Below are 41,660 nucleotides of genomic sequence, written 5' to 3' on the forward strand. Positions count from 1 at the left end.
CAGCAGCAGGTCGATCCGCTCGCGGGCGGTCAGCTTGCCCTTCGCGTGCTGGGCCTCGGTGGCCTTCTCGCTCGGACCACGCCGGACCTGCTCCCGGAGCTCGTGCAGCTCGGCCACCCGCCCGCGCGCGTCGGCCGGGATCGCGGGGATCTCTTCGCCGACCGGCGCATCGTGCAGAACCGTCATCTCGAACCACTCCAAGTGTGAGGGAACTGTCCCGGCAGGCGGCCTGCGTACGCGGCTGCTGCTCCGGCGAACACTTCTTCACCTACGACACTACGAGGGAGGGCCGCCGCCGCTCGGCGTCGATTCCGTACAAGGTCGGGCCCCAGAAGCTGTGCAGGGCGCACAGTGGGCCGCACTCCGGCGGCCGTTCGCGGGGGTGCGGCAGGGGCACCCGCGACGGCCGTCACAGGGGGTGGTCGGACCTTCGATCGTCCAGGTCAGGACGGGTGGCGGGGCAGGCACACGGACAGCACACCCCCGGCCCGCACGGCGGGCCGGGGTGTGCTGTTCCTGCGGCGCGCGGCCGCCGGCGGGCTTCCGGATGGTAGGGAAGCGCCAAATCGGGATCAGCCGCGCGGACCGTCGCCCGGCTCGTCCTTTCGGCGCAGTTCCTCCTCGCGCCGGCGAAGGTCGGACTCCCACTGCTTGAGCATGTCCTCGTGGCGCTCGTTGTCCTTCTTCAACGAGGCCAGGAACTCCGGGTTGTCGTCCGGGGCGACGAAGCGCGCGGCGGGCCGCTCGTACTCGGGGAAGCCCGCGGTGGGACCGGCGGGCCAGGCCGCGGCACGGCCGCGGGAGCGCGCGCGGTTGCGCCCCGCCACCAGCCAGGCGATCGACCCGACCAGCGGGAAGAGCAGCACGATGATCACCCAGGCGACCTTGGGGAGGTACCGCACGTCCTCCTCCGGCGTGGTCAGGCAGTCGATGAACGCCCACACCCACAGCGCGAGCACGAGCAGCGGCGGCAGAACTCTCAACACGGCGTCGGTCTCCCCCGGAACGGCGAACAGGGCCCCTCTTGGCGGGGCCAGGTTAGCCGGTGTCGGATACTGACAGGCATGGCATACGACGATCTCCGCTCCTTCCTCCGCGCCCTGGAGCGCGAGGGCGACCTCAAGCGGATCAAGACCGAAGTGGACCCGTACCTGGAGATCGGGGAGATCGTCGACCGGGTGCAGAAGGCCAAGGGCCCGGCCCTGCTCTTCGAGAACGTCAAGGGCGCCGCCATGCCGCTGGCGATGAACGTCTTCGGCACCGAGCGGCGGCTCGCCAAGGCGCTCGGCCTGAAGTCCCCCGACGACATCTCGGAGAAGATCGCCGGCCTGCTCCGGCCCGAGCTTCCGCAGGGCTTCACCGGCTTCCGGGACGCCTTCGGCAAGCTCGCCTCGATGGCCCACGTGCCGCCGAAGAACGTGAAGACCGGCGACGCGCCCGTGCACGAGGTCGTCGTCACCGGCGACGACGTCGACCTGGAGCAGCTGCCCGCCCTCTTCACCTGGCCGCTGGACGGCGGCTCCTTCTTCAACCTCGGCCTGACACACACCAAGGACCCCGACACCGGCGTCCGCAACCTCGGCCTCTACCGCCTGCAGCGGCACGACCGGCGCACCATCGGCATGCACTGGCAGATCCACAAGGACAGCCGCAACCACGCCGCCGTGGCCGCCAAGCGCGGCGAGCGGCTGCCGGTCGCGATCGCCTTCGGCTGCCCGCCCGCCGTCACCTACGCGGCGACCGCACCGCTGCCCGGCGACATCGACGAGTACCTCTTCGCCGGCTTCGTGCAGGGCGAGCGGGTGAAGATGGTCGACTGCAAGACCGTCCCGCTGCAGGTGCCCGCCGACGCCGAGGTGGTGCTGGAGGGCTGGCTGGAGCCCGGCGAGATGCTGCCCGAGGGCCCGTTCGGCGACCACACCGGCTTCTACACGCCGCAGGAGCCCTTCCCGGCGCTCACCATCGACTGCGTCACCATGCGCCGCCGCCCGCTGCTGCAGTCCATCGTGGTCGGCCGGCCGCCGACCGAGGACGGGCCGCTCGGCAAGTTCACCGAGCGCTTCTTCCTGCCGCTGTTGAAGATCATCATCCCGGACATCGTCGACTACGACCTGCCCGAGGCCGGCGGCTTCCACAACTGCGTGATCGTCTCGATCGACAAGAAGTACCCCAAGCACGCCCAGAAGGTCATGCACGCCATCTGGGGCGCCCACATGATGTCGCTCACCAAGCTGATCGTCGTGGTGGACGCCGACTGCGACGTGCACGACTACCAGGAGGTCGCCTGGCGGGCGCTCGGCAACGTCGACTACAGCCGCGACCTGACCGTCGTGGAGGGCCCGGTCGACCACCTCGACCACGCCTCCTACCAGCAGTTCTGGGGCGGCAAGGCCGGCATCGACGCCACCCGCAAGCTGCCCGAGGAGGGGTACACCCGCGACGGCGGCTGGCCCGAGATGGTGGCCTCCGACCCGGAGACCGCCGCCCTCGTCACCAAGCGCTGGAAGGAGTACGGACTGTGACCACGGCCGCCTTCGAGGTCCCGCCCGGCAAGGTCAAGGCCTTCCTGCGGCTGGTCATGATCGAGCACTCGGTGTTCGCGCTGCCCTTCGCGTACATCGCCGCGCTCTCCGCGATGTTCCTCGCCGACGGCCGGGTGCACTGGGGCGAGCTGTTCGTCGTCACCGTCTGCATGGTCGGCCTGCGGACCTTCGCGATGGCCGCCAACCGGATCATCGACCGCGAGATCGACGCCCGGAACCCGCGGACGGCCGGCCGCGAACTCGTCACCGGCGCGGTGTCGCTGCGCACCGCGTACATCGGCTCCGCCGTCGCCCTGATCGTCTTCCTCGGCGCCGCCGCCCTCCTCAACCCGCTCTGCCTGGCGCTCGCCCCGGTCGCCGTGGTGCCGATGGTCGTCTACCCGTACGGCAAGCGGTTCACCGACTTCCCGCACGCCATCCTCGGCCTCGCCCAGGCCGCCGGCCCGATCGGCGCCTGGCTGGCCGTCACCGGCACCTGGTCCTGGGACGCCGTGGTGCTCGGCCTCGCCGTGGGCGTCTGGATCGGCGGCTTCGACCTGATCTTCGGATGCCAGGACGTCGCCGCGGACCGGGCGGAGGGCGTCCGCTCGGTGCCGGCCCGCTTCGGGATCCCGGCCGCGCTGTACGGCGCCCGCGCCTGCCACGCCGTCACCGTCGGCCTGCTCGCCTGGTACGCCGTCCTCACCGACGCCGGCCCCGCCTTCTGGGTCGGCCTCGCGGTGGTCGTCGGCGCCTTCCTCTACGAGCACAGCATCGTCAAGCCCGGCGACCTCTCCCGGCTCAACCGGGCCTTCTTCACCACCAACGGCTTCGTCGGCATCTCGCTCTTCGCCTTCGCCCTGGTCGACCTCGTCCTCCGGGGCCTGACCGTCTGACAGTCGCACCCGGGCCCCTGCCGCTCCGCCGGACGGGCAGGGGCGTCCCGGGCGGTGGGCCGGGACACGCCGATCCCGCCGCCTGACGGACCGTCGGCCGCTGCCCGCGACCCGCGGGTGCGGCACCGCCGCAGGGCGGGAGCGCCGCCGCGCGCCGCGTGCTCCGGGCGCCGCGGGCGGGGCCGGGGGATCATGGAAGGACGGCAGAGCCGCCGCTACCCCGAGGAGTGGTCACCGATGATCGGCAAGCTGCAGTGCGTCGTCCTGGACTGCCACTACCCGGCGGGACTGGCCCACTTCTACGCGGCGGTGCTCGGCGGCGAGATCGACCGTCCCGACCCCCGCTGGTCGCTCGACGCCGAGTGGTCGACCGTGCACACCCCGGACGGCATGGTGCTGGGCTTCCAGCGGGTCGACGACTACCGCCCGCCGATGTGGCCGGACCCGGCCCACCCGCAGCAGCTGCACCTGGACATCGACGTCGAGGACCTCGACGCGGCGGAGGAGAAGGTGGTGGCGCTCGGCGCGGTGCGCAAGGCCGCCGAGTCCGGCTGGCGGGTGTACGTGGACCCGGCGGGCCACCCGTTCTGCCTGGTCGGCCCGGGCGGCGGCGCCGCGGCCTGACCCGGGCCGGTGCCGGGCCCGGCGGCTGCGGGTGATAGGAGTTCGTGCCACCTGCCGTCCGTCCCGGAGGGGCCCGCGTGCCGAAGGACCGATCCCCGCGCCGCCGTACCGCCGTGCTGGTCGTCGTGGCCGCGGCCGTGCTGTCCGTCGCGGTGGTGACCACCCGGGCCGAGGTCTTCGGACCGGACGACCGGACGGTCCCGGCAGCCGCGGCCCCGCCGGCGGCCGAGAGCCCGGCGGCCGGCACCGCTTCCGCCCCGCCACCGACCGCTGCCGCCAGCGGTGGCACGGGCGATCGATCGGTCTTCACCGGCCTCGCCTTCGACACCTGCACCGCACCCGCGCTGTCGGCGATGAGGGCCTGGCGCGGCACCTCGCCGTACGGCGCGGCGGCCGTCTACATCGGCGGCAGGAACCGCGGCTGCGCCCAGCCGCAGCTGACCCCCTCCTGGGTGGCCGCGGTGTCGGCCTCCGGCTGGCGGCTGATCCCGCTGTACGTCGGCGCGCAGCCGCCGTGCCGGGCGGGCGGCAGGGCGGAGAGACTCACCGCGGGGACGGCGGTGGGCCTCGGGGCCGAGGACGGGGCCGACGCCGTGGCCGCGGCCGGGGCGCTCGGGATGGAGCCCGGCAGCACCCTCTACCTGGACGTGGAGGCCTACGACGCCGCCGACACCGCGTGCGCGGCGGCCGTCCTGGCGTACACCCGGTCCTTCGACCGCGCGGTGACGTCCCGCGGCTACCGGCCGGGCTTCTACGGCTTCGCCGCCTCCGGCGCCGCGGTCATCGCCCAGGCGGGGGCGGACGGGACCCCGGACCTGCCGACGGCGCTCTGGTACGCGAAGTACGACGGCGCCGAGGACACCACGGCGAGCTTCCCGTTCGCGGCCGGCCTCTTCACCGGCCACCGCCGCGGCCACCAGTACCGGGTCGACCGGCGGGAGACCTACGGCGGCGTCACCCTGACCGTCGACCGCAACGCCTGGGACGCCCCGGTCGCGGTCGTCGGCTGAGGCGTGCCGCCCACGGCGTACGGCCGGGCTACCCGGCGGTGAGGACCAGCGGGTCGCCGACCCGCAGCCGGCCGGGGGCGGTCACCGTGGCCAGGGCGTCCAGCCGGTTGTCGTGGCCCCGGGCGACCGCGCGGAGGATCTCCGGTGCGTGCGGCAGCCCGGGCTGCGGCGCGCCGACCATCGCGCACCGCTCGCTCGCGCGGACGAAGGCCAGCCGGACGCCGTCGCCGAACCGGCCCTCGCGGCCGAACCAGCCGTCCTCGGTGAACGGCGGGCTGCCGGGCGGGGTGCGCAGCAGCACGTTGGGGCGGAAGCGCCGCTCGTCGACCACGGCGTCCGGGACCTCGGCGCGCACCCAGTCCAGGGTGGCGGTGGTGAGCACGGAGACGGGCAGCTGGTCGAAGTGCGAGACGGCGTCCTCGCGGGCCAGCGAGACGTCCTCGCGCTCCAGGTAGGCGCGGAGGAAGGCGTCCGGGTCCTCGACCGGGCTGCCGAGCGGGTCGAGCAGTTCCGGGCCGTCGATCCGGTGGCCGAGCCGGGAGGCGAGCCGCAGCAGACCGTCCATCCGCCGGAAGCGGCGGGTGTTCTTGCCGGAGCCGAACCTGCCGGAGCCGTCCCGCACCGCGTAGAGCCGGTCGCCGGCCAGGCCGCGCCCGTCCACCTCGACGGCGTCGAGGAGTTCGCCGCCGGTGGACTTCACCGGGTAGCGCCAGATGCGCTCCACGACACCGGAGATCTCTGCCATGGCGGGAGCCTATCCGGCCCTCCCGATCGTGGTCTAGACCTATTGGCGGACCGTCAGCCCACCCGCGCCACCGCCCGGACGGGCGCCCCGTCCGCCGCCGCCAGCCGCAGCGGGAACAGCGACACCTCCACCGGGGCACCCGCCTCCCGGGCCGCCAGCAGCGGGGTCAGGTCGGTCAGGTTCTCGGCGATCACCCCGCCGCCGGCCCGGCCCAGCAGCACCCGGTGCGCCGCCAGCGACGGCCCCTGGCCGGCCGGGTCGTGCTCGTCCGCCAGCTCCGCGAGCAGCGCCGCCACCGCCGGATCGGCCGGGCCCTGCTCCGGCGTCGGGTCCACCGACAGCGCGTCCACCCCGACGGTGCGCACCCCCGCCGCCACGATCGCCTCCGCGGCCTCCCGGGACAGGTACGGGTGCGCCAGGTACAGCTCGCTGCCCCAGTGCCGCGGCCAGCCGGTGGCCAGCAGCAGCACCGAGCCCGGCACGCACTCCGCCAGCGCGGGGGCGAGCCGATCCGCCGTCACCGCGCTCCGCGGGGCCAGCCCGCGCAGGTCCGCGACCACCGCCGGGCCGGTGAACAGCTCCAGCGGCAGCCCGTCCAGCGTCGGCCAGGTGACGTCCACGTGGTACGGGGCGTCGACGTGCGTGCCCGCCTGCGAACCCAGGTGCAGCGCCAGCACGTTGACCCCGGCGGTGTCGGTGGTGAGCGCGGGCCGCAGCTCCACCTCCGGGTCGCCCGGATAGACCGGCATGCCCGTGGTGAGCGGATGGGTGAGGTCGATCAGCGTCGGCGCCATGCCGTCCATCCTGCCCCGCCCGGCCCGCCCGGCGCAGCGCTCCCGGGCCACTGCCCCGTCCCCGCGGACCCACGGCCTAGGGTCGGACCATGAACGATTCGCAGGTGCGCAGGCCGTGGGTGGTCGGGGTGTCCGGCGCGTCCGGGACGCCGTACGCGGCGTCGGTGATCCGGGCGCTCCTCGCCGCCGGCGAGGCGGTCGACCTGGTGGTCTCCCGCGCCGCCCGGCTGACCATCCTGGACGAGACCGGCATCGCCTACCGGGACGCCCACTGGCGCGAGGACCTCGCCCGCTGGATCGGCACCGACGTCCTCGACGGCGTCCGCCACTGGTCGGCCGGGGACTTCGCGGCCGGACCGTCCTCCGGCTCCTACCCGGCCAAGGGCATGCTGGTCGTCCCGGCGACCACCGGCGCGGTCGCCGGCATCGCGCTCGGCCTCAGCAAGGACCTGCTCCAGCGGGCCGCCGCCGTCACCCTGAAGGAGCGCCGCCCGCTGGTGGTCTGCCTGCGCGAGACACCGCTCAATGGGGTGACGTTGAAGCACCTGGTCGAGCTGGACGCGCAGGGCGCGGTGGTGCTGCCCGCCTCCCCGGGCTTCTACGCGGGCGGCTCCACCGCCCGCGAGCTGGTCGACTTCGTGGCCGGCCGGGTGCTCGACGCGGTCGGCGTGCCGCACACGCTCTACCGTCGCTGGGAGGGCGAACTGGGCGCTGCGGCCAAGGCAGAGTGAGACCGTGCGGATCGGGAGAGTATGTTCATTGCGATATCCGGGTTGATCGGCGCACGCCGCCTTCGAATCCGGATAACGATCTCGGGTCCGGTGAGGTTCGGAAGGGCGCTGGCAGGTATATGGACACAGTGGACAGACAGCTCATCCAGGCACTGCGGGAGAACGGCCGCGCCTCGTACGCGGAGCTCGGCCGACTGGTCGGCCTGTCGGGTCCGAGCGTCACCGACCGCATCAACCGGCTGGAGCAGGCCGGGGTGATCACCGGCTACCGCGCCACCGTCAACCCGGCGTCGCTGGGCTTCGGGGTGACCGCCCTGATCGGCCTTCAGCTCACCGACGCCGCCGACCACGAGGACGTCGCCCACCGCCTCAAGGACCTCTCCGAGGTCGAGGACTGCTGGTTCATCGCCGGCGACGACTCGTACATGCTCAAGGTGCGCGTCCCGGACGTGGAGGGGCTGGAATCGGCCGTCAAGCGGATCTCCGGCACCAAGGGCGTGGCCCGCACCCGTACAACCGTCGTACTGTCCACCAAGTGGGAGAGCCGGGTCAGCGACCTGCCGCTGGGCTCCGGCGAGTGACCCCGCGGACGACGGAGGAGTGACACGATGACGCTGGTCGGACTGGAGGAGCTGCGCGCCGCGCAGCAGCGGATCGCCGGGGTGGCCGTACGCACCCCCCTGCTGCCCTGCCCGTGGGCGGCGGACGGCGAACGCCGGCTCTGGCTCAAGCCGGAGAGCCTCCAGCCGACCGGTGCGTTCAAGATCCGCGGCGCCTACAACCGGCTCGCCGCGCTCACCGACGAGGAGCGCGCCCGCGGCGTCGTCGCGCAGTCCAGCGGCAACCACGCCCAGGCGGTCGCCTACGCCGCCGGCCTGCTCGGCATCAAGGCCGTCATCGTGATGCCGGACACCTCCCCGGCGGTCAAGGTCGAGAACACCCGCGGCTTCGGCGCCGAGGTCGTGCTCGTCCCGCCGCACGAGCGCGACACCCTGCCCGCCGAACTGGTCGAGCAGCACGGCTACGTCTGGGTGCCCCCGTACGACGACCGCCACATCATCGCCGGCCAGGGCACCGTCGGCCTGGAGATCGCCGAGGACGCCCCCGACGAGCTGGACACCGTCCTGGTGCCGGTCAGCGGCGGCGGCCTGATCTCCGGCACCGCCGCCGCGCTCAAGCTAGCCTGCCCCGGCGTGCGGATCGTCGGCGTCGAGCCCGAACTCGCCGCCGACGCGCAGGCCAGCCTGCGGGCCGGCGAACACCTCGCGTGGCCGGTCGCCGACACCTACCGCACCGTCGCCGACGGGCTGCGCACCCCCTCGGTCGGCAAGCTGCCGTTCCAGCACCTGCAGGCGTACGTGGACGACATCGTCACCGTCACCGAGGACGAGATCCGCGACACGGTCGCCCTGCTGGCGCGCCGCGGCCGGCTGGTCGCCGAGCCGTCCGGCGCGGTCGCCCCCGCCGCCTGGTTCCACCGCGCCTCCGAGGTCGGCGGCCGGGTCGCCGCAGCCGTGGTCAGCGGCGGCAACCTCGACCCCGCCCTCCTCGGCGAGCTGCTCGCCCGCTAGGGGACTCTCCGCAACCACGTACGTGCGCCCCTGAAGTGCTCGCCGCCGCGCCGCGGGCTTCCCGCGCCCCTGTGGCCGGGCCCCGCATACCGAGGCGTAGGCTCGGTTCCGGCATTGTTTCGGCAGGTACGAGAGGCGGGGTCACCGCATGGACGCAGGGCTGAAGCGCGAGCTGGAGGCGAAGGTCTACGCGGGAGAGCGGCTGACCCGCGAGGACGGCATCGCGCTCTACGAGAGCGACGACCTGGCCTGGCTGGGCGGCCTCGCCCACCACGTGCGGACGCGGAAGAACGGCGACGTCGTCCACTTCAACGTCAACCGCCACCTCAACATGACCAACGTGTGCAGCGCCTCCTGCGCCTACTGCTCCTTCCAGCGCAAGCCGGGCGAGAAGGACGCGTACACCATGCGCATCGAGGAGGCCGTCCGCCTGGCCAAGGCCATGGAGGTCGAGTCCCTCACCGAGCTGCACATCGTCAACGGCCTGCACCCCACGCTGCCCTGGCGCTACTACCCGCGCTCGCTGCGCGAGCTGAAGGCCGCCCTGCCGAACGTCTCGCTGAAGGCCTTCACCGCCACCGAGATCCACTGGTTCGAGAAGATCAGCGGCCTGACGGCGAGCGAGATCCTCGACGAACTGATCGACGCCGGCCTGGAGTCGCTCACCGGCGGCGGCGCGGAGATCTTCGACTGGGAGGTCCGTCAGCACATCGTGGACCACGCCACCCATTGGGAGGACTGGTCGCGGATCCACCGCCTGGCGCACGAGAAGGGCCTCAAGACCCCGTGCACCATGCTGTACGGCCACATCGAGGAGCCCCGGCACCGGGTCGACCACGTGCTGCGGCTGCGCGAGCTGCAGGACGAGACCGGCGGCTTCCAGGTCTTCATCCCGCTGCGCTACCAGCACGACTTCCACGACTCCAAGGACGGCGTCGTCCGCAACCGGCTGATGGACCGCACCGAGATGGCCACCGGCGCCGAGGCGCTGAAGACCTTCGCGGTCTCCCGGCTGCTCTTCGACAACGTCCAGCACGTCAAGGTGTTCTGGGTGATGCACGGCGTCACCACCGCGCAGCTGGCGCTCAGCCACGGCGCCGACGACATGGACGGCTCGGTCGTCGAGTACAAGATCACCCACGACGCGGACAACTTCGGCACGCCGAACAAGCTGGGCCGTGACGACCTGCTCGAACTGATCCGTGACGCGGGCTTCCGCCCCGTCGAGCGGAACACCCGGTACGAGATCATCCGCGAGTACGAGGGCCCGGACCTGACCCGCCGGGAGACCCCGCAGGCCATGCGCCTCTGACGTCCCGCCAGCTGCCGCGGCCGGTTCCGCGCCGCCGCACCGGGGCCCGTCGGCACCAGGCCGACGGGCCCCGGCGCGTGTCCGGGCCCGTACGCCCCGGCCCCGGCAACACCCCTGCGGGGTTTGTCCGATCGGCGCAGCTTCGCCAACGCCGTCCCGCGGACCGCGTATGCTCACAGGCTCACCACACGCCCCGGGTTTCGTCCTGGCCCGGGACTTTGGGAGGATCGTCCCCATGTCCGGTTCCCATCGCAGCACCAGCCACCACCTCCCGGCCGACGTGCCGGGTCCCCGCGGCAGTGCGGACGGTCAGGCGCCACGGCCGCGCGGACACCGGCGGAAGGCCAAGCCGAAGCGCCGCGGCGGCAAGACCCTGATGGGCGGCACGGCCGTGCTGCTGGCCGCGGCCGCGGGCTGGTTCACCGTCGGGCAGGGCCGGGCGATCCCGTCGTTCACGAGTGCCGGGGCGCCCGAGCGTCCCGAGGCCGACACGACGCACGCCGACATCGCGCCGCTGTCGGCCGGCGGCCACACCCAGGACCCGGCGGCCGCGAACCGCTCCGACCGCACCGACGGCACCGTCGCGGTCATCCCCGGCCTCGGCGCGTCCTTCCTCGCCAAGATCCCGGCCGAGACGAAGCAGGTCGTGGTCGCCTCCGGCAAGGACAAGGACTCCGCGGACACCGTCGTCACGCTCTGGACGCGCACCCCCGACAACCGCTGGCGGCCCGGCCAGGCGTGGGCCGCGCACAACGGCTACAAGGGCTGGTCCGCGGAGAAGCGGGCCGGCGACCTGCACAGCCCGATCGGCGTCTTCGACCTCACCGACGCCGGCGGCCGCAAGGCCGACCCGGGCAGCAAGCTGCCGTACGACAAGGACGCGAACTTCGTGGTCGGCGGCAAGGGCTTCAACGGCGAGCCGCTGGCCGGCTCCTTCGACTACGTGGTGGCGATCAACTACAACCGGGTGGCCGGCCGCTCCCCGCTGGACACCGCGTCGCCCGAGGGCAAGGCGAAGGGCGGCGGCGTCTGGCTGCACGTCGACCACGGCGGCCCCACCCACGCCTGCGTCTCGCTGCCCGAGGCGAACATGATCGAGCTGATCCGGGCCCTCGACCCGGCCGCCCACCCCGTCATCGCGATGGGCGACGCCGCGGCACTGGCTACCTGACCCCTGTCGTTTGCGGGGATTTGTCACCCTTCTACAGCCAAACTCCCCGGATACTGTTCCGGTGCGTCACCGGGAGACTGGCCGGTAACCCGGTTGAGTTGATGTATGACCGCCTCCCGCATCGTGGCGCTCGGCCACTACCAGCCGCCCAAGGTCCTCACCAACGACGACCTGGCGAAGCTGGTCGACACCGACGACGAGTGGATCCGCTCCAGGGTGGGCATCCGCACCAGGCACATCGCGGTCGACGAGACCCTCGTCGACCTCGCCGCCGAGGCCGCGCAGAAGGCGCTCGCCGCGAGCGGGCGCCAGGCCCACGAGGTCGACCTCGTGGTGGTCGCCACCTGCACCGCGGTCGAGCGCAGCCCCAACACCGCCGCCGCGGTCGCCGCCCGGCTCGGCATCACCGCCCCGGCGGCGTACGACATCAACACCGTCTGCTCCGGCTTCTCCTACGCGCTGGCCACCGCGGACCACGCGCTGCGGGCCGGTGCCGCCACCCGCGCCCTGGTGATCGGCGCGGAGCGGATGTCCGACACCATCGACTGGACGGACCGGTCCACCTGCGTGATCTTCGGCGACGGCGCCGGTGCCGCAGTGGTGGAGGCCGTCCCCGACGAGCAGGCCGGCATCGGCCCGGTGGTGTGGGGCTCGGAGCCCGCGAAGGGCGACGCGGTGGTCATCACCGGCTGGGACCCGACCATCAGCCAGCAGGGCCAGGCGGTGTTCCGCTGGGCCACCACCCGGATCGCCCCGCTCGCCCGGGAGACCTGCCTCAAGGCCGGGCTGGACCCGTCGGAGCTCCGCGGCTTCGTCGCGCACCAGGCCAACCTGCGGATCATCGACGCCATCGCCGGCAAGCTCGGCGCGGCCCCGGACGCGGTGATCGCCCGCGACGTGGTGGACTCCGGCAACACCTCCGCCGCCTCGATCCCGCTCGCCCTCAGCAAGCTCGTGGAGCGCGGCGAACTGCGCTCGGGCGACCCGGTGCTGCTGTTCGGCTTCGGCGGCGGCCTGGCCTACGCCGGCCAGGTGGTGCGCTGCCCGTAGTGCGCCGGGCGCGCACCGGTACGTGGACACAGCAGTGGGGCGCCGGAATCCTCGGATTCCGGCGCCCCACTGCTGCTCGGGCACGTCACGGTGCGTCGGCGAACCTCCCCCGAGGACACGGCCGCCGCCCGCCACGCCCCGGACAGGAGGCCGGGGCGCACGTGCGAAGTGGACGGTGGTGGTACGGCGCTACTTGGGCGGCTTCTTGCCGGCGACGCCCATGTAGACCTGCAGGGCCAGGTTGGGCTTGAGGTCCTTCACCTTCACGCCCCAGGAGGTGAAGGCCTTCTGGTGCTCCGCCGCGGAGGCGAGCAGGGAGACGAGCGAGCCCGCCACGGCGGCCGGGTCGATCGTCTTGTCGGTCTTCCCCTGGTTCGTCCGGACGGCCTCGGTGAGCGGGGAGACCACCGAGTTGAGCACCTTCATCCGGATCTTGAAGAACCGTTTGTCCCCCTCGGCAGCACCGAGAGTGACCACTCGAAGAATGGCATCGTTCTTGCGCCAGAAGGCGAGGAAACCGTCCACCAGTTCTTCCGAAGTGGCGGCACCGGTCTTTCCCGCCCAGGACTTTCCTTCGACGAGCTCTTTGAGCCCGCCGCTGTCCTCGGCCATTTCCTCTGCGATCTCGAGGACGGCGCCCTCGACATCCGGGAAGTACTGGTAGAAGGTCGCGGGGGAGGTACCCGCCATACGGGCGACGTCGATGACCTTGACGTCCCGGTAAGGCGACGTGCTGAGCATCTCGCGGAGGCAGTCGAGCAGCTTCTGCCGCGTCTCCTGTCCGCGTCGCCCGGCGACGCGACCGTCGACGGTGCGAACTTGTCCTGTCATGCCGTCAGCTTACCGTGGCACGATCTTGGCGCGATTCGGTGATGCGACAATTAGGCCGCTCGTGGTGGTAATGGAGCGCCCGGACGGATATTCAGCGCTCCCGTTGTAGCCCCCCCGTGCACTGATGACCCCACAGCGTGACGGCCGGTCTGCTGAGGGGTGGTCGGATGACAGGCAGTGATCGCCGGGGCGGTCGGACGGACCCCTCGGAGGGCGCGTCCGGGCCCCGCGCGGTCGCGCCGGGTCGTTCCGGGGCGGCCCGGGGCGCCGCCGGGGCGCACGTCCGGAGCGGACGCGGCCCGTCCGGAACGGCCTGCCCGCGCGGCGCGGGCGGGGGAGATTGGCTCCCGGGGGGTGGGCATTGGAGAATCGGGTGCGCACCCCGGACGGGGGACGGCACAACGGGGAGGTGGCAGCTCAGTGGACCAGCTGACGGCGCACGATCCAAGGCGGATCGGGCCCTTCGAGGTGCTGGGACGGCTCGGCGCGGGCGGGATGGGGCTGGTCTACCTGGCACGCTCCGCATCGGGCCGGAGGGTCGCCATCAAGACCGTGCGCACCGAGCTGGCCGAGGACGACCTGTTCCGGGTCCGCTTCGCCCGCGAGATCGCCGCCGCCAAGACGGTCGGCGGCTTCTACACCGCCGCCGTGGTCGACGCGGACGCGGACGCCCGGGTGCCCTGGCTCGCCACCGCCTACGTCCCGGCGCCCTCGCTGGAGGACCTGGTCAACCACTGCGGTCCGCTGCCGGTGGACGCGGTGCGCTGGCTGGTCGCCGGCATCGCGGAGGCGCTCCAGTCGATCCACGCGGCCGGCCTCGTCCACCGCGACCTCAAGCCGTCCAACGTCCTGGTGGTCGAGGACGGCCCGCGGGTGATCGACTTCGGCATCGCGGCCGGCGTCTCGCACACCCGGCTCACCATGACCAACGTCGCGGTCGGCACCCCGGCGTACATGTCGCCCGAGCAGGCCCGCGACAGCCGCAGCGTCACCGGCGCCAGCGACGTCTTCTCGCTCGGCTCGCTGCTGGTGTTCTGCGCCACCGGGCACCCGCCGTACCGCGGCGCCAACCCGGTCGAGACGGTCTTCCAGCTGCTGCGCGAGCAGCCGGACCTCTCCGGGCTGCCGCTCGAACTGGTCGACCTCGTGCGGGCCTGCATGCGGCCCGCGTCGGAGCACCGGCCGACGCCCGCGCAGATCCAGGCCGAGCTCGCCCCGCACCTGTTCTCCCGGGACGACGCGCTCGGCGACGCCGGGGACTGGCTGCCCGACAGCGCCCTGCAGCTGATCGAGCAGAAGCGCGGACGCCGCGCGATCGCTCCGCCGGTCGCGCCCACGCCCGTGCAGCCGCCCGTGCCGCCGGTGCCGCCGCAGCCGTCCGCGCCCCCGGCCGACAGCCGGGGCAACGGCTCGCTCGGCGGCGAGGCCGCCACCGAGCGGATGGCGCCGGGCCGCCGCCGGGCCGGCCAGGAGGAGGTCCGGCTCTCCGGCGGGCCCGTCCGGATAGGGCCCGGCCCGCGGGCCGACCAGTCCGTGGCCGGGCAGTCCGCCGCCGGGCCGGTCGCGCCCGCGGCCACCGACTGGGTCCGCCGCGCGCCCGTCCCGGCGCCCGCGCCCGCACCGCGCTGGCGGCCCTGGCGGTTCCGGATGTCCAACGACGTCTGGGGCACCCCGGTGGTCGCCGACGGCACGCTCTTCGTCTCCAGTTTCGAGGTGCACGCGCTGGACATCGCGTCCGGCGAGCGCCGCTGGAAGACCCGCGACGTCGCCTGGGCGCTCGCGGTGGCCGACGGCCGGGTGCACGCCGCCGACGGGCCGCACCTGTACACCGTGGACGTCGCCGACGGCACCGAGCGCTGGCGCAGCTCCCTCGACGGCTGGGTCTACTCGCTGGACGCCGCCGACGGGGTGCTCTGCTGCGGCATCAGGGGCGGCGGCGTGCAGCTGCGTTCGGCCGCCAACGGCGCGGAGCTGTGGCGCGCCGACGACGCCCAGCAGGACTACGAGAACCCGCAGTCCGGGCCGGCCCTGGTCGGCGGCTCCGCCTACTACTACGGCGGTGGGCGGCTGCGCTGCGTGGACCCGCGCGGCGGCGGGCTGCGCTGGGCCTTCCCGGTCGGCGAGGACGTGCCCTCCCGCCCGGTCGAGCGCGGCGGTGTGCTGTACGTCACGGCGGGCCCCCGGGTGTACGCCCTGGACGCCGCCTCCGGCGCCGAGCGCTGGCGCTTCGACGCGCCCGTGGTGCTGTTCACCCCGCCCGCGCTGGACGCCGGCGCCGCGTACGTCGCCGACTACCTCGGCACGCTCTACGCCGTCGACCTCGCCACCGGGCGGGAGCACTGGCGCGGGCGGACGGGCAGCCGGCAGGGCGCCGAACCGGCCGTGGTGGCCGACGGCACGGTGCTGCTCGGCTCGGGGGAGACCCTGCACGCCTTCGACACCGCCACCGGGCGGGAGCGCTGGCGGTACGCCGCCCGCGGCGAGATCGTCGGCTCCCCGGCCGTCGCCGACGGCCTGGTGCACCTGGGCAGCCGGGACCACTCGCTGCACACCGTGGACCTCGCCACCGGCCGGCTGCGCTGGGAGCTCGGCACCAAGGGCGAGCTCACCGGCTCGCCGGTGGCCGTCGCCGGCCGGGTGTTCGCGGGCAGCAAGGACCGCTGCGTGTACGCGCTGGACTCCTACTACGGCACCGCGGTGCCGTAGTAGGAGCCGGGAGGAGGCCCCGCGCCCGGTGGGCCGGCGGGGCCGCGGGGTCAGCCCGTCACAGCCCGGGGTGGCGGGCCCGCCAGCCCGCCCAGGCGGACTCGATCATGTCGTCGACGCCGTACTGCGCCGACCAGTCCAGCTCCTTGTGGATCAGGTCGGCCGCGGCGACCACCCGGGCCGGGTCGCCCGCCCGGCGCGGGGTGACCTCGGGCTCCACCGCGAGGCCCGTGATCCGGGCGATCGCGTCCAGCATGCCGCGGACGGAGACGCCCTCGCCGCGGCCGATGTTCAGGGTCAGGCTCACCGGCTCGCCGGCCGCGTCCAGTCGGCGGACGGCGGCCAGGTGCGCGGCCGCCACGTCCTCGACGTGGATGTAGTCGCGGATGCAGGTGCCGTCCGGGGTCGGGTAGTCGTCGCCGAAGACCAGCGGCGGCAGGCCGTCGGTGAGCCGCTGGAAGACCATCGGCACCAGGTTGGTGACCCCGTCGTCGGCCAGCTCGGGCGAGGCCGCGCCGGCCACGTTGAAGTACCGCAGCGAGACGGTCGACAGCCCGTACGCCTGCGCCGCGGCCGCCAGCAGCCACTCGCCGACCAGCTTGGTCTCGCCGTACGGGTTGATCGGCGCGCACGGGGTCGACTCCGTCACCAGGTCGGCGTCCGGCATGCCGTAGACCGCGGCCGAGGAGGAGAACAGCACCTTGCGGACGCCGCCGGCGACGGCCGCCGCCAGGACGGTCCGCAGGCCCTCGACGTTCTCCCGGTAGTAGAGCAGAGGCTCCGCGACCGACTCGCCGACCTGCTTCTTGGCCGCGACGTGCAGCACCCCGGTGACGCCGTGCTCGCGCAGGGTCGTGTCCAGCAGCGCCCGGTCGAGCGTCGAGCCGACCACCAGGGGCACCCCGGCGGGCAGCCGGCCGGCCGAGCCGGAGCTGAGGTCGTCCAGGACGACCACCCGCTCACCGGCCCCGGCCAGCTGCCGCACGACGTGTCCCCCGATGTAGCCGGCGCCGCCCGTGATCAACCAAGTCATGCCCGAGATCCTATGCGGCACCCGTTCGAAACCGCGGTGACCGGCGGCCGGTGCGGGCCGGGCGTGTTCGAGTCGAGTTGTCCGACACCCCGATAAGTACGGTCCGGTACGATCGCAGGCGGTTATCGTCAGCGGGAGGAGCAGGTCGCGGGATGACCGCCAGCACTCCCGGCACGGCGCCCAGCACGTCACCCCAGGTCAGCGTCGTGGTGATCGTCTTCGACGACGCCGCGCACATCGCCGACGCGGTGCGCTCGGCGCTCGCCCAGGGGGACTCCGTCGCCGAGGTGATCGTGGTCGACGACGCCTCCACCGACGCCACGCCCGAACGCCTGAGCAGGCTCGCGGCCGCCGACCCGCGCGTGAGAGTGATCACGCGCACCGAGAACAGCGGCGGCTGCGGCACCCCCCGCAACCAGGGTCTCGCCGCGGCCCGCTCGCCGTACGTGATGCTGCTGGACAGCGACGACGTGCTCGCCCCCGACGCCGCCCGGGCGCTGCTGGAGACGGCCGTCGCCGAGCAGGCCGAGGTGGTCGCCGGGGTTTGCGTCCGGCGCGAGCTCCCGGCCGGCACCGACACCCCCTGGCAGCGCGACCTCTTCCCCGCCGTCGGCGCCCCGCCGCACCGCTACGAGGGCATCGGCGAGCGCCCCGAGTTCCTGCGCGACACCCTCTGCGTGAACAAGCTCTACCAGCGGGACTTCCTGGACAAGCACCAGGTGCGCTTCGCCGAGGGCCCGGTGCACTACGAGGACTTCGTCTTCACCGCCCGGCTGTACGCGGCCCGGCCGCGGCTGGTCGCGGTCGGCGACACCGTGTACCTCTGGCACGTCCGCCGGGAGGCCGGCCGCCAGTCGATCTCGCTCCGCCGCGACGAGGTCCGCAACTGGCAGGACCGGGTGGACGCGCACGCCGACGCGGTGCGGATCCTCGCCGAGGCCGGCGAGCCGGGCCTCGCGGACGCCGCCCGCACCAAGTTCATCGACCACGACCTGCGGATGTACGTCCGCGAGCTGCGGCAGAAGCCGGCCGCCTACCGGGCCGCCTGGTGGCGGATCGCCCGCACCCACCTGGCCGGATTCGGTCCCGCCCCGCTGCTCGGCGCCACCCCGGCCGGCCGCTGGCTGAGCGACCTGCTGCTCGCCCGCACCGAGCCGGTCGAGGGCGTCGAACTGGCCCGGGCCTGCGAGCTCGCCGCCGCCCCGCCGCGGCTCGCCCCGCCCTACCTCACGGACGACGACGGCGGGCCCGTCCTGGTCGAGGGGGTGCCGCTCACCGGCCTCGACGAGCTGCCCCCGGCCGGGCTGCCGCTGGCCGTCGACGGCACCGTCCGGCTCGGCCCGGTCTGCAGCGTCCGGCTGCGGCTGCACGACCCGTACGGGCTCGTCTCCGCCGCCCGCCCGGTCGACGCCCGGCTGGAACTGCGCACCCGGCTCGGCCCGCCGCTCACCGTCCGCCGCGCCCTGCGGCTGGCCCCGCACCCCGACGGCGGCTGGACGGCCGAGACCACCGTGGACGCCTTCGAGCTGCGCGACGTCGGCGAGATGACCGCCTGGTCGCTGCGGGTCGTGCTGGGCTTCGAGAACGGCGACCGCGCCGCCACCGCCGTCCGCGCCCCGGGCCTCGGCAAGCGGCAGACCGTCGCGTACCGGCCGCTGCTGCGCTTCGCCCTCGTCCAGGCGTACGGGACGACCAACGGCGAGCTCGGGATGCGGGTCGCCGACGGGGTGCGCGGCGGCTGGGAGGTCGTCCGGGCCCGGCTCCGCCGGGTGCTGGCCCGTCTCGGCTGAGGGCGAACGGCCCGCCCGGGCCGGGCGTGCGACGGCCGTCGGGGCGCCCGCGGGACGGGGCACTCCCCGCGCGGTGGGAGAATTCATCCCATTCCCATGATGTCGTGGCTCAATCGGCAGAGCCGCCGCGGCAGCGTCGGAGACCCTCAGCAGGCACCCCCAAGCACCACCCGACGACAAGGACCCCCGCTCCATGCCCTCCAGTCAGGCGCAGCCGCTGGTCAGCGTCATCGTGATCGTCTACAACGACGCCGCCCGGCTGCCCCGGGCGGTGGCCTCCGCCCTGGGGCAGTCGCTGCGCGGCCTGGAGGTGCTGATCGTCGACGACTGCTCGACCGACGACAGCTTCGCCGTGGCCCGGCGCCTGGAGCAGGAGAACCCGGGCCGGGTGCGGGCCCTCCAACTGCCCGAGAACAGCGGCGGCTGCGGCGCCCCGCGCAACCACGGCGTCGCCGAGGCCCGCGGCGAGTACGTGATGTTCCTGGACAGCGACGACGAGCTCGCCGAGCACGCCGCCCGCAACCTCTACGAGGCGGGCACCCGCACCGGCGCCGACCTGGTCTCCGGCCTGAGCGTGCGGCGCTTCCTCGGCAACCGGCACGGCAAGACCGACGCCTGGTACCCGTGGATCTACTCGCGCACCCGCACCCTGGAGTCGATCGCCGAGCTGCCCGACCTGCTGGTCTGGGACACCCTCTCGACCAACAAGGCCTACCGTCGGACCTTCCTCGCCGAGCACGCGCTGACCTTCCCGGTCGGCATCCTCTACGAGGACCTGCTCTTCTCCTCGCAGGCGTACCTCGCGGCCGAGCGGATCACCCTGATCCCCAACCGGGTCTACTGGTGGGACGTCGCCCCGCCGAGCAAGGGCGAGCGCTCGCTCTCCAACCGCCGCCACGAGATCCGCAACTTCACCGACCGGCTGGAGATCCACCGCCGGATCGACGCGATGCTCGCCGACCGCGGCATGGTCGAGCTGAAGTACCGCAAGGACGTGAAGTTCCTCAAGCACGACCTGGTGCTGCACCTGCGCGACCTGCCCTTCCTGCCGGAGGACTTCCGCAAGGAGTTCGCCGAGCACGCCCGCGGCTACCTCGCCGGGCTCGCCCCGGAGGCCTACGAGGAGGTCGGCAGCCCGCAGCGGATCTGCGCCTACCTGCTCGGGCAGGACGACTGGGACAACCTGCTGCCCGCCGTCGACACCCTGATCAACCGGGACAAGCTCGCCGCCCCGCTCGCCGAGCGGGACGGCCGGGTGTTCTTCTGCGCCGACCACCTCGACGACCCCGAGGGCCGCAAGGTGCTCGACGTCACGGCGCACGGCTACCACGCGTCCCCGCTGCGCAAGCTCTTCCTGCGCAACCGGCTCACCCACTACGCGGCCGGGCCGCAGGGCGTCGAGCTGGCCGGCCGGATCGTCAACCCGCTCGGCCGGATCCCGGCCGACGCCAAGCTCGTCGCCCGGCTGGAGTTCTCGCCGCGCCGCAAGGGCCTCAAGTCGTTCACCTTCCCCGTCGCCGAGGTCCGGCACGACGGCGACGGCATCGCCTGGCGCGCCACCGCCGACCTCGCCCGTCGGCTCCGCCCGATCGGCGTCCTGGACGCCGTCTGGGACGTCCGCTGCGTGCTGACCGCCAACGGCGAGCGCACCACCACCCGGCTCACCGTCGGCGACCTCGACCTCGCCGCGGCCGCCGCCCCCGCGGTCCGGCCCCGGCTGACCCGCCTCGCCGGCGACCGGCTCGCCCCGCACGCCACCGCCCGCGGCCACCTCGCCTTCGAGATCGCCGCGGAGGGCGCCGCCGCCCGCCGGGGCACCGACCTCGTCGAGCGGGCCCTGCGCGGCGAGGCCTCGGCGCTCGCCAACACCGCCGCCGACCGGGCCCGGCGCACCGCCCGCGGCGCGCTGCAGCTCAAGCGGACCCTCAACAGCGGCGACACCAAGCTGAAGGTCTACCACCGGCTGCTGCAGCGGCTGCCCGTCGTCAAGGGCCAGGTGGTCTTCGAGAGCCAGCAGGGCCGGCAGTTCAGCGACAGCCCGCGCGCGGTCTACGAGGAGCTGGTGCGCCGCGGCGCGCCGATGAAGCCGGTGTGGTCGTACGCGAAGTCGACCGAGGGCTTCCCGTCCGGTGCCGCCCTGGTGCGCCGCTGGTCCTGGAACTACCTGCGGGCCCTGGCACAGGCCGAGTTCTGGGTCGACAACCAGGGCTACCCGTACCGGTTGCGCAAGCGCCCGGAGACCACCTACATCCAGACCTGGCACGGCTCGGCGCTCAAGAAGATGGGCTTCGACCTGGCCTCGCTGAAGCGGCAGACGCCCGCCCAGCAGGCCGAGTACCTGGCCGGGCTGAACCGCTTCGACCACTTCGTCGTCCGCTCCGAGCACGACGTGCGCACCCTCGCGCCGGCGTACCGGATCGGCGAGGACCGGCTGCTGCGGGTCGGCTACCCGCGCAACGACGTGCTGCTGCGCGAGGACGCGCGCAAGGACCTCCAGCTCGCCGGCGAGCTCGGCATCGACCTGTCCAAGCCGGTGGTGCTGTACGCGCCGACCTTCCGGGCGGACGCCCGCGGCCGGGTGCGCGCCTTCGAGCTGCCCTTCGACGTCGAGGAGTTCGCCGAGCGGTTCGGCGACCGGATGACCCTGCTGGTGCGCTGCCACTACCTGAACCGGGTGGTGCTGCCGCCGTCCGTCCGCGGCCGGGTGGTCGACGTCTCCGAGGTCCAGGACGTCACCCCGCTGTACCTGCTGGCGGACGCGCTGGTCACCGACTACTCCTCCGTGATGTTCGACTACGCGCTGCTCGACCGGCCGATGCTGTTCTTCGCGTACGACTGGGAGGAGTACGCCGAGGACGTCCGCGGCACCTACTTCGACCTGCTGCGCGAGGCGCCCGGCCCGGTGCTGCGCGACCAGGGCGAGCTGTACGCGGCCCTGGACGACCTGGAGGCCACCGGCAAGGAGTACGCCGACCGGCGGCGGGAGTTCGCCGCGGCGTACGGCGAGCACGACCGGGGCGACGCAGCGGCCAGGATCGCCGACCTGATGTTCGGTCCGGCCCCGGCGGCCGCACCGACCGGGCGGGACGAGCAGGACCAGCAGGAGCGGGAGGCCGGCCGGTGAGCCGTGACATCTTCATCGTCAGCAACAGCGTCGACGAACTGGGCGGCGTCGCCAGCTGGTCGCACCGGATGGCCGAGCTGCTGAGCGGCCGGGGCCACCGGGTCGAACTGATCGGCATCTGCCCCGCGGTGCTGCACAAGGACTTCGGCGACGACCTGCCGTACGGGATGACCACCCTGCACGACGGCCAGCCGCCCGCGGCCTGGACGCCCACCTACCCCTGGCAGCGGCTGGACGTCGCGGCCCGCCGGCGGCAGTCCGCCCGCGAGGCCGGGATGCGCGGGGCCGCCGAGCGGATGAACGCGATGTTCCGGGCCGCCCGGCCGGGCGCCGTGGTGATCGTCACCCAGGTCTGGGCGATGGAGTGGGTGGCGCTCGCCGACCTCAAGGGCCTCCAGGTCATCGGCATGAGCCACGAGTCCTTCGAGACCTGCCGGGCCTCCTCCCGCTTCGGCCGGGTGCAGCGCCACTACGCCGACGTCGACCGTCTGGTGGTGCTCACCGACGAGGACGCGGACGCCTGGATCCGGCAGGGCATGAACTCGACCTGCGGCATCCCCAACCCGCTGCCCTTCCCGGTGCCGGAGGCCACGGCCCCCGCCGGCCGCACGGTGGTCTCGATCGGCCGGCTCGCCCAGGAGAAGGGCGTCGACCTGCTGCTGGAGACCTGGGCCGAGGCCGTCCTGGGCCGCGAGGGCTGGCGGCTGGAGATCTACGGCCTGGGCGAGGAGGAGGAGGCGCTGCGCGCGCAGTGCACCGCGCTCGGCCTGGACGACTCGGTCGAGTTCCGCGGGCGGACGGACGACGTGCCCGGCGCGCTCTCCGGCGCCGGGATCTTCGCGCTCTCCTCGCGCGGCGAGGGCTTCCCGATCTCGCTCATGGAGGCGATGGCCTGCGGCGTGCCCTGCGTGGCCTTCGACTGCGCGCCGGGCGTCCACGAGATCGTCCGGGACGGCGAGGACGGCCTGCTGGCCCCGGTCGGCAACACCTCCGCGCTGGCCCGCCAGCTCGGCCGGCTGATGGACGACGAGGAGCTGCGCGAGGCCATGGGGGCCCGGGCCCGGGAGGCGATCGTGCGCTACGCGCCGGAGCGGGTGCTCGACCGCTGGGAGGAGCTGTTCGCCCTGCTGGAGGCATGAGCTCCGGCAGGTGAGGCGTCCTCGGGCGCGCCGCGGCGACGATTCGGACATACAGCTGAAATGCTGACAAAGCAAGGCTGTCCGCCGCGCCTGCGCAGAGCCTCGGGAGGAGCCCCGGTGCGCCCCAGGAAGGAACCCACCCGACCGTCCCCGGCCGGCCCGCGCCCCACCGGGCCGAGGCTCCGGGTGCCGACCGGCGGCTGACCCCCGCCACCGGGGCCGGGCCCGGCGGCCGCACCGCGCAAGGGTGGCGGCCGTCGGGCCCTTCGACGTCCGGACCGGGTCACGCCCGTGCGGCCCGCGTCCGCCACGGCAGTTCGACCGTCACCGAGGTCGGCCCGCCGGCCGGGCTCTCCACCAGGAGGACCCCGTCCACCGCGCCCACCCGCTCGGCCAGGCCGGCCAGCCCGCTGCCGGTGCGCGGGTCGGCCCCGCCCCGGCCGTCGTCCCGGACGAGCAGCATCAGCCGGTCGTCGGACCGCCAGACGTCCACCGTCGCCGTCCGCGCCCCGGCGTGCTTGGAGACGTTGGTGAGCAGCTCGCTGACCGTGAAGTAGGCGATCCCCTCCACCGCCGGGTCCGGCCGCTCGGCGCCCTTCAGGTCCACGTGCACCTTCACCCCGCCGGGCACCGTGCAGCGGGCCGCCACCGCCGACAGGGCCGCGTCCAGCCCGCGGTCGGTGAGCACCGCCGGGTGGATGCCCCGGGCCAGGTCCCGCAGCTCGCGCAGGGCCAGCTTCACCTCGCCGTGCGCCGCGTCCACCATCCGCGCGGCGCCCGCGACGTCCTCCGGCGTCCGGCTCTCGGACAGCCGCTCCCGGGCCAGGCCGAGGTCCATCGCCAGCGCCACCAGCCGGGCCTGGGCGCCGTCGTGCAGGTCCCGCTCGATCCGGCGCAGGTCCGCCGCCGCGGTGTCCACCACCGCACCGCGGTCCTCCTCCAGTTCGCGCACCCGCTCGGTCAGCGCGTTCGGGCACAGCAGCACGCCGACCAGCATCCGCTCGACCGCCGCCAGCCCCCGCATCGCCCACGGCAGCACCGGCCAGCCGACCACCAGCAGCACCAGCGTCAACGTGAAGCCGATGATCCCCCAGGGCAGCAGCAGCACCCCGTACAGCACCGAGCGCCAGCTCAGCCCGTCCGTCAGGCAGGCCACCACCCAGCCCGCCGGCCCGGGCCGGACCGCCACCAGCGGACCGGCCTCCGGCACCTCCGAGCCCAGCGCGCCCCGGGCCCGCCGCCGCGCCACCGCCCCCAGCCACCGGCTGCCCGCCAGGCCCGCGGCCAGCAGCGGCAGCCCGAGCACCGTCAGCGCCAGGCCCAGGCCGACGCTGAGCGTCACCACCGTGAGGACGAAACCGGCGATCCCGAGCGGCAGGTTCAGCAGCATGTGCTGCACCTGCAGCCACAGCTGCCGCCCGTACAGCGAGGGCCGGGCCGCCTCCTCGTGGCCGACCTGGTCCTTCATCCGTGCACCGCCCTCCCGAGGACCCAGCCCCGTCACCGCAGGCGGACCGGGCGCCCCCTCGGCACCCGCCGTCCGCTGCCCGACCAGCATCGCGGGTCGCCGCGGGCCGCCGCCATGGGGGTGGACGCCGTCCCCGCCCGGGGGTTAACCCCACCCCCGGTGCCACTGCGGCGGGCGGGGCCGCCGGGGCGGGTGTCCAGCATGCGTCTTGCGGATCGGGCGGGTTCAGGAGTAGACGAGCGGTGCACTTAGACTCACGCCTGAGCAATGGTTATGAGCGCGTAAAGAGATCGGATCCCGCCCTGCGGCGGGCCCGGCCGATGTGGAGGCGAACGCATGGAGGGGCAGCTGGCTGCTGCCGGCACTGCCGCGGGCAGTGGCTACTTCGACGCGTACGCGGCGGTGGGCCTGCTCGCCGTCGTCGGCGTGCTGTTCGTCGCGGTGTCGTTCACCGCCAACCGCCTGCTGCGACCCGTGGTGTACTCGCCGGAGAAGCTGCTGGCGTACGAGTGCGGAGTGGATCCGGTCGGCGAGGGGTGGGCGCAGACCCACATCCGGTACTACGTCTATGCCTTCCTTTACGTGATCTTCGCGGTCGACGCGATCTACCTCTTCCCGTGGGCGACGGTCTTCGCCGCCGCGGGGTACGGGGCGGCGACGCTGGTGGAGATGTTCGTCTTCATCGGCTTCCTCGCGGTCGGACTGCTCTACGCCTGGAGGAAGGGCGTTCTGGAATGGACGTGACCCACGCCCACGCGCACGGCGGCGACGGCCCCGTGCCGCTCGGCATCCCCGACCCTGCCAACCCCGGTGCCGTCGAGCCGCGCCGGCTCGGCCCGCTGGCCCGGCTCGCACCGGACCCGGTCAAGGTGGTCCTCAACTGGGGCCGCCGCTACAGCCTCTGGTGCTTCAACTTCGGCCTCGCCTGCTGCGCGATCGAGTTCATCGCCGCGTCGATGGCCAAGCACGACTTCATCCGGATGGGAGTCATCCCGTTCGCGCCCGGCCCCCGCCAGGCCGACCTGATGATCGTCTCCGGCACCGTCACCGACAAGATGGCCCCGGCCGTCAAGCGGCTCTACGAGCAGATGCCCGAGCCCAAGTACGTGATCTCCTTCGGAGCCTGCTCCAACTCCGGCGGCCCGTACTGGGACTCGTACTCCGTCACCAAGGGCGTCGACCAGATCGTCCCGGTCGACGTCTACGTGCCGGGCTGCCCGCCGCGGCCCGAGGCACTGCTCCAGGGCATCCTCAAGCTCCAGGAGAAGATCGCCGCCGAGTCGCTGCCGCAGCGCTACACCGCGCCCGCCTCCGCACTCCGCCGCGGGCTGGTCGCCGGACCGGAGGGCGCGCAGTGACCGCCCCCGAGCAGCCCGGGACCGAGCCGGTGCCGGGTGCCGAGCCCACCGCGGCCGCCGACGCCCCCGCCCGGCAGCCGGTCGCCGAACAGCCCGCCGCCGAACAGCCCGCCGCCGAGCCGACCCCGGCCGAGCGGACGGCCGCCGGGATCGGCCCCTGGGCGAGTGCCACCGAGGCGTACGACCTGCTGACCGTCGACGTGCCCGCCGAGCACTGGATCGAGGCGCTCACCGCCGCCCGCGACGGCCTCGGACTCGGCTACTTCGACTGGCTGAGCGCCGTCGACGAGCTCACCGAGGGCTTCTCCGTCTCCGCCCACCTCGCCGACGTCTCCACCCCCGGCGCCGTCCGCCACCTGCTGGTGCGCACCCGGGTCCCGCGCGAGAAGGCCGCCCTGCCCACCGCCGTCGGCGTGTACGCGGGCGCGGCCTGGCACGAGCGGGAGACCCACGAGATGTTCGGCATCGACTTCGCCGACCACCCGCACCTGGTCACCCTGCTGCTCCCGGACGGCTTCGAGGGCCACCCGCTGCGCAAGGACTTCGTGCTCGCCGCCCGGGTCGCCAAGGCCTGGCCCGGCGCCAAGGAGCCCGGCGAGTCCGACCACGGCGACGGCCCCGCCCGCCGCAAGATGCAGCCCCCCGGCGTGCCCGACCCGAACGAATGGGGTCCGCTCAAGGGCACCCTGCCGCCGGTCGCCGAGCGCCCGGCCCGGGCCGCCCGCACCCCGCGTGCGGCCGGCGCCGGCCCCCGTGCCGCCGGTGCCGCTCCCCGTGCGGCGGCCGGGACCGCTGCCGGGGCCGAGGGCGCCGCCCCCGTCCGTGCCGACCGCCCGCGGCGGACCCGCTCGATCAGCGAGGGCTCGGTCAGCCAGACGGCACCGGAGGCACCCGCGGCACAGCCCGAGACGCCCGCCGCACCCGTGGCGCCTGCCGAGGAGCGGCCGCGCCGGACGGCCCGGACGCAGTCCTCGGACGCGCCCTGGCACGCACCCGTCCCGGCCCACGACGAACCCCCGGCGGAGCCCGGACCGCCCCCCGCCGCCGAGCCCACCGCGCCTGCGGCGCCCGCAGCGGCCGAGCCCGCGAAGCCCGAGCCCGCGAAGCCCGAGCCCGCGAAGCCAGAACCCGCAGAGGCCGAGCAGGCAGACCCCGACACCCCGCAGACCCCCGGCCAGGACGGAGACGGCGCGTGAACCTCCTCGACACGCTGCTGCGCTGCGCCGCCACCCTGGTGGTCTTCCTGGTGCTGCCGCTGGTGATCGGCCAGACCGAGCACAAGGTGATGGCGCACATGCAGGGCCGCCTCGGCCCGATGTACGCCGGCGGCTTCCACGGCTGGGCCCAGCTCGTCGCCGACGGCGTCAAGTTCGCGCAGAAGGAGGACGTCGTCCCGGCCGGTGCCGACCGGCGGGTCTTCCAGATCGCCCCGGCCGTCGCGCTGCTGCCGTACCTGGTGGTGCTGCTGGCGATCCCGGTCGGGCCGAACGGCTTCGTCGGCCGGGCGATCGACGCCGGCATCTTCTTCGTGCTGGCCGTGATGGGCATCGGCGTGCTCGGCTCGCTGATGGCCGGCTGGGCGTCCGCCAACAAGTTCTCGCTGCTCGGCGGCCTGCGCACGGCCGCCCAGCTGATGTCGTACGAGCTGCCGATGCTGCTCGCGGCCGCCTCGGTCGCGATGGCGGCCGGCACCGTGTCGCTGCCCGGGATCGTGGACGCCTTCCACTGGTGGTGGATCCCGTGGCAGGCGATCGGCGCCTTCGTCTTCTTCACCGCCGGCCTCGCCGAGCTGCAGCGTCCGCCGTTCGACATGCCGATCGCCGACTCGGAGATCATCTTCGGTGCCTACACCGAGTACACCGGCCTGCGGTTCGCGTTCTTCCTGCTCTCCGAGTACGCGGGCATCCTGGTGGTCTCCGGCCTGACCACGGTGCTCTTCCTCGGCGGCTGGCACGGCCCGCTCCCGGAGTCGCTCGGCTGGCTGTGGACGCTGCTCAAGACCTTCGCGCTGGCATTCGTGGTGATCTGGCTCCGGGTCACCTACCCGCGGCTGCGCGAGGACCAGCTGATGCGCTTCGCGTGGACGGTGCTGATCCCGCTCTCGCTCGTCCAGCTGGCCCTCACCGGCATCGTCAAGGTGGCGATCTCCTGATGGCTCTCAACATCCCCGGCACCGGCCTCGCCAAGGGCCTCGCCGTCACCCTGCGGACCATGACGCGCAAGAGCGTCACCGCGCAGTACCCCGAGGTGCAGCCCGTGCTGCCGCCGCGCTCCCGCGGCGTCATCGCGCTGCTGGAGGAGAACTGCACGGTCTGCATGCTCTGCGCGCGCGAGTGCCCGGACTGGTGCATCTACATCGACTCCCACAAGGAGACGCTGCCGGCCGCCGACCCGAACGCCCGCGCCCGCACCCGCAACGTGCTCGACCGCTTCGCGATCGACTTCTCGCTCTGCATGTACTGCGGCATCTGCATCGAGGTCTGCCCCTTCGACGCGCTGTTCTGGTCCCCGGAGTTCGAGTACGCGGAGACCGACATCCTGGAGCTCACCCACGAGCGGGACCGGCTGCGCGAGTGGATGTGGACGGTGCCCGCACCGCCCGCCCTCGACCCCGCCGCCGAGGAGCCCAAGGAGATCGCGGCCGCCCGCAAGGCGGCCGAGAAGCTGGCCGCCGCGGCCGCCCAGGAGGGTGAGGACGCATGAGCACCCTGCTCGCCGCCACCGGCTCGCTGGAGCCGGCCGCCCGGTCCTTCCTCTCCCCGACCGGGGCCGAGGTGGTCTTCCTGCTCGTCGGCCTGGCCGTGCTCGGCGCCGCCGTCGTCTCGGTGACCACCAAGCAACTGGTGCACGCCGCGCTCTGGCTGGTCGTCGCGCTCGGCGGCCTGGCCGTGGAGTTCCTGCTGCTCACCGCCGAGTTCATCGCCTGGGTACAGGTGCTGATCTACCTCGGCTCGGTGGTCGTCCTGGTGCTGTTCGGCCTGATGCTCACCCGGGCGCCGATCGGCCGCTCGCCGGACGCCGACTCCGGCAACCGCTGGGCCGCCCTGCTGGTCGGCCTGGCCTCCGCCGGCACCCTGGTCACCCTCGTCGCCGACGCCTTCCGCACCAGCTGGATCGACCTCACCGCGGGCGGCGGCTCCACCCGCGCCACCGGCGAGTACCTCTTCCGCCACTGGGTGCTGCCCTTCGAGGCGCTGTCGGTGCTGCTGCTGGCCGCACTGGTCGGCGCGATCGTGCTCTCCCGCAGCACCTCCGGCACGCTGCCCCGGCCGCGTGCCGGCAAGCTGCGGGCCGGCAAGCCCGTCGGCCGGCCCGCCGCCCCCGCGGTGGCCGCCGGTCCCCCCGCGACCGCCCCGACCGCCCCCGCGCAGGAGCGCTGACGCCGATGCACCTCGTCTACCCAGCCGTCCTCGCCGCGCTGCTGTTCAGCGTCGGCGTCTACGGCGTGCTCGCCCGGCGCAACGTCGTCCTGGTGCTGATGTCCGTCGAGCTGATGCTCAACGCCGTCAACCTCAACCTGGTCGCCTTCGACGCATGGCTGCGCGACGCCGTGCACGCCGGACAGGCGCTCACCCTCTTCACCATCACGGTGGCCGCGGCCGAGATCGGCCTCGGCCTCGCCGTCGTGCTGCTGGTCTTCCGCACCCGCCGCACCGCCGACGTCGACCGGCTCACCCTGCTCGGCGACCCGTCCGAGGCGGCCCCCGAGGCCGCCGCGACCGAGCCGGAGGGCCGGGCCGCATGAACCTCGCCCTGCCCGTCCTCGTCCCCGTCCTGCCCGCGCTCGGCGCGGCCGCGGGCCTCGCCACCGGCAAGAGGTACCCCGGCCTCGCCCGGCCGCTGGCCGTCCTGCCGGTCGCGGCCTCCGCGGTGCTCGCCGTGGTCGTCGCGCTGCAGCTCGGCACCGGCCGGAGTCTGGACGCCGCCACCCGGCTCACCCCGACCGGCGGCCCCGACATCTCGCTCGCCCTGCACCTGGACGGGTTCTCTGTCCTGATCTCGCTGCTGGTCGGCCTGGTCGCCACCCTGGTGCAGATCTACTCCACCGCGTACCTCAAGGACGACCCCCGCTACCCCTCGTACGCGGCGCTGGTCTCGCTGTTCACCGCGGCGATGTTCCTGGTGGTGTACTCCGGCGACCTGATCGTGCTGCTGGTCGGCTGGGAGGTCATGGGCATCTGCTCGTACTTCCTGATCGGCCACCACTGGGAGACGCAGGACGCCCGCTCCGCCTCGCTGAAGGCCTTCCTGGTCACCAAGCTCGGCGACGTGCCCTTCCTGTTCGGCATCTTCGTGCTGGGCGCCGACGCCGGCAGCTTCCGGATCACCGACGTGCTGGCCGCCGCGGGCGAGGGGCGGCTCACCCACCCCACGCTGGCCGCCCTGCTGCTGCTCGGCGGCGTCGCCGGCAAGAGCGCGCAGTTCCCGCTGCACACCTGGCTCCCCGACGCGATGGCCGGCCCGACCCCGGTCTCCGCGCTGATCCACGCCGCGACGATGGTCGCGGCCGGCATCTACCTGGTCGCCCGGCTGATGCCGGTCTTCCTGCTGTCGGCCGCCGCGCTGGTGGTGCTCGCCGTGATGGCCGCCGTCACCATGATCGGCTCGGCGCTCTGCGCCCTCGCCCAGGACGACCTCAAGCGGGTGCTCGCCTACTCGACCGTCGGCCAGCTCGGTTACATGGCCGGCGCCCTGGCCTCCGGCGACCGCGACTCGGCCGTCTTCTACCTGGTCGGCCACGGCGTCTTCAAGGCACTGCTCTTCCTCACCGCCGGCGTGGTCATCCACGCCGCGCACACCAACTCGATCTCCGCGATGTCCCGGATGCCCGACCTGCGCAAGCGGGTGCCGGACGCCTACTGGGCGATGGGCATCGGCCTGGTCGCACTGATGGGCCTGCCGCCGTTCACCGGCTTCTTCTCCAAGGAGTCGGTGTTCACCGCCGCCGAGCACGCCGCCCACGGCGAGGCGCTCACCCGCGGCGTCGGCCCCGCCTCCGCGGTGCCCGAGGCGGCCGGCTGGATCGTCCTGGTCGCCGCCGGCCTCACCGCGCTGCTCACCGCCGCCTACTCAACCCGGCTCTGGCTGGTCGCCTTCCACGGCCGCGCCGCGGTGCCGACCGCCGCACCGGCCGCTGCCGAGGCCGGCGCCCCGTACTCGCCCGAGATCGACGAGGCCGACCCGGCCACCGCCGAGCCCGCCGCGATGCGCTGGCCGCTCTGGGTGCTCGCCGTCCCGACCATGGCCTTCGGCCTGCTCGGGCTGCGCGACGACTGGCTGCCCTCGCTGCTCGACGGCGGCTCGCTGCGTCCCACCCCGGCCACCTCCGTCACCGGCACCGGCCTGGCGCTGGCCGGCGCCCTGATCGCCTACGCCGCCTGGCGGGCCGCCGGGGCACGGCAGACCGCCACCGCCGGGGCCGTGCCCGATCCCGGCCGGCTGCTGCTCGGCCCGGTGCACCGGTTCGCCCAGCACGGCTTCGGCGTGGACCGGCTGTACAGCGCGCTGTTCGTCCGCCCGACCGCGGCCGCCGCCCGGCTGGTGAACTTCCTCGACCGCGAGGTCGTCGAGACGTACGTCCGAGGCGCGGGCAACGGCACCAACGCGCTGGGCTGGCTCGTCCGCCGGGCCCAGACCGGCAACGCCCAGAGCTACCTGAGCGCGCTGCTCGCCGGGGCCGTCCTGCTCGCCGTCCTGGTGGCGGTCGGCACATGACCCTCGGCCCGCACCCGAATCCCGGCCGGAACCACGGCCACCCGACCCGACCCGCCGCAGCAGGAACCTGGAGCACCCGATGAACGCAGTCCTCATCGCCCTCCTGCTGCTGCCGCTGGCCGGCGCCGCCGCCACCCTCGTCCCGTTCGGCGCCGACCGTGCCACCGCGGACCGCCGCGCCCTGTGGTTCGGCACCGGCGTCACCGGCGCGACCCTGGCGCTCGCCGTCGCCCTGGCGGTCGGCTTCGACCAGGACCGGCCCGCCGTGATGCAGGGCGTCACGGACGTCCGCTGGATCCCGGCGATCGACGTCCGGCTGCACCTCGGCGTGGACGGCATCTCGCTACCGCTGCTCGTCCTCACCGCGCTGCTGACCTTCCTCTGCGCGCTGTACTCCACCCGCCGGCTGCCCGCCGGGGAGGGCGTGCCCTCCGCACAGTCCTTCACCGGCCTGCTGCTCCTGCTGGAGGTCGGCATGCTGGCGACCTTCGCGGTGCTCGACCTGGTGCTGTTCTTCGTGGCGTTCGAGGTCGTGCTGATCCCGATGTACTTCCTGATCGCCCGCTGGGGCAGCGGCGCGAAGGCGCCGGCCGCCAACCGGTTCATCCTGTACACGCTGCTCGGCTCGGCCGTGATGCTGCTCGGCTTCCTGCTGATCGGCTTCAACGCCGGCACCTTCGACATGACCCGGCTGGCCGCCGCCCACGGTGCGGGCCTCAGCCACACCACCCAGGTCGTCGCGGCCCTCGCGATCCTGCTCGGCCTCGCCGTGAAGGCCCCCGCCTGGCCGCTGCACAGCTGGCTGCCGGACGCGCACACCGCCGCACCGACCGTCGGCTCGGTGCTGCTGGCCGGCGTGCTGCTGAAGATGGGCACCTACGGACTCGTCCGGGTGCTGCTGCCGGTCGTCCCCGAGGGCGCCGCGACCTTCGCCCCCTACCTGGGCGCGTTCGCCGCCGTCGGCGTCCTCTACGGCTCGCTGGCCTGCCTCGCCCTGGCCCGGCAGGGCGCCAAGGGCGACCTCAAGCGCCTCATCGCCTACTCCTCGGTCGGCCACATGGGCTTCGTGCTGCTGGGCATCGCCACGCTCACCCCCGCCGGGGTGAACGGCGCGCTGTTCGGCAACATCGCCCACGGCCTGATCACCGGCCTGCTGTTCTTCCTCGTCGGCGCGGTCAAGGACCGCTACGGCACCTCCGACCTGGACACCCTGGCCGGCGCCACCGGCGCCGCCCTGTACGGCCGGGCCCCGCGGATCGGCGCACTGCTCGCCTTCGCCGCCGTCGCCAGCCTCGGCCTGCCCGGCCTGGCCGGCTTCTGGGGCGAGCTGCTCGCCATGTTCGGCGCCTTCGACCCGGCCGCCGGCCTCTCCCGGCCCGCCTTCGTGACGTACATGGTGCTGGCCGGCGTCGGCACCCTGCTGACCGCCGGCTACCTGCTGGTCGTCGTCCGCCGGGTCTGCATGGGCGACCCGGAGCAGCCCGCACTCGTCACCGAACTGCCCGACATCAAGGCGTACGAGGCGGCCAGCTGGACACCGCTGGCCGCGCTCACCCTGGTCGCCGGCGTCTGGCCGGCCCTGCTGCTCAGCCTGTCCGACCCGGCCGTCAAGCACCTGCTCGGGGGTGGCTGAGCCGTGATCAGCACCCCGCTCGGATCTCCTCTCCTGGGGCAGCCCGCCATGAACCCACTCGCCGTCGCCGACCCGGGCGGCCTCATCCAGTCCGTGGACTGGGTGGCCGTCGCGCCGCCCCTGGTCGCGGCGCTCGCCGCCCTCGCCGTGCTGGTCGCGGACCTCTTCCTGCCCGTGGGCCGCAAGCGCGTCCTGGGCTGGGCCTCGGCCGCGGGCCTGCTGCTGGCCCTCCTCGCGATGCTGCCGCTTGTGCGCGGTGACGCCCGCTCCACCTTCTGCCTGAAGGCCGCGGGCGGGGCGTGCAGCTACACCGCCGACCACTTCGCGCTGGCCTTCCAGCTGCTGGCGCTCGGCGGCGCGCTGATCGCCGTGCTGCTCTCGCTGCACACCGTGGACGAGGAGCGGCTGCCCGGCGGCGAGTACTGGTTCCTGCTGCTCTCCAGCGCCTCCGGCGCCGCCCTGCTGCCCGCCTCCCGCGACCTGGCGACGCTGATCATCGCCCTGGAGGTGGCCTCGCTGCCGGCCTTCGCCCTGGTCGCGCTGCGCCGGGACGGCCGGGGCGCCGAGGGCGCCCTGAAGTTCTTCCTCTCCTCGGTCACCGCGACCGCGGTCATGCTGCTCGGCGTCGGCTTCGTCTACGCCGCGACCGGCTCGATCCACCTCACCGGGATCGCCGACGGCCTGACCCACGTGCCCGGGCAGCTGAAGCCGCTGGCCGAGGCCGGCGCGGTGCTCACCCTGGTCGGCTTCGCCTTCAAGGTCGCGGCCGTGCCCTTCCACTTCTGGCTGCCGGACACCTACACCGCCGCGCCGATCCCGGTGGCCGGCTACCTGTCGGTGGTCGGCAAGGCGGCCGGCCTGGCCGGGCTCGCCCTGGTCACCACGATCGCCTTCCACCCGTACGGGCACACCTGGGGCCTGGTGCTGGCGGTGCTGGCCGCGCTCACCATGACGGTCGGCAACGTCGCCGCGGTCCGGCAGCGCGGCGACACCCCGTTCAGCGCGGTGCGGCTGCTCGCCTGGTCCTCGGTGGCCCAAGCCGGCTACCTGCTCGTCCCGCTGGCCGCCGCCGGTTACCAGGGCTCGCCGCAGCCGCTCGGCGCGACCGTGGCGTACGCGCTGATCTACGGCGTGGTCAACCTGGGCGCGTTCGGCGTGGCCGCCGTGGTGGCCAGGACGGCCGGCACCCGCCTCGACGACCACCGGGGCCTGTTCGCCCGCGGCCGCTGGAGCGCGCTGGCGATGGCCTTCTTCCTGCTCTGCCTGGCGGGCCTGCCGCCCGGCGTGATCGGCCTGTTCGGCAAGGTGGTCGTCTTCCGCGCCGCCGTCGACGCGAAGCTGGGCTGGCTGGCCGTCGTGATGGCGGTCAACGTGGTGATCGCCCTCTACTACTACCTGCTGTGGACGGCCCGGCTGTTCGCCCCGGCGGAGGCCGGAGCCGAGGTCCGGGCGGTCCGCACCCCGGGCCCGCTGGCGGCCGCGCTGGCGCTCACGGCGGGCGGTGCGGTGGTCCTCTCGGTCGCTCCGCAGCTGGTCCTGCAGGTGGTCGGGGGCCCGCTCTTCTGACGGCCCGGGGGCACCCGGGCGGTCCGCCCGGGGTGCGGCGGGGAACGAACGACCGGCATCCTTCCGTTGATTCCCACGAGGGTGCCGCCACCGGGCTCCCCGTCGCACCACCACGGAGGGCCTGCCGTGCACCGCCAGCACAACGGGTTGAGGACGGCCGTACTTCTCGGCGGCCTGTCGGCGCTGATCCTGCTGATCGGCAGCTTCTTCGGCCGTACGGGCCTGCTGGTCGCCCTGGTGATAGCGATCGCCACCAACGCCTACGCGTACTGGAACAGCGACAGGCTGGCGCTGCGCGCCATGCGGGCCCGGCCGGTGAGCGAGATCGAGGCCCCGCAGCTGTACCGGATCGTCCGGGAGCTCTCCACCTCGGCCCGCCAGCCGATGCCCCGGCTGTACATCTCGCCGACCCCGGCGCCGAACGCCTTCGCCACCGGGCGCAACCCGCGCAACGCCGCGGTCTGCTGCACCGACGGCATCCTGCAGCTGCTCGACGAGCGCGAGCTGCGCGGCGTCATCGGCCACGAGCTCAGCCACGTCTACAACCGGGACATCCTGATCTCCTCGGTCGCCGGTGCGCTCGCCTCGGTGGTGATGTTCCTGGTGAACTTCGCCTGGCTGATCCCGGTCGGCCGCAGCGACGACGACGAGGGCCCCGGCCTGGTCGGGATGCTGATGATCATGATCCTCGGCCCGATCGCCGCCTCGCTGATCCAACTCGCGGTCAGCCGCTCCCGCGAGTACCAGGCCGACGCCGACGGTGCCCGGATCACCGGCGACCCGCTCGCCCTGGCGAGCGCCCTGCGCAAGCTGGAGTCGGGCACCCAGCGGCTGCCGCTGCCGCCCGAGCCGCAGCTGCAGACGGCCAGCCACATGATGATCGCCAACCCGTTCCGGCCCGGCGAGGTCGGCGCCAAGCTCTTCTCCACCCACCCGCCGATGGGCGAGCGGATCGCCCGGCTGGAGCGCATGGCCGGCCGCTGACGCCGGGCCCGCGCACCGGAGCAGCCGGAGGCGCCCCCGCGGGGCCCCCGAGGTGGTCCCGGCCTCCCGGGGCGAAGCGGGTGACTCCGTCCACCGCTCCGGCGCGCCTCCGCCCGTCCGGGGACCCGGCTGGTACTGATGGGCCGGTTACCCGTTGAACGGCCGGTGGGCCTGGCGCGGAGGAGTGGTGCAGTGACGATTCTCCCGACCGACACCGATCACCGGCCCCCGCCGCGCGAGCCCCGCCGCAGTTCCGGCTCGGCCCGCCGCGGTGGCCGCGGACGCAGGCTGGTGGCCTGGCTGACCACCACCGACCACAAGCAGATCGGCACGCTGTACCTGACCACCTCGTTCGCCTTCTTCCTGATCGGCGGCGTGATGGCCCTGGTGATGCGGGCCGAGCTGGCCCGGCCGGGCACCCAGATCGTCTCGAACGAGCAGTACAACCAGCTGTTCACCATGCACGGCACGATCATGCTGCTGATGTTCGCGACCCCGCTGTTCGCCGGCTTCACCAACTGGATCATGCCGCTGCAGATCGGCGCCCCGGACGTGGCCTTCCCCCGGCTCAACGCGCTCGCCTACTGGCTCTACCTGCTCGGCTCGATCATCGTCGTCGGCAGCTTCTTCACCCCGGACGGCGCCGCCGACTTCGGCTGGTTCGCCTACACGCCGCTCTCCGGCGCGATCCACTCGCCCGGCATCGGCGGCGACATGTGGATCATGGGCCTGGCGCTGTCCGGCTTCGGCACCATCCTCGGCGCGGTCAACTTCATCACCACCATCGCCTGCCTGCGGGCGCCCGGCCTGACCGTCTTCCGGATGCCGATCTTCGTCTGGAACGTCCTCTTCACCAGCATCCTGGTGCTCTTCGCGTTCCCGGTGCTGGCCGCCACGCTGTTCGCGCTGGAGGCCGACCGCAAGTTCGGCGCGCACGTCTTCGACCCGGCCAACGGCGGCCCGATCCTCTGGCAGCACCTGTTCTGGTTCTTCGGCCACCCCGAGGTCTACATCATCGCCCTGCCGTTCTTCGGCATCGTCACCGAGGTCATCCCGGTCTTCAGCCGCAAACCGATCTTCGGCTACACCGGTCTGATCGGGGCCACCATCGCCATCACCGGCCTGTCCGTCACCGTCTGGGCGCACCACATGTTCGTCACCGGACAGGTGCTGCTGCCGTTCTTCTCGTTCATGACCCTGCTGATCGCCGTCCCCACCGGGGTGAAGTTCTTCAACTGGGTCGGGACCATGTGGCGCGGCTCGCTCAGCTTCGAGACCCCGATGCTCTGGAGCATCGGCTTCCTCGTCACCTTCCTCTTCGGCGGCCTCACCGGTGTGCTGCTCGCCTCCCCGCCGATCGACTTCCAGGTCTCGGACTCGTACTTCGTCGTCGCCCACTTCCACTACGTGGTCTTCGGCACCGTCGTCTTCGCGATGTTCGCGGGCTTCCACTTCTGGTGGCCCAAGATGACCGGCAAGATGCTCGACGAACGGCTCGGCAAGATCTGCTTCTGGACGCTGTTCATCGGCTTCCACACCACCTTCCTCGTCCAGCACTGGCTGGGCGCCGAGGGCATGCCCCGCCGCTACGCCGACTACCTCGCCGGAGACGGCTTCACGGCGCTGAACAGCCTCTCCACCGTCGGCTCCTTCCTGCTCGGCCTGTCGATCCTGCCGTTCCTCTACAACGTCTGGAAGACCGCCAAGTACGGCGAGAAGGTCACCGAGGACGACCCCTGGGGCTACGGCCGCTCGCTGGAGTGGGCCACCTCCTGCCCGCCGCCGCGGCACAACTTCGCCGGGCTGCCCCGGATCCGCTCGGAAAGCCCCGCCTTCGACCTCCACCACCCCGACATCGCCGAGTTGGACCGCCTGCAGAACGCCGTCGAACCCCGCCGCGAGCACCGCTGACGGCCGGCGGAGAAGTCGCCGAAGAAATGTCCGCCGCCGTGTCGATCCCGGCCCGTCCCGTTCGACGCACAGACGGAAGCCGGAACGACCGGCGCCCCGGCCCCGCCCCGGGCGGAGTCCACACCGAGGAAGGCACCACCATGCGCTTCATGCTGATCGTCAAGGCCAACGAGGACTCCGAGGCCGGCGTCATGCCGACCAAGGAGGCCATCGACGCGATGAACCGGTTCAACGAGGAGCTGATCAAGGCCGGCATCATGCTCGCGGCCGACGGTCTGCACCCCAGCTCCAACGGTGCCCGGCTCACCTTCCAGGGCGGGAAGGCGACCGTCACCGACGGGCCCTTCGCCGAGACCAAGGAGCTCATCGCCGGCTTCTGGGTGCTCGACGTGAGCTCCCGCGAGGAGGCCCTGGAGTGGGCCGGCCGCGCCCCGTTCGAGGACGGCGCGGTGCTGGAGCTCCGCAAGGTCTTCGAGGCCTCCGACTTCCCGTCCGAGATCCTCAGCCCGGAGATCGCCGCCAAGGAGCAGGCCTGGCGCGACGAGCACCAGAAGCCGATCACCGGCTGAACCCGCCGCAGCCGTCCGGGGCCGTGCCGCGCTGGCCGCGGAGGGTCCCGGACTGCTGTGATGGGGAGCTGTGACGGCACCCGACACCCATCGCAGCGTCGAAGCGGTCTGGCGGATCGAATCGGCCCGGATCATCGCCGGGCTGGCCCGGCTGGTCCACGACGTCGGCCTCGCCGAGGAGGCCGCCCAGGACGCGCTGGTCGCCGCCCTCGAACAGTGGCCCCGGACGGGGGTGCCGGACAACCCGGGCGCCTGGCTCACCGTCACCGCCCGCCGCCGCGCCGTCGACCGGATCCGCCGGGAGGCGGGGCTCGCCGAGAAGCTCCGCCTGGTCGGCCACGCGCTGGAGACCGACCCGCCGCAGGGCCCGCAGCCGGAGCACGCCGTCCTCGCCGACGAGATCGAGGACGACCTGCTCCGGCTGGTCTTCACCGCCTGCCACCCGGTGCTCTCCACCGACGCCCGGGTCGCCCTCACCCTGCGGCTGCTCGGCGGCCTGTCGACCGAGGAGATCGCCCGGGCCTTCCTCACCGCCGAAGCCACCGTCGCCCAGCGGATCGTGCGCGCCAAGCGCACCCTCGCCAGGGCCGAGGTCCCGTTCGAGGTTCCCGAGGGTGAGGAGCTCGCGCCCCGGCTGGCCTCGGTGCTCGAAGTCGTCTACCTCGTCTTCAACGAGGGCTACGCCGCCACCGCGGGCGACGACTGGATGCGGCCCGCCCTCTGCGAGGAGGCGATGCGGCTCGGCCGGGTGCTCACCGGCCTGATGCCCCGCGAACCCGAGGTGCACGGCCTGATCGCCCTGATGGAGATCCAGGCCTCCCGCACCCCCGCCCGGACCGGCTCGGGCGGCGAGGCCGTCCTCCTGCTCGACCAGGACCGCAGCCGCTGGGACCGGCTGCTGATCCACCGCGGCCTCGCCGCCCACGAGCGCGCCGAGGCCCTCGCCGCCGAGCAGGGCACCCCGCCCGGCCCGTACGCCCTGCAGGCCGCCATCGCCGCCTGCCACGCCCGGGCCGGGACGGCCGAGCAGACCGACTGGGTGCGGATCGCCGCCCTCTACACCGCGCTCGCCGCCCGCAGCCCGTCACCGGTGGTCGAACTCAACCGGGCCGTCGCCCTCGGGATGGCCTTCGGCCCGGAGACCGGCCTCGCCCTGGCCGACGAACTCGCCGACGAGCCCGCCCTGCGCGGCTACCACCTGCTGCCCGGTGTCCGCGGGGACCTGCTGGCCCGGCTCGGCCGGCACCGCGAGGCCGCCGCCGAGTTCACCCGCGCCGCCGACCTCACCCGCAACGCCCGCGAGCGCGCCGTGCTGCTCGGCCGCGCCGAGGAGAGCGCCCGGGCCGCAGCGGGCTGACCGTCCGCGGCCGGGTCCGTCGGGCAGACTGGACGGGACGTCATCCGGCCGAGGGGGAGCGGGACATGGGGGTGCGCGACGGCGCGCAGGAGATCGGCCGCCGGGCCGGTACGGCGCTCGGCACGGCCGCGCGGACGGGCCGGGCGAAGGCCCGCAACGTGGTCGGCGAGGGCGACTGGGTCCGTCGGGCGCTCGCCACGCTGCCGCCGCCCGAGGCACCGGCCACCGAGGAGTGGGAGGTGTCGATCGCCGCGCTGATCGGCCGCCACCCGCGCGTGCCCGGGCCCGCTGTCCGGCTGCTCCACCAACTGGACGGGCTCGGCCAGGTCGCCTTCGGCCCGGAGAAGGTCGGCTTCGACGGCGAGGACGTCCCCTGGACGAAGGTGCAGGAGCTGCGCCTGCACTCCACCCTCGACCTGCTGCCCGACGTCGTCCTCGACAAGGAGGTCGACCGGATCAGGGAGTTCCTGCCGCCGGTGCCCGGCCGGAAGTGGGTCGTCGCCCGGGCCGCCGAGGGCCTGCTGACCCTGGTGATGGCGGCCGCGGAGGCGGCCGAGGCGGCCGGCCGCGAGGAGCGGCTGCTGCCCTGCGAGATCGTCCACCGCGGGCTGCTCGGCCGGCCGCGGCAGCTCGGCGGCGGTCTGTTCGCCGCCACCGCGCTCGCCGCCCTGCCGGTCGCCGCCGACAGCCTGGTCGCCACCGCGAAGTCCCACGGGGTCCCGGTCGTCCCCGTGGAACCGACCGGGACCCGCGCCGACCGCGCCGAACGCCTGCGGGCCGCCTCCGGCCGGCTCCGCGACCGCGTCCGCACCCTCCTCGCCGAAGCCCCGGACACCCCGGAGATCCCCCACCCGACCGAGCCCCCGAAGGCGCTCGGCCGAGCGGAGGAAGGCCGGTGACCGCCCGTCAGGACTGCACGGGTTCGACCGCCTCCTCGTCCGGTGCCGGCTGCGCCGCCCCGCGCTGCCGCACCGGGACCCAGCGGCGGGCGCGGAGCGCCGCCAGGCGTCCGGCCGCGGGTTCCGTCCAGCGGGCGGCGAGCGGGCCGACGATCACCAGGATCAGCACGTAGGCGGTGGCCAGCGGGCCGAGGTCCGGTTCGATGCCGGCGGTCACCGCCAGCCCGGCGATGACGCGAGCGCCAGTGCCGGCAGCAGCACCGGCGGGATCGACGTCGGATCCGTACTGAGGCCGAAGAAGACGAAGAACACCGCCGCGAAGAGGTCCCGCAGCGGGCTGAGCAGCGTGTGCGCGCCCTCGGCGGCCTCGCCGGAGAGGGCGATGCCGACCAGGAACGCGCCGACCGCCGCCGACACCTGCAGCTTCTGGGCGATGCCGGCCACCAGCAGGGTGAGGCCGAAGACCACCAGCAGCAGCTTCTCCGGGTCGTCGTGCGAGACGAACTTCGACAGGTCCTCCAGCACCAGGATGCTGAGGACCACCGGGGTCTCCCGGTTGCCGAGCCGCCCCAGGTCGCCGAGCACCTTGGCGATCACGCCGGAGGAGGAGATCCAGGTGACGCCGGCCAGCACCACGGCGGCCACCGGGCCCCAGCCGAGCAGCAGTCCGGCGGCCGCGCCCGGCAGCGCGTTGAACGCGAAGTCGACGGCGCCGGCCGGGTACTGCTGCTTGAGGTTGGTCACCAGGTCGGCGGCGGTGTACTCCAGGCCGAGCATGAGCAGCAGCAGGACGACGCCGATCTCGGCGCCGGTCGCGACGAACTCCTCGCTGGAGCTGAGCGGCAGCAGTCCGCCGTGGCCGAAGGCCAGCCCGCCGAGCAGGTAGAGGGGTATCGGGGACTGCCCGTACCTGCTCGCGAGCCGGCCGAGCAGGCCGAGGACGAGGACGACGGCGCCGAGTTCGACGAAGACGGTGGCGGTGTGCACCCGATCACTCCCGTCCCAGGATCGCGGCGGCGGCGTCCACGCCCTCGCGGGTGCCGATGACGATCAGGGTGTCCCCGCCGGCCAGCCGGAAGTCCGGGCCGGGGGAGGGCACCGCGCCGGTGCGGCGGAGCACGGCGACGATGGAGACGCCGGTGGCCGTCCGC

The 41,660-nt window shown here is 73.8% G+C and carries 35 protein-coding genes and 3 pseudogenes; 29 read left to right on the forward strand and 9 right to left on the reverse strand.

What is annotated here, in order from left to right:
* Positions 1 to 186, reverse strand: a pseudogene (locus IE98_RS43625) (methylmalonyl-CoA carboxyltransferase); the annotation flags it as partial.
* Positions 187 to 572: 386 nt separating this feature from the next.
* Positions 573 to 986, reverse strand: a complete 414-nt coding sequence (locus tag IE98_RS0135780; RefSeq protein WP_030276072.1) for a PLD nuclease N-terminal domain-containing protein — start codon at positions 984 to 986, stop codon at positions 573 to 575.
* Positions 987 to 1,064: 78 nt separating this feature from the next.
* Here IE98_RS0135780 and IE98_RS0135785 point away from each other — a divergent pair, with 78 nt between their 5' ends.
* The 4 genes from IE98_RS0135785 (at position 1,065) to IE98_RS0135800 (ending at position 5,052) form a co-directional block, all read left to right on the forward strand.
* Positions 1,065 to 2,522 carry a menaquinone biosynthesis decarboxylase gene (locus IE98_RS0135785; protein WP_030276073.1) on the forward strand — a complete coding sequence of 486 codons (1,458 nt, stop codon included), beginning with the start codon at positions 1,065 to 1,067 and terminating at the stop codon, positions 2,520 to 2,522.
* Complete coding sequence (gene mqnP, locus IE98_RS0135790) at positions 2,519 to 3,418, forward strand: menaquinone biosynthesis prenyltransferase MqnP (RefSeq protein ID WP_030276074.1); 900 nt, start codon at positions 2,519 to 2,521, stop codon at positions 3,416 to 3,418. The genes IE98_RS0135785 and mqnP overlap by 4 nt, the downstream gene beginning before the upstream one ends.
* Before the next feature lie 237 nt (positions 3,419 to 3,655).
* The gene (locus IE98_RS0135795) at positions 3,656 to 4,042 is read left to right on the forward strand and encodes a VOC family protein (protein WP_030276075.1); all 387 of its coding nucleotides are present in this window, start codon (positions 3,656 to 3,658) and stop codon (positions 4,040 to 4,042) included.
* Positions 4,043 to 4,119: 77 nt separating this feature from the next.
* Positions 4,120 to 5,052, forward strand: a complete 933-nt coding sequence (locus IE98_RS0135800) for a glycoside hydrolase domain-containing protein (RefSeq protein ID WP_234443805.1) — start codon at positions 4,120 to 4,122, stop codon at positions 5,050 to 5,052.
* 28 nt (positions 5,053 to 5,080) lie between these two features.
* Here IE98_RS0135800 and IE98_RS0135805 read toward each other — a convergent pair whose 3' ends face one another.
* Together IE98_RS0135805 and IE98_RS0135810 are read right to left on the reverse strand one after the other, a co-directional pair.
* Positions 5,081 to 5,797: an MOSC domain-containing protein gene (locus IE98_RS0135805; protein ID WP_030276077.1), complete on the reverse strand. Its 717-nt coding sequence runs from the start codon at positions 5,795 to 5,797 to the stop codon at positions 5,081 to 5,083.
* A gap of 53 nt (positions 5,798 to 5,850) precedes the next feature.
* Positions 5,851 to 6,591, reverse strand: a complete 741-nt coding sequence (locus IE98_RS0135810; RefSeq protein WP_030276079.1) for a cyclase family protein — start codon at positions 6,589 to 6,591, stop codon at positions 5,851 to 5,853.
* Between the two features lie 89 nt (positions 6,592 to 6,680).
* Between IE98_RS0135810 and IE98_RS0135815 the strand changes: the two genes are divergently transcribed.
* The 6 genes from IE98_RS0135815 to IE98_RS0135840 all read left to right on the forward strand — a co-directional run bounded on the left by IE98_RS0135815 (position 6,681) and on the right by IE98_RS0135840 (position 12,426).
* On the forward strand, positions 6,681 to 7,322 hold the full coding sequence (locus tag IE98_RS0135815; protein ID WP_030276080.1) for a UbiX family flavin prenyltransferase: 642 nt from the start codon (positions 6,681 to 6,683) through the stop codon (positions 7,320 to 7,322).
* 119 nt (positions 7,323 to 7,441) lie between these two features.
* A complete protein-coding gene (locus tag IE98_RS0135820) occupies positions 7,442 to 7,903 on the forward strand; it encodes an Lrp/AsnC family transcriptional regulator (protein ID WP_030276081.1) in 462 nt (153 codons plus the stop codon).
* Between the two features lie 27 nt (positions 7,904 to 7,930).
* Positions 7,931 to 8,893, forward strand: coding sequence for a threonine ammonia-lyase (locus IE98_RS0135825; RefSeq protein WP_030276083.1), 963 nt, complete (start codon positions 7,931 to 7,933; stop codon positions 8,891 to 8,893).
* Positions 8,894 to 9,041: 148 nt separating this feature from the next.
* Positions 9,042 to 10,205 (forward strand): aminofutalosine synthase MqnE, encoded by a 1,164-nt coding sequence (mqnE, locus tag IE98_RS0135830; RefSeq protein ID WP_030276085.1) that lies wholly within the window; start codon positions 9,042 to 9,044, stop codon positions 10,203 to 10,205.
* 235 nt (positions 10,206 to 10,440) lie between these two features.
* Positions 10,441 to 11,376 carry a hypothetical protein gene (locus tag IE98_RS0135835; protein WP_030276087.1) on the forward strand — a complete coding sequence of 312 codons (936 nt, stop codon included), beginning with the start codon at positions 10,441 to 10,443 and terminating at the stop codon, positions 11,374 to 11,376.
* A gap of 105 nt (positions 11,377 to 11,481) precedes the next feature.
* The gene (locus IE98_RS0135840) at positions 11,482 to 12,426 is read left to right on the forward strand and encodes a beta-ketoacyl-ACP synthase III (protein ID WP_030276089.1); all 945 of its coding nucleotides are present in this window, start codon (positions 11,482 to 11,484) and stop codon (positions 12,424 to 12,426) included.
* Positions 12,427 to 12,615: 189 nt separating this feature from the next.
* Here IE98_RS0135840 and IE98_RS0135845 read toward each other — a convergent pair whose 3' ends face one another.
* The gene (locus IE98_RS0135845) at positions 12,616 to 13,257 is read right to left on the reverse strand and encodes a TetR family transcriptional regulator (protein WP_030276091.1); all 642 of its coding nucleotides are present in this window, start codon (positions 13,255 to 13,257) and stop codon (positions 12,616 to 12,618) included.
* A gap of 420 nt (positions 13,258 to 13,677) precedes the next feature.
* Here IE98_RS0135845 and IE98_RS0135850 point away from each other — a divergent pair, with 420 nt between their 5' ends.
* Positions 13,678 to 15,963 carry a serine/threonine-protein kinase gene (locus tag IE98_RS0135850; RefSeq protein ID WP_030276093.1) on the forward strand — a complete coding sequence of 762 codons (2,286 nt, stop codon included), beginning with the start codon at positions 13,678 to 13,680 and terminating at the stop codon, positions 15,961 to 15,963.
* A gap of 58 nt (positions 15,964 to 16,021) precedes the next feature.
* Here IE98_RS0135850 and galE read toward each other — a convergent pair whose 3' ends face one another.
* Positions 16,022 to 16,996 (reverse strand): UDP-glucose 4-epimerase GalE, encoded by a 975-nt coding sequence (gene galE, locus IE98_RS0135855; RefSeq protein ID WP_030276095.1) that lies wholly within the window; start codon positions 16,994 to 16,996, stop codon positions 16,022 to 16,024.
* Between the two features lie 152 nt (positions 16,997 to 17,148).
* On the opposite strand from galE, the gene IE98_RS0135860 reads away from it, so the two are divergent.
* From IE98_RS0135860 to IE98_RS0135870, 3 genes are all read left to right on the forward strand, one after another.
* Positions 17,149 to 18,786 (forward strand): glycosyltransferase family 2 protein, encoded by a 1,638-nt coding sequence (locus IE98_RS0135860; RefSeq protein WP_030276097.1) that lies wholly within the window; start codon positions 17,149 to 17,151, stop codon positions 18,784 to 18,786.
* Positions 18,787 to 18,979: 193 nt separating this feature from the next.
* Positions 18,980 to 21,910, forward strand: a complete 2,931-nt coding sequence (locus IE98_RS0135865) for a bifunctional glycosyltransferase/CDP-glycerol:glycerophosphate glycerophosphotransferase (protein ID WP_063749067.1) — start codon at positions 18,980 to 18,982, stop codon at positions 21,908 to 21,910.
* The gene (locus tag IE98_RS0135870; protein ID WP_030276099.1) at positions 21,907 to 23,049 is read left to right on the forward strand and encodes a glycosyltransferase; all 1,143 of its coding nucleotides are present in this window, start codon (positions 21,907 to 21,909) and stop codon (positions 23,047 to 23,049) included. The genes IE98_RS0135865 and IE98_RS0135870 overlap by 4 nt, the downstream gene beginning before the upstream one ends.
* Positions 23,050 to 23,332: 283 nt before the next feature.
* Here IE98_RS0135870 and IE98_RS0135875 read toward each other — a convergent pair whose 3' ends face one another.
* Complete coding sequence (locus IE98_RS0135875; protein ID WP_043175921.1) at positions 23,333 to 24,517, reverse strand: sensor histidine kinase; 1,185 nt, start codon at positions 24,515 to 24,517, stop codon at positions 23,333 to 23,335.
* A 336-nt stretch (positions 24,518 to 24,853) separates the two neighbouring features.
* On the opposite strand from IE98_RS0135875, the gene IE98_RS0135880 reads away from it, so the two are divergent.
* From IE98_RS0135880 to IE98_RS0135950, 15 genes and pseudogenes are all read left to right on the forward strand, one after another.
* Complete coding sequence (locus IE98_RS0135880; RefSeq protein WP_030276103.1) at positions 24,854 to 25,261, forward strand: NADH-quinone oxidoreductase subunit A; 408 nt, start codon at positions 24,854 to 24,856, stop codon at positions 25,259 to 25,261.
* The gene (locus IE98_RS0135885; RefSeq protein ID WP_030276105.1) at positions 25,252 to 25,875 is read left to right on the forward strand and encodes an NADH-quinone oxidoreductase subunit B; all 624 of its coding nucleotides are present in this window, start codon (positions 25,252 to 25,254) and stop codon (positions 25,873 to 25,875) included. Before IE98_RS0135880 ends, IE98_RS0135885 begins: the two co-directional genes overlap by 10 nt.
* Positions 25,876 to 26,075: 200 nt before the next feature.
* A pseudogene (locus IE98_RS52715) lies at positions 26,076 to 26,375 on the forward strand (NADH-quinone oxidoreductase subunit C); the annotation flags it as partial.
* A 692-nt stretch (positions 26,376 to 27,067) separates the two neighbouring features.
* Positions 27,068 to 28,027 carry an NADH-quinone oxidoreductase subunit NuoH gene (nuoH, locus tag IE98_RS0135895; protein WP_030276109.1) on the forward strand — a complete coding sequence of 320 codons (960 nt, stop codon included), beginning with the start codon at positions 27,068 to 27,070 and terminating at the stop codon, positions 28,025 to 28,027.
* On the forward strand, positions 28,027 to 28,578 hold the full coding sequence (locus tag IE98_RS0135900) for a NuoI/complex I 23 kDa subunit family protein (protein WP_030276111.1): 552 nt from the start codon (positions 28,027 to 28,029) through the stop codon (positions 28,576 to 28,578). The genes nuoH and IE98_RS0135900 overlap by 1 nt, the downstream gene beginning before the upstream one ends.
* Complete coding sequence (locus IE98_RS0135905) at positions 28,575 to 29,255, forward strand: NADH-quinone oxidoreductase subunit J (protein WP_030276112.1); 681 nt, start codon at positions 28,575 to 28,577, stop codon at positions 29,253 to 29,255. The genes IE98_RS0135900 and IE98_RS0135905 overlap by 4 nt, the downstream gene beginning before the upstream one ends.
* Before the next feature lie 5 nt (positions 29,256 to 29,260).
* Entirely contained in the window at positions 29,261 to 29,620 is a 360-nt protein-coding gene (gene nuoK, locus IE98_RS0135910) for an NADH-quinone oxidoreductase subunit NuoK (protein WP_030276114.1), read from the forward strand.
* Complete coding sequence (locus IE98_RS0135915) at positions 29,617 to 31,590, forward strand: NADH-quinone oxidoreductase subunit L (RefSeq protein ID WP_030276117.1); 1,974 nt, start codon at positions 29,617 to 29,619, stop codon at positions 31,588 to 31,590. The genes nuoK and IE98_RS0135915 overlap by 4 nt, the downstream gene beginning before the upstream one ends.
* A 79-nt stretch (positions 31,591 to 31,669) precedes the next feature.
* Positions 31,670 to 33,223, forward strand: coding sequence for a complex I subunit 4 family protein (locus IE98_RS0135920; protein WP_030276119.1), 1,554 nt, complete (start codon positions 31,670 to 31,672; stop codon positions 33,221 to 33,223).
* 48 nt (positions 33,224 to 33,271) lie between these two features.
* The gene (locus IE98_RS0135925) at positions 33,272 to 34,789 is read left to right on the forward strand and encodes an NADH-quinone oxidoreductase subunit N (RefSeq protein WP_030276121.1); all 1,518 of its coding nucleotides are present in this window, start codon (positions 33,272 to 33,274) and stop codon (positions 34,787 to 34,789) included.
* 126 nt (positions 34,790 to 34,915) lie between these two features.
* Complete coding sequence (gene htpX / locus IE98_RS0135930; protein WP_030276123.1) at positions 34,916 to 35,773, forward strand: zinc metalloprotease HtpX; 858 nt, start codon at positions 34,916 to 34,918, stop codon at positions 35,771 to 35,773.
* Between the two features lie 192 nt (positions 35,774 to 35,965).
* A complete protein-coding gene (gene ctaD / locus IE98_RS0135935; RefSeq protein WP_052391434.1) occupies positions 35,966 to 37,684 on the forward strand; it encodes a cytochrome c oxidase subunit I in 1,719 nt (572 codons plus the stop codon).
* Between the two features lie 149 nt (positions 37,685 to 37,833).
* The gene (locus IE98_RS0135940) at positions 37,834 to 38,253 is read left to right on the forward strand and encodes a YciI family protein (protein ID WP_234443806.1); all 420 of its coding nucleotides are present in this window, start codon (positions 37,834 to 37,836) and stop codon (positions 38,251 to 38,253) included.
* Positions 38,254 to 38,323: 70 nt separating this feature from the next.
* Positions 38,324 to 39,610 carry an RNA polymerase sigma factor gene (locus IE98_RS0135945; RefSeq protein WP_030276129.1) on the forward strand — a complete coding sequence of 429 codons (1,287 nt, stop codon included), beginning with the start codon at positions 38,324 to 38,326 and terminating at the stop codon, positions 39,608 to 39,610.
* Between the two features lie 65 nt (positions 39,611 to 39,675).
* On the forward strand, positions 39,676 to 40,509 hold the full coding sequence (locus IE98_RS0135950; RefSeq protein WP_030276130.1) for a hypothetical protein: 834 nt from the start codon (positions 39,676 to 39,678) through the stop codon (positions 40,507 to 40,509).
* Between the two features lie 7 nt (positions 40,510 to 40,516).
* On the opposite strand, the pseudogene IE98_RS43630 reads toward IE98_RS0135950, so the two are convergent.
* Positions 40,517 to 41,496 (reverse strand): annotated as a pseudogene (locus IE98_RS43630) (cation:proton antiporter).
* 4 nt (positions 41,497 to 41,500) lie between these two features.
* A partial coding sequence (locus IE98_RS0135960) for a cation:proton antiporter regulatory subunit (RefSeq protein ID WP_030273050.1) occupies positions 41,501 to 41,660 on the reverse strand: 160 nt, incomplete at its 5' end.

It is taken from the genome of Streptomyces sp. NRRL B-24484 (assembly GCF_000717715.1).
Lineage (GTDB): Bacteria > Actinomycetota > Actinomycetes > Streptomycetales > Streptomycetaceae > Kitasatospora.

Bases quoted from the DNA above. Each gene is read 5' to 3' on its own strand.
- IE98_RS0135785 (WP_030276073.1), top strand. From the start codon at position 1,065: ATGGCATACGACGATCTCCGCTCCTTCCTCCGCGCCCTGGAGCGCGAG.
- IE98_RS0135795 (WP_030276075.1), top strand. From the start codon at position 3,656: ATGATCGGCAAGCTGCAGTGCGTCGTCCTGGACTGCCACTACCCGGCG.
- IE98_RS0135805 (WP_030276077.1), bottom strand. From the start codon at position 5,797: ATGGCAGAGATCTCCGGTGTCGTGGAGCGCATCTGGCGCTACCCGGTG.
- IE98_RS0135810 (WP_030276079.1), bottom strand. From the start codon at position 6,591: ATGGCGCCGACGCTGATCGACCTCACCCATCCGCTCACCACGGGCATG.
- IE98_RS0135815 (WP_030276080.1), top strand. From the start codon at position 6,681: ATGAACGATTCGCAGGTGCGCAGGCCGTGGGTGGTCGGGGTGTCCGGC.
- IE98_RS0135820 (WP_030276081.1), top strand. From the start codon at position 7,442: ATGGACACAGTGGACAGACAGCTCATCCAGGCACTGCGGGAGAACGGC.
- IE98_RS0135825 (WP_030276083.1), top strand. From the start codon at position 7,931: ATGACGCTGGTCGGACTGGAGGAGCTGCGCGCCGCGCAGCAGCGGATC.
- mqnE (WP_030276085.1), top strand. From the start codon at position 9,042: ATGGACGCAGGGCTGAAGCGCGAGCTGGAGGCGAAGGTCTACGCGGGA.
- IE98_RS0135835 (WP_030276087.1), top strand. From the start codon at position 10,441: ATGTCCGGTTCCCATCGCAGCACCAGCCACCACCTCCCGGCCGACGTG.
- IE98_RS0135840 (WP_030276089.1), top strand. From the start codon at position 11,482: ATGACCGCCTCCCGCATCGTGGCGCTCGGCCACTACCAGCCGCCCAAG.
- IE98_RS0135845 (WP_030276091.1), bottom strand. From the start codon at position 13,257: ATGACAGGACAAGTTCGCACCGTCGACGGTCGCGTCGCCGGGCGACGC.
- galE (WP_030276095.1), bottom strand. From the start codon at position 16,996: ATGACTTGGTTGATCACGGGCGGCGCCGGCTACATCGGGGGACACGTC.
- IE98_RS0135860 (WP_030276097.1), top strand. From the start codon at position 17,149: ATGACCGCCAGCACTCCCGGCACGGCGCCCAGCACGTCACCCCAGGTC.
- IE98_RS0135865 (WP_063749067.1), top strand. From the start codon at position 18,980: ATGCCCTCCAGTCAGGCGCAGCCGCTGGTCAGCGTCATCGTGATCGTC.
- IE98_RS0135875 (WP_043175921.1), bottom strand. From the start codon at position 24,517: ATGAAGGACCAGGTCGGCCACGAGGAGGCGGCCCGGCCCTCGCTGTAC.
- IE98_RS0135880 (WP_030276103.1), top strand. From the start codon at position 24,854: ATGGAGGGGCAGCTGGCTGCTGCCGGCACTGCCGCGGGCAGTGGCTAC.
- IE98_RS0135885 (WP_030276105.1), top strand. From the start codon at position 25,252: ATGGACGTGACCCACGCCCACGCGCACGGCGGCGACGGCCCCGTGCCG.
- IE98_RS0135900 (WP_030276111.1), top strand. From the start codon at position 28,027: ATGGCTCTCAACATCCCCGGCACCGGCCTCGCCAAGGGCCTCGCCGTC.
- IE98_RS0135905 (WP_030276112.1), top strand. From the start codon at position 28,575: ATGAGCACCCTGCTCGCCGCCACCGGCTCGCTGGAGCCGGCCGCCCGG.
- nuoK (WP_030276114.1), top strand. From the start codon at position 29,261: ATGCACCTCGTCTACCCAGCCGTCCTCGCCGCGCTGCTGTTCAGCGTC.
- IE98_RS0135915 (WP_030276117.1), top strand. From the start codon at position 29,617: ATGAACCTCGCCCTGCCCGTCCTCGTCCCCGTCCTGCCCGCGCTCGGC.
- IE98_RS0135920 (WP_030276119.1), top strand. From the start codon at position 31,670: ATGAACGCAGTCCTCATCGCCCTCCTGCTGCTGCCGCTGGCCGGCGCC.
- IE98_RS0135925 (WP_030276121.1), top strand. From the start codon at position 33,272: ATGAACCCACTCGCCGTCGCCGACCCGGGCGGCCTCATCCAGTCCGTG.
- IE98_RS0135940 (WP_234443806.1), top strand. From the start codon at position 37,834: ATGCTGATCGTCAAGGCCAACGAGGACTCCGAGGCCGGCGTCATGCCG.
- IE98_RS0135950 (WP_030276130.1), top strand. From the start codon at position 39,676: ATGGGGGTGCGCGACGGCGCGCAGGAGATCGGCCGCCGGGCCGGTACG.